We start from the raw sequence: 57,671 nt of genomic DNA, 5'->3' as shown, positions 1-57,671 counted from the left end.
CAGCCTCATATGGAGCGATGGCTTGCTACCAACAGCGTGGCAATCAAGGCGAGTTTCGTCTACGATGCGTGGTTAAATGCCACGGGCGAGGTTGATGCGGTTCGCAACCAGCTGCTCCTCTGGGTGGCAGAGCATGGCACAAAACCAGAGGCGCAGTTCGTCTACACCGCCTGGCTGAATGCCCAAGGCGAGGTTGACGCGGTTCGCGAAAAGCTGCTCCTCTGGGTGGTAGAGCATGGCACAAAACCAGAGGCGAGTTTCGCATACGCCGCCTGGCTGAACGCCACGGGCGAGGTTGATGCGGTTCGCGAAAAGCTGCTCCTCTGGGTGGCAGAGCATGGCACAAAACCAGAGGCGCAGTTCGTCTACACCGCCTGGCTCAAGTCAGGTCAGCTGCTAGACCCTATCGAAACGGCGTGCACCGCATGGTTGCGAGAGCATTGGCGCTCTCAAGATTCTGTCTATGTGACCAAGGAGCTATCGAAGTTCCCGAACTTGTCGAGAGACATTGTCGCCTGCATTCTGGCTTGGGCAGGGACGTATCCAGCCAACGAAGATGCGATTTTTCGGCTTAGTCGAGTGAGCAGAGGATTTCACAGACATGCGAATTCTACAAAATTCTCGCAGTTAATCGTCAAGTCGACAAATGTTGTTCTTACTAACATTTTTTTTAAGCGGAAACATTTAAAGGAGGTGCGGCATGCGTGTTCATTCCTGTTCGCAGATTTCTCCAAACTTCAATATCCTCGCGATGGTAATTGGCCGACGATTGTCGAACTGTATTGCGATGGTTTAAGGCATGGATCTGTATTTTTGCCTTTGGATAGCATGCCCCCTGCCACATGGGAAATTATGCTTCGTGAGGCATTTTCTTTGAAAAAACTTGATCCAATCGCAGATGCAGCAGCCATTCGTCATGCTCACGAGTTGATTCAGCAGGTACGTTCGCCAGATGAATACGCAGGCCTGCTATCAAGTGGCTATTTGCCTCAACTGCCCGATGTCAAGGAGGGGCGATAATTGCCCCCTCAAGGCCAGAAAATCTTTCTGCTCAGCTCCAGTTTTGGGCGGGATCGACGCGCAATCCCGATCGTGGCCTGTCGGCTTTGTGGCGAAGCAGCCGTTCAGTCACATGCTTGGAACGGCCTAAGCTGGTCGGTAGGCGTCATGAACCTGAGTTCTGCGAACGGCTATTTTCGGCTATCGCTTCCCGATAACCGACCTTCCGCTCCCCCACCTATGCAGCCTGTCCGCTCACGGAATATGAAGCAGACAGGCGGCATACGCCGTCTTTTTGGTCATCCAGAACGGGGGCTACTCCCCCAAAAGCTGATATCCAAGCGGCTATACAACTTCGAAGCCCATCCTGTCCGAACTGATCTATGTTCGCCTTTCGCAGGACTAAAAACTAACCTCCGTCATCGCCGGCGGGATTTCATTTCTTGGTGCCACGCAAGAAGCTCGTGGATCGGAGGCGACCCCTCACCATCTGGAATAATGACGTCATCCTTTAGCGTGACCACCATAGAATCTGGATCATGGCACCCGATTTGCCAGGCTTCCCGCACGTGAAGCCCGCGCTTTAAAATTGCCCACTCTCGGAGGAGCTGGGGCTTTCCCTTACCATTGAAAATAGCGGGGAGAAGAAAATAGCAACCTAGCGTCACAAATGCGCGCTGAAACAATTCCAGATTCTTGTGATCACTCACGGTCATGGTGGTCATGCGAGCAATGCTTACAAAACGCCTCGCTTCATCGTTTGCGATTGCGTTCATGTCACGACTAATGCAGGCGCGATAATAGTACGGGTTCTTTCTGTCGATCCCTTTGACGATGCTAATGCGTATCTCGTCATTAACATCGTCACGCCCGAAACGATCCTGCCATTCTTCGAAGATAGATTTGGCCGTTTCGGCGCTACTGAAAATCAGGCCCAATAGCGGCGGCTGAGCAGGGCCGACATAGCCATACATCATTCCCTGCCAACCCGCCTTGTCCCAGAGTGACTGGTTGATGACTGAACTAACTGCCAAATCGCGATGGCTGTTCAACTCGCCAAGACCGATGTCCGGCTTTTCGTCGCCCGGTTGTTCAGACAGTTTCCTTGGCTTGATGTCCGGCGCATCATTTTGGAACGCATAGGTTTTCTCGATCAAGTGCTGCCAGTCGGAAATTTGACCAACGTCATTACCGAGAGCTCTACTGCGCAACATTCCCGTCCGGCAAAATAGCGTCGCGCGTTCGAAAGCGCGCTCGATTCCCAACAATTGTTCGAGCACCTTCTCATGGGCTGGTAAAATGATACAATTTGCTAAGACGTAGGTGCCAAGCTTAACGAGATGCTCGTTAAGCTTGGCATGATTATCCACTTCCGACGGATTCCAAGAATCGGGCAGCGTAACGGTCAATTTCCCGCCGGTTGTGCTGAACTCAATTACTGCTTCGGTCGCTGAGCTACTCTGCATGATTTCTATCTGCAAGCCTTCCCTGTGGGCGAACGCCTCCGAATTGAGAAGCGTAGAAAGAAAGGCCTCCAGAAATGAAATGTGTGTCTCGGCCAGCAGGAAGCCGTTCCGATTGCCCTTTGTGACGACCTGAAAATTAATCCCCATGATCCGCGTTTCAATTTTCGGAAGGTCGTTGCTCATCAAAACAATGTGTTTTGGCAGATCGCGGGATGCTGGCTGAGCGGCTATCATCGACATCATATCTTGAATGTTGGAATCCTCGGTGCCTTCAGGAATAGACCCATCGGATTTCAATTTATCTAAGTGCCCGAGCCGATAAAGTAGAACCATCCGGGCCGTAAAGAGACGCAGGGCTTCAAGAATATCAGGAAGTTCCGTCAGCCGTGTTATGTCGTCGCTAGAAACCACCGAGAACAAGCACGATAGCAAGTGATCGAATTCAATGATTTTTTTAGATAGCCGTTCTCGGCTCGCGTCGTCGAGCGGCAAGACATTGTTGGCTGCATGAAGGAATTGTATTCCGCTCAAGAAATCCGCTACATGCCCTAATTGAAGGACGATCATCGTAAACAAGCTGAATGTTGGCACCGCCTCTACAGGTATCGCACCATCTGTTCTGCCTGTGCACATACTTGGGTAATGGCCCCCATCGCCGCCCCTCTAGCAGCCCACAGGAGTCCTGCACCTCGATAACCGACCGCAAGGCAGTATAGCGCGCGGCCTTGTTCCTCACGGCTTTCTTCCTTCATGAAATTGACGACAGAGCGCCCGAGGAATTTGATGCTTTCTATAGGCTTCTCGGCGTTGAGCTTGCGCTCCCCCTGAGAAAGATAGATTTGTGCCGCCTTCAGCTCCTTGCTCCGCTCGGCCATAAACTCAGCAAGTTTTTCGACGAGGTTGTCAAACTCTGCGCTGTCAGGCGCCAACGGCGAGAGAGCCTCTATCATCGAATCCAGCATCTCGACAGGAAACTCGCCCAGTCCCGCAGCCCGATCGATAACGCTGGACAGGCCAACCCAAATATCATCGAAGTTGTCGCGATTGCCGTCGAGGGCGTTTTCATTAAGCCGAAAGAACCAGTGGAGCGCTTCAGCGTAAAGTGCATTGTTCGGGCGGGACTTGTCACTTGCCAATGCAATCAGTTTTGCCTTCAAGCGAGACGATCGTTCTGGAAGCTTCAAAGATCTTGATTCTCGAAGGCCGCCTAGTACTTGGCCCACAAGTAACTGATGTATATTGCAAACCTTGCTAATGTGTTCGGTGCGATCAGTAGCAAAGGCTATCTCTTCGATTTTCTCGTATAGATCCTGCGCCGATTCAACATCGTCGAACCACCAAAACCTCGTCCACGCCAACTGATAGATAGCGCGCAGATGCTGGGAAGTAGCACCGTATTTTTTCGCAAACTCGATTGCCCGCTGAAACCGGCCTTCGGTCTCATATCGCGGCCGCTCCAATCTACAAGAGAGAGTCGCGGCCTCGTAGGTATCGGAAACAGATTGGGTATAGTCAGAATGCGTGTCGCCCATACGCGCAAGCGCCTGTTCAATCTCCGTTAGTGCCTGCTGTTTCTTGAAATCGTTCGGACCAAGCTTCACGCTGTTTGGATCATGCTCTCCCGCCGAAAGGCATTCAAAGGCTAAGTCTTTGTGGCCATGTGAGAAGACGCGGTCCAAAATCCATTCTCTGTCCAAGATGGTCACTGAAACGCCGTGGGCACGCCGCAGTTCATCCTCCACTCGCAGTCTGTCTTTGGCGCGCGTCGGACGGCTGGTAACAAAAAAGATCTTCTCATAGCCTCGATTTGTCCCGACGATGCCTTCCGCATCGGAGCGAACTTTGTTTGCCCAATCTTTCTTTGCGCTGAAAGCAAAGCCCCATTTTGCTTGGCTATTCGATCTATCTCCGACGAACCAGCGTTCAGCAATCTTGTCATCGACGGGATAGGTCTCGGTGTCTACCTTGCCATCCCCGCCACCTTCGGGTCCCGTTTGTGGTCGTAAATTGGGGCAAATTTCACGTTCGGAGAGCTGGCGAGCAAAGTGTTCAAAGTCTTTGTGCTGATTACGATCAGTTAGAGTTTCCAAGTGGTGGCTAAGTTCCGACCGGCTTAGCCGATAAGCATCCGTACTGGCGCTATCCGAATACAGGTAAGGACGTTTCGCCCGCATGAGGTCAGAAGGTTTGTGCCGATTATTCATTATGCAGAACTCTAACAGAATTCGTCTAGCGACGAAGAACTATTTTGCTTGTTGGGCACAGCCTAATTGTTATCGTTCCCGAACATGCAAAATTTCTGATAACACCGGGAGGCGGCCTTTTTCCAATTTCGAAGCCCACAATCTAAATGTCCGCTCTCCTCGGCCGCATGCCCAAATCCAGACTGTCTCCTCTCCCCCCTAACCGGCCGATATTATTGGCCCACAGCGAGTGATGATTGGAGCACGAGATCACAGAAAGAGAAACACGACTGGCCTCTGTGACCTCATGTTCAAATTGAACGCCCCCTTTCTATCCTGCGCCGAATATTCAGAACCGTTGCTGGCGATACACCAACCCGACTGGCAATCTCACGCAAGGTCATTTTCTGACTCTCAGGGGAGGCGAGGATGGCCTCAATCTCCTTCCTGCGCCCTGTGGCCGTATTGTGTCTGGGCTTGGGCGGACATGTCGTTTGCACAGGATCGGGGGATTCCGGAGTCTCAGTCTCCCTGATGTGCGTTTTCAGTTCTTCAGTCTCACTGATATGGGTCAGCCGAATAGCTGCCAGATCACGCAGGATCGCTTCCAGATTTGTCGCTTCCGACATCTGGCGGCCTTTCCTTGTGTCCATCTGAAAACTGACCCGCTTCATCAGATCATCAATCGTGTTGATGGGGAGTTCAAATTGAACAAGATCAGCCAGAATCACCATACGCTTCAAAACAGCCTCGGGCATGACATCCCCGTCCTGACTGGCTTGTCTGTAGGCACGCCTTACAAACTGGCGATCTTCTCGCAATGTGGTCCAGTGGTTCAGTTCCGCAAGAGCGTTATCAATCGTTTTCGGGAATGGAAGAGCGGACCGCAACGCCTCCAACGCGCTTGAGGACCACTCATATCCTGCACGCCATCCTGGCAGAGCGTAGCTTTGCACAGCTTCAACGAGAATATGCTCGTCAGGCATCGCATGGAACAGCCTTCCCTCATAACGTCCTGTGATCTCATTCGCCTGATCACGCAAAGCCTGACGGTGCGCCTTAAGTGCCGTCTTTTTGGCTAAGGCCTCCTCTGCCTCCTGCCTCTGGGTTTCTTTTTCACGTTGCTGTCGTTCCCGGACCTCCCGAGCCTTGTGCACATTCCCACCGGCCAGAAGGACTGGAATATCCTCCAGCACATAACCATGCCGCCCAGCAATCGCGCATGCTCTGTCCTTTGCCGCAGCGCGCTCCCCTGCTGAACCACCACGCTCAACAAGGGTCCAGATTTTTCGCAGCCGTTCAAGATCAAGCATCATGATATGGACGCCTCGCGTTCAAATTGAACACAGGCAGTTTGGTCAATCAGAACAAAGTCATGCCTGTGGGGATTTATCGGCATCAAGGGAAGCTCGGAGAGATATAAAGTCCCCAAGCCGGACAGTGTGCGAAACACCGTCACCAGTGATACGCCACAGAGTCTCGGGGTGCTGGAACCCGTTCTGACAGACTTCGTTTTGGAAGAAGAAGGAGTCAAAAACGGTGGTTTTCGGATTGCCGTCAAGCACCCATCTTTGTCAGTCATGATGACATACCCAAAATGCGGCTTTTTGATGAGTCGATTGCTGCTGTCAGACGCTGGATGGTTGAGACAGACACCCCCATGACCTGAGCAATCTGACCATTGGTCTGACCTGTTGTTGCCAGCATTCTGACATGGGATTTCTGCGCTGCCGTGAGCTTGGGTTTACGCCCAAGCCTCACCCCGGCCTCACGGGCGGCTGCCAGACCAGCAATGGTTCTCTCCCTGATAATCTCTCGCTCAAACTCCGAAAATCCCGCAAGAATGGTCAGAAACAACCGCCCATTGGGCGTATGCGTTTCAACACCAATATTGATAATCCTCAGCTTGATACCGCGCTCATTCAAGATCCGGATCAGGCCAATGACATCCACGGTATCCCGACCAAGGCGATCGAGTTTGGCCGCAACCAGACAATCTCCTGACTGAAGGGTTTTCAGAAGACAGGAGAGACCAGGCCGGTGAAGGGCCGGCACACCACCTGAAATCACATCCTGTGTAATCTGCTCATCAGAAAGCCCCTCCTGCCGCAAAACCAAAATCTGCGGATCATTGGTCTGATGCTCTGTCGAAACCCTGACATACCCATAACGTCGCATGACCCATAAACCCCCTTTTTGACCCGGAATTTCTTACATCTTCCGCATGGTACGGGAGATGTTCAAAAACCACGGATTCTGCTCACACCATTCAGTGTAGTGTGGCGTGAGAAGGATTTCATATTTCCGGAACACGGCATGCCGTCTCAAAGTATGTTGGTAAAGGTCAGAAAATAATGTGTCTTGATTTAAAGAAATCTCGTTTTATGCACCTCTCGATTGCAGCCCTGTCCTTTTTGACTATGGGCGGGGTGAGTTTGACTTTGGCATCGGCAGACTCACCGAAAGAAGCCAAGACCCGTTACGGACTGGCCTCTGGAACCGGTCCTCTCAATACCTTGCTGATTAACGGCCAGCCCACAACGCCAAAAATTGCCGGGAATAGTGCGCTTTTTGTCCAGAAAATCGCGGAATCCGGCGACACGGATGTCGTTCTTTTAACATCCGTTGGCGGTCAGGCTTGTGACGCTCAGTATTCAATCCTTCAGGTCACGCCGAACGGAATCAAGACGCCCACACCATTCTTCGGGAATTGCTCAACTGCCAAGCCGTCCATTTCCGGGAGCAAGATCACACTGAAATTTCCGCGCAATATCGGGAAATACGCCACCACGCCGGCCGAAGTCGATGTTTACGATCTGGCAACCGGAATCCTGACAAAAAACGGCAAGAACATTCCCGCTGCCTGCAAGCTGGATGATGGCGTTTGCCAAGGGTGATTTCACCTTAGTCTTTAATCTTTTGCCCCACACTTAAATCGAAATCTGCTGAGAGAATCATGAACGCTCGCTCTATACTCACCATCTCCAGAATGGCCGCTCCTGTATTTGGACTTCTCGCACTGCTCCCCTTGGTCGGGTGTGGCGAGAGTGGCCCTTCTCTGGAAGAACTTCAGTCCATAATCTCTCAAAACTATGCGGATGCTGTGGAAGGTAACAGGTCATTCGGAGACATTCTGGGTCACAACCATCCGACACCCCCGGTCGTCAAGGTCACGGAACGGACGTGTGAAGCGCGGGGTTCCTATGAGTTTCATGGTAAAAAACTGCCAATCTTCCGTTGTGATGTGACTTTCAAAGTGGGGGAAGATCAGCAGAAACAGAAGCTCGATTACGTCAAAATCGAAGGGAAATGGAGCCAATACGAAGAATAAGGCGATTTATTATCCGCCAGTCACAAAAAAGGAATTTGATTGATGCTGATCAGAGATGTTGACCTGAAATTCTACACAGCAAAAGGATACCTTGCCGTTGCTGGCGGCTTCGTTGCCATTGTTCTCCTGACCTGCCTTCTTGGTGGGCTTTCAAACGGCGGGCCAGTCGGCGTTATTCTCGGCATTTTCTGCGTCGGGGGTGGCGGATGGCTTGCTCGCAAAATTGCCAGAGCGATCAGCGGTGATCCTCTGGTTTCATTTCCAAAGATGTATGGGGAGATTTTTGCTCACCCGCCTATCCAGATCAATTACCGGCTTGATGTGGATGATTACCTCACCGCCATCTGTTACGATGGTGAATTCCTCTACATCATTGAGAAGAACAAAATAGTCTCTTTGAAATGGAGTGATGTCCGTCAATGGGATTGGGCCATTATCACGCCACAGAAGCAAACCACGATCGGAGGCTCCCCAGGCCAGGCATTCCAGGGTTTTGTTAATGACTCCTTTGCCAATCTGGCGCCCACCCTCAAAGCATGAAAAACAGCGGTATCCGGTTGACCGTCAAGAATCTCGATCATCCGCAATGGTTCTACAATACAGGCAAGGACAAGAACGCCGAAGCCGTATGCCGGAAGTGGGAAGAAATCTTCCAGCAATTCAATGATGGCACTCTCGCGATTGCACGCTGATCAACGGTAAAAAATAAGGGGGGCAGAATCATGGGGCCAGAAGAATTAGCGATCATCATGAGTCCCCAGTTCATCAACGCGACATTTCGTGCGGGTGAAGACTGGTATTATGGGATGCTCGCACGCACCCAAGAGGCAAACCGTCTGGCCCAGCATCGCCATTCGTTTGAAGTCGCCAACGCTCGATACGCTGTTGTAAATCACCAGCTTCTCCATGACGCACGCGAGCAAAATGCAAAATGGAAAGCCTTTGCGAACGATCTGGTCAGGAAGCATGATGACTATGCTGTCTTGGCAAAGCATCTTCTGGATGAAGAAATCGCCGGTCGGAAAGCGGAAACAAACGCGAAGCGCGCGGTAGAACAGCAACTGGCGGATGAGAAGGCCCGTTCTGCCGGCAAGGATAACGAAATCGCGCAGCTTAAACAGGATTGGAATTGGTTTAGCAATACTCTGGATACGACACATGCGGCTCTGACCTCTGAACAGCAGAAGGTGGCGGCTCTTCAGGCAGAGAATGAAAACTTGAGGGCCGCACTTTCTGCGGCAGAAAGCGATCGTCAGCGTCTTCAAGAGGACAACGCGGCGTTGCTGTCTGCCGCTGATCATTTTGAACAAGAATGTAAAGACCTGAAATCTGATCTGGCGCGAAGCCAACAGGCTCTACGAGAGGAAGAAGCCGAGCATCTGAACCTTTCTCATGATCTAAAAAACGTGCATCTGGTCAACAAAGCCCTTTCGTCCGCATCTTTATTAGCAATGGTCCTGATGGAGCAGACACACGCGTTGTGGACGGTTCAAGGCAAGCCTTCCATGATGGAGCACTCTCTTGGGTCGCATTACCGGACTGACGGTCACCCTCTAATCGTGCGCGAGTATCTTTGGTTTGCAACGCTGATGCGGGAGATGGTGGCCCGGAACATTCCAGATCACCTGATCAGCGCACATTGCCCAGTTGCACAGAGGGGCGATTTCCTGACCCGTCCCGTCACGATCCAAGAGAAAAGACCCGATTGATCCTCCTGACACCGGAATAAAATGAAGGAATAACCATGGCACAGACTGATCATGCGTCCTCTCGGATGAACCTCTATGCCGGGTGGCTGACGGTTGACGGGCAGTGTTATCCCTTTGGGGCCGAAACCAAGCGGCGTTGCCTCCAGATGATTGCGCAATTTATCTGCTCCATGGCTGAAATGCATGCTGAAGATCAGCGCAAATATCCTGACACCGCATTGCTCTGCCCTTATTGGTATTCAGGCGTTTATACAAACTCAGAGATACGCAGGCTGGCTTCTGACGAAACTCTTGATCCAGACATGCTCGATGACATGATGCAGCACGCGCTTGATGATTATTTCAGCAATCCGGACATTAAAATAACAGCCCTTGTCTCACCACTCCTCGTCCCAGTCGTTGGTCAGACTGTTGGTGACACTCTGTTTATTGCAATGCTGGATAAAGACCACGACTTTGCTGGCTATGTCACCACGGAAGAGGAAGTGGCCGAACGCTGGCTGACAGAGTATGTCGCGCAAGTCTTTGGGCCCTCTGTGGGGAAACCCGGTATGAGTGTTGATGCAGCAAAAAAATATCTTAAGGGCAAAGGGCTTATACATATCTGCCCCCTCCCCCTTTCTCCTAACCTCAAGATGGTCTTTTCCCTGGCGGCCCTGACCCCACAGGCCGCCTGAAAACAGCGTCATTATTCTCTTAAATCTGAACTTTCGATTCCGCGCGTCGGCACCCGGAAAACGAGAATTTTATGGTCAAAATAACGCAGAAATCCGCCATTTTCTGAAAAATTATTTTCTCTGAACGATTTTTTTGACAGAAAAAATTTGCACGAAAAATGAGATCCAACCGCACATCTCTTAGACTCAAGGAGTCACTAAAACAGCGGAGAGAAAAATGAATAACCTTTACCCAAACTGGAATGGTTACGACTTGCGCCTGTCTGTCACAACACAGCAGACCCTTCAGGCCATGCAGGCACAGGCTGCCGAAAACGCTTTCCTGAATGATCTGCTCTTCATCACCCTTGACGACAGACCCGTCCGCAAGCTTCTGGGCAATCTGGAAGCATTGCGTCCGGATCCAGAAAACACACTGCTGGTCCAACCTCTCACAAGCCTCACAGGCGCTAGCCTAGTGTCCCTCAACCACCCCCATACCGCCCTCGACTTTAAGGATGAGCAGAACATCCTGACCGTCCATGAAACCAAAATCCTCCAATGGGCCTCAAAAACCCTTGATCAGGACGGTGAAAACATCTTCATCGCCATGATCGCCGCCCGCCTGTTCATGGGCGCACGCCCTGGTGCGCTTCATACCTATCGGGCACAGGTTGATGTCGACCGGATCCTCCCAGCCCTTCCTAATACGATGACCCTTATGGCGTTTCTGGGAGAACGACCCGAGGAGGTCCCAAACTGGGAAGAACTGCTGGATGCTTTTGCCCGCGCAACAGACATCGGAGATAACAGGATCGGGCGTTTGTCGTTCCTTTTGGCCAATGTCCTGTTTTCTGTCATGGAAAACTTGCCTGATGCTTATCATGTTGCCGAGCGCTCCAAAGGTTTCCTCGACAGAACAGGGGAGATCGAAAATCGTCTTTTCAGCATTCTGGACACAATCCCACCCTGCTATTTCCAGCCCTTCATGACTACGCCGACACATTTCACACGCCCCCCTCTGGGAAGCAGTGGCAGAATAACAACCAGCAAAGGACCAGGCCCCAAACAAGTCCGTTCTCGTTCTCCAAGGCCCCGGTGGGGATAACACCACCCCATATTACCACTCGGGTTCATGGCGCGGCCCTCGAGGCCGCGTTTCTTTTATCGCTTCCTTTTTCCACACCTCTTCTTGCCTTTGATCCTGTGCGGGCACACGACGTGACACTCCATCAAACCTTTGTTTTGCAAAAGACTTCGAAATTTGCGGTAGAAAAGAGGAATCTTGTTTTGGTTGGGCAAATACGACCTCTGACGCGATCGTCCGCGTCCTGATCTCATGCGCCACGGCCTCTTCAGCCGAACGCGCCTCGGCCCATGCCTGCCGGTTCACCACGAAGTCAGCCGCATTCTGTTTTGCTGAAGATTGCTGTCCTTCCAGAATAATCTGCCTGATGGCCATTTCTGGTGTCAGGGTCTGCGTTTGTTCGTCCTCCTGATCCAGCGCATCAGGCGCCTCCAACCGACCTGCGCCATCAATATCCACAACCACCCCGTCCCGCCGGATCTGGTTCTTTTGATAAAGATGCGCCATGCGCGCCGTATCGGTATAGAGTGTGCAGGCCTGACGATGCCGCGTCATGGCCACATAAAGCAGTTCCCGATCCAACCCCGCACGATTGAGGACAAAGGCCCGATCCACACTGGCCCCTTGGGCAGAATGAAGTGTCACCGCATAGGCATGTTGCACCTTAATCGGACGTTCTTCTTTGTGACCCTTGGAATGGTGGCCAACAGGGATCAAATCTACCCAGCGTGTCGTCACCTCAAAACCCCGGTCAAAAACAAGACAGAGAACCGGTTCTCCATCAGGGTCCCGATACACCGCCTTCACCGTTGCCAGATCATTATTGCGCGCCAGATACGCCCCGGCCTTTAGGGTTTCTCCAAAGATGAGCCGATCACCAGCGACCAGAGGCAAGGCTTCGACGACGGGTTTGCGTCCACGCGCAGTTGCCTCAACGGTAATCTCACACGCGCCAGCATGGTCCCCCTTACTGATCAGCACAGAACGTAACGCCTGATTAAGGCTTTCACTTCAGCATGAGTGCGGGCCAGAACCAACCGTGTATCTTTCGGGTTCTCGATAACATCCTGACAGACCGCATCAACCAGTGTCTGCCGCAACGCCTCGCCTTCCCCTATGATGATGCGACCATGGGCGTCATAAGCCCTTACCGCCTGTTCGACGTGCCCGGCGGCCAAAGCCTGACTGGCCTGTCTTTGCCATATCTCTTTCTGGCGCCTAATGGCTTCCAGTCTTTGTGTCCCCAGTGTCTCCGCCAATAACCGCATGGGAGATCCGGGAGCCACCGGTTTGAGTTGCCGTGTGTCCCCCGCCACAATGACCTTGGCTCCCGCTTTGGACGTCACCTCAAGAAGCTCCGCCATTTCCATGGTGCCAACCATGCCGCCCTCATCAAGGATCACCACATCATGGCGCGCTAATGTTATGGCCTGCGCATGATCAGGATCTTTCAGACGATTCAGAAAACTCCGCAGAACAGCAGCCTGTGCCGGGGGTGTTTGCGTATCCTGCGCAATGACAGAGACCGCTTGATGGGAAGGCGCTGTTACCCAGACCCGACAGCCCGCCTCCCGTGCCACGGCTGCCGCTGTTCCCAGACTGTAGGATTTCCCAGTGCCAGCGGATCCTTCAACGACACTCACCCCATCGCGGTTCAGAGCATGACGCACCAGATCGGCCTGTTCCTCTGAAAGGGTTTCTCTCTTTGCCAGAACGCCTTCCAGTCTGTCTCGTGACACAAAGACCCGTTCATCGCGACGATTGGTGGCAAGACGCACAAGCGCACGTTCCGCATTGATCACCTCTGGTGTGGCGTAATGCAGGTTTCTGGTCTGGGAGAGAGCGTTCCCCGTTACCTCAATCAGATACTCCGACCGACGGGCGGCGCAGGCTTCTTCCAAGGCCTGTGCCAACGTCAGCCTGCGTCCCTGACAGTGTTCCAAAACTGTGCCGATCAGATGCCGATCTTCAAACACGGCGTCTGTCTGGGTCAGTTCCTCAAGGGCGCAGGCAAATACCGTTTGGGGATCCTGTGATGGAACCTCTTCCAAGCCTGTCGCGGCCAAAGCACACTCCCATAGAGCCTCTGGTGTCCATCCCTCCTCCCGGACTTCCTGTTCCCACCGCGTCCGCAAAACGGCCCGTGACGGCAGCTCTGATTTGGCCCCACGCGTGTTCCGCGAAATATGTTCAGCCGCTTCCCTATGATGGGCTGTCTGTATCCCTCTATGACGCGCTTCCTGTTCAATGGCCGCCCGTCTCTTTGAGAAGCGCTCTTCCACACTGGGCGCCACACCGGCCACACGGAAATTCCGACCATCCTTGAGTGTTGTCAGACCAAGGTCCCGCTCCAGCGCCTTACTCAATGCCAGACGATAGACGGCGCCCATTTCCTGTTGGTGCAAAAGCAGTTCCCGATTATCGAGCGTGCCGGTTGAGCCATCTTTACGGCGACACACATTCATCAACACCGCATGGGTATGGATCTGAGGATCCCCCGCACGACTGGTGGTGTGCAAAAATGTGCCGGCCATTAACTCGGCGGGCGTTTCTTTCTGACCGCCATTGTGACCCCTTCGCGTGACAATCAGGCTTGTTGTAAAGGCATACTCAAGTGCCGCAAAAACGGCCTTTTCTTGCGCCGCTTCAATCTGATTGCGTTGGCTCTCTGTTCCCATGGCCCACAAAACCGATACCGATTTAGGGGCTGCAAATTGCAGATCATACCCCACACGACGTTGCCCTTTGCTCTGCACCAGAGCCTGCCCCGTCAACGGATCGTATCCCCTCGCCAATGCCCTGAAATCTGATGGACTGACCTCTGCCTTTTGCTCAACAAACGGAAGGCTTTGTCCCGGAAGTTTACAAACAGTGGTCCACCAGATGCCGGGCTTTTCACCGGTGCCATTATCCAGATAATAGGCAGCCCGATCCCGTCCTGACCAATCACCACGTTTCCGAGGAGCACGCGCAGGACGTTCCCCCTCCCCTGTCAAAACGCTTTGCGCCGTGAGATCCTCATTCACTGCGTCAATATAATATTCGACATCCGATAAGGCCGTGCAGGTAAACATGCTTTATATGTCCTGAGCAGACTGAGTGTCTGATCAGGATAGCGTCGCCTGAAAAGGATCACCTGTTCCTCTCAGGCCACATCAGGAAGACCGGCAGAAAGCTCAAAAGAATTCCACTTAGTGCTCGGAATCCTCCGCAAAACTATCTGAAATGCTAGACACCTCTTCACAATGGATTCTGCAAAACAAACGGCTTTTTCCTGCCGGAAAATCTGCGCCATTGCTTCCTAAAAGCATCGAAGATGCGTGGTGTGTTGCTAATTTCTAAAGGGAACGGGAACAATGCAAAGGACTGTATGAAACCAGACCATGTCTTCGAAGAGGTGAGGGTTGCTGTGAGGGCGGATACACTCTGCGTATCAGGATCCTGTCAGGTCATGGGAAAAGAACACACTCTTTTATTCTATGACACCCTGTTCCCTGAAACTCTGTTGCATCACAGGAGGGATACTCATGCCCCGCAAAGACAAGATTTCTTCAGTTACAATGGTCGGCACGATTGAAGATCTAATTGCCGATCTGGAAAATGAACGCAAAGAGCGTGCCGCCAGAAAACCGGCCACAGCCTTTGGTGTCATCACACAGATTTATCCAACCCTTCTCAGTATGAAGGCCGATGGCTGGTCAGATATGGAAATCTGCACCACGCTCAAAACACGGGGCATCACCCTCAGCCCTGGAACACTCTCCACATACATGAAGAAAATTGGTCGGGAAAAACGAACCATAAAGCCAAAACCACCGCGCACACCCAAAGTGGATTCCGCGACACCGTCTCCTCCATCGCCCTCCATGCGCGGCTTTACCTCCCAGCCACCGCCACTTCTGGACGCCTGAGGTCATCTGGATCTCCCAGTGTCGTCTCATCACCCCTCCCACGATCTGAGTTTTTCATAAGACGACCCTACACTCTTGATTGGGAAGGCACTGAAGCCATCCCAATCAAAAGGACATAGGTTATGAAACAGGCTGTCAAACGCCTCGTGCTGATCGTTTCTGGCAAAGGCGGCGTTGGGAAAACAACCTTTGCCCGCCTTCTGGTCGATACTTATCACACCCGAAAAATACAGGCCTCCCTCTTTGATGCTGATGGTCAGGTGGGTGGGCTGGCCCGCACCTATCAGGATCTGGGTGTTCTGTTTTACGACCTGAGGCAGGAGAGAGAACGCGATACGCTTCTCAATTCCATTGATACCGACAAGGCCGTCATTCTGCATGATCTACCGGGTGGATCACGGTTTGAAATTTCGAAGATCATTGATACCGGCGATGGTAGAAGCGTCGAAGGGTTTCTGACCGCCCTGACGGAAAACCATGTCCGTCTTACCCTTGTGCATCTTCTGGATCATGAGATCGAGAGTGCCCAATCCGTCGGCCAGTATCTGGAAACCTTCGGCACAGATCTGGTCGACCATGTCGCCGTTCTCAATCTCCGGGAAAGCCGCGACCTGCGCAATGACTTCCCATACTGGTATGGTCATGAGGTCTCAGGCAACGCCGTTACGGTAAAGCGCGAGAGCGCCTCCTCTCTGCGGGCGGTGTGGAAATCACCATGCCCGGTCTCCACGCGGCCACCCGCGCCAAGGTCAACGCCCTGAACCTTCGATATGCTCAATGTCTGAAGCACCCGGACCTGACCATTACAGAACGGAGTGCCGTCTCTCGCTTTCTGCGCGACTTTCATAAAAGTCTGACCCCGGCAGCAACCTTTCTTGGTCTGGAATGAGGAGGCAGCCATGACGATTTTTGACGATACGGCCAAGGCCCTGAAGATGTCTCCCAAAGACCGCAAATGTGTCTGGGCCACTCTGGGGGATCTGGGCCTGAGCCCGGATGATCCGGAAGTCGTGCGCCTCTTGGTCACAGAATACACTAAAACAACCTTGAACGCGCTCTCTGCCGATCTGGAACAGGCGACGACCAAAGCCCTCCGCGCTTTTGAAACCGCCCAGTCTCAGACAGAGGCAAGCGCTCAGGCCCGTCTTGCCGCCCGACAGGCTGAACTGGCCCAGACCCTGGCACAAACGATTGCCACCCGCCTCGAAGACAGTCTGGAACGACAGACATGCGTGAAAGAGCAACACCTCATGATCACACAGTGGGGCATAGGGCCGGTTTTGGTCGGGCTGGGATTCTGGTTGGCAAAACTCTGTGAAGGCGGTTCTGCCGGCACGTATGACACACTCTCCGTCAGGCTGGCGTCTTACGACCCGTGGGCGCTTTTGGCCGCAGGTCCAATGCTGTTTGTGATCCTGCGTCTTCTCATTGGCTGGACGGTTAGAAACCGCCTGATCAGAGCCCTTCTGGTGCTGCCTCCCCTTGACGACGTGCGTCACTGGAGGAAAGACCGCGATTGAGGACCTTCATCACTGACAGCCCTATTCAAATAAAGGGAATTAAAAAATGTTTCTCCAACAATCTCTATTTTATAGAGCCATGGTTCCTATAGCTCACAGATATGCACGCCCGCCTAATAACACCATGTCCCGTGCTCCGATATGCATGACATGGTCAACTATGCTTGGGTTCTCATACCGCATCAGCATACGCAGATCTTTATCTCCTGTGATCGTTGCCAGTTCAAAGCAATCACGATGTAACGGGATCACCCTAGCATATGAAAGAGCGCTTAGGTCATTTTAACAAACACTACATATTGATATTTTTACCAGAAAATGTATATATGTAGTAAGTCTAGCGGGCCGATGCGTGCGCTGGGCGGTTTATAGGGGATAGACTCGCGTCCGTTCCCGGAAGCAATTCCGGCAAGCGCGTTATAAATTGAGAGTTGTGGAGCCAAACGGTTGAAACCTCCTGCATGAAAGCCCCCTTGGGGCATGCAGGGCCAAAGGTAGAGACCTCGCCTGCGGAGTAGCAGCCGCCGTTAGGCGCTCGACAAGAGGCCACCCCGTGACCGACCCAGCAGTAACCTCTCAGGAGGGCACGCTAGGTCATGTCTGCTAATCAGAATTCTTTATCCCCACCTCGTCTTAGTGAAGCCGAGACCACTTCGTGCTTACCGCCTGCACAGCAATGCACCCCGAAGATTTGGAAGCCGGATCAGGTGCTCACGCAGAAAAAAGAGCAAGAGGCGCAGAATGACGATCTGGATCGTCCATATCCGCCGATTACTTACAAGTATGACTCCGCATCTTCCAAGAAAACAAGAAGCACTGTCACATGGTGTCGCACTCTGTGCCCCTTCGAGCCTGATCCTCTATCCCGTCACATCGTCGAAGCAACCTTCGGACAAGGTGCTATCGTGGAGACATTACCAATCGCCGGCCATACAGCGGTAAGATTATACGAAGCAGCATTCGAGGTGACGAACGGAGAAGGGACACAACGTCAGGGTGCGGCAAGCCTGGTCATCAGTGTTGACACAGAGTACCAGCAGTGGGGGCATGAGAATATAGCACTCTCTTATCAGGTAACAGCCGCACATAAATCAGGACGACTGATCCAATTCATCGTATTCCCGATGCTAGGGCAACGTATTTCTTTCGGTTCATTACCAGATTTTTCCATGCGTCTATTCGGGAAACATTCCCGTTGCCGCGAGACAGTTCTGACAATCGCCCATTTTAACGCTGCCGAATGGACGATGTTTGCGGATCGTGACGAGCTTGCGCCATTTTTGGATGGCGTTCGGAAATCGGTGGTGACGTTGCTGGCCCCCTTCATAGCCAGAACTTACGACCCAGCGACCCGTAACCCGCGCGTTTTTACCTGCAGCTTTGTAGATACGATCCTGATCTCGCCAGCAGGCAACGGGTCGCTTGCCGAATGGGGCCATTTGCTGAATCACGAAAAATTCGTTTTACCATCAGGAAAAATAGAAAAAATGAAGAATTTTCTAAAAGACAACAGACTGGGCTTCATCGATTACGCGATAAGGGATACAGAGGTTTGCCTGTTGGCACTTGGCCACTTTATCAAATGGTGTAGCAAACAGAGTTATTCCCATCGCGGATTTAAAGCAGGCATTACACTGGGAGGCACGAGCGTCAATCTGTATACAGCGTTTGAAGGAGGACCGGAGTTACTGGATAAAATGACCGGCATGGAGAAAAGGCAAATCAGGACGGACTGGGGGTACACCAAATGGGTAAAAGAGCCATGTGATGCACGTGTGATCCACGATCCCCTCGCGGCAAGATGCTACCACGGGGGCTTGAACGTCGCATACGTGCACGGTGAGAGGAAGGCACCGCCGGGATACGCAGTCTATGATATAGACTTGAGTGGCGCCTACGCTAGTGCGATGGCCTGCCTCCTCTGTCCCACCTTCCAGATCACACGCGCCATGCGGGTCGATGAAATTGTAGAAGCTGTCGAGGCCGGGCACCACGTTGTCGCACGTGTAAAGTTCCAGTTCCCTAGCGATTGCAAGCATCCATGCTTGCCAATCTCCACCAAAAACGGACTGATTTATGTATTGAAGGGAGTCTCCTTCTGCACAGGACACGAAATCATAACAGCCATCGGCTTGGGGGGCGCAGATTGAGATTATCAACGCCGACATCTGGCATGTGAAGAATAAGCCTATGTTCGCGAGATACATCGGGAGCATAGTAAGAGAACGGTCGAAATACGAGAAAAAGACGCTGGAAAACTTACTTTACAAGGAAATGATCAATTCACTCTATGGTAAAATCGCACAAGGGATAAAGCACAGAAAAATCAGCAATTTTTCAATACCTGAGGACGGTCCACGCATGCTGGAAGCGTCCGCGATTACCCTCCCGATCATCGCCGCGGAAATCACAGGGCTCATCCGTGCAGCCTTGTTCGAACTTAACGCCCTCTGGCGTGCCGACGGCGTTAAAATTACATCCACGACAACCGACGGCAGCCTCGTCGTGGCACCTGTAGGCTATAATTTTAACACCGTAGCTACACGCTCACCAGCGGCGGCCCGATTGCAGACAGGGCGAGACACCGCAGGGATCACCGGAGACCTCCTTGAAATAAAGGCAATAGGATCATCATTAACTGTTTATCGGACAAGGGCGAACGTCGTGTACGATCAGGATGGAAAATGCGTGTCGAAAGCTGGCGCATCGATGAAATTCCAAAGCAAAAATCTGGACGATATCGCAGCGGAAATGCGCAGCATCGCGGCACACGACAAAATAGAAACCCGGGAATCAACACAACTGACATCGGCCTTCGCGGCCAGAACGCGTAAAGCTCGCGATCTCGTATCGATATCGATCCATAAAAAGGAACATCTCGACTATGACTATAAACGCCAACTCGGCAGAGATGGTGAGACGACACCATTTACGACTATCGAAAAACACGACAAGAACCGTGAAATCGTTGATAAACTACATAAACAGCAGGTGCGCGCGACACCCGAAGCAATAGCGCTCAAGGCCTCCGGCACACGCATGCGACGCGACCATCAAAACGATGTCGAAACGACAACCATCTACCGCGCGATCCGGCGACTGGCTGCAAAAGGTATTGGCGGGTGGCAATGGGACAAGACCCATCCAGCATTTGACGTTGACCGTTTCGTGAAAGCGCAAGACGCAAAGAGGCCCCCAATCCGACTACCAGTCGAGGCAGCCGATACAGTATTCAGGATCGCGGCGGCACAGGCCGAAAACTATATTGACGCCACCCTAATGCTTGAGGCTGCCATTCCGTGCGCCAAGACGCATCTCCAAAACCCCGAAGCAGTATTCGCGTCTGTGAAATCCAAGGACCTTCAACACGCCAACGATGCACCTATTAAGATTAAAAACACGAAATCTAACGAACAGTCGTGAGCATGTTGACGCAAGTTGCGAGGTAACGGGGTAAAAAGTGACGAAAATTAGAGATTTTCGTCACTCCAAAAATAAGATGTTAGAAAATCTTCTTGATATAATCAGGAACAAATAAAATGTTGACAAACCGGCACAGGGGGACCCCCAATGTCTGGCACGCAGCGTTGCAGCCACGGATGACACTCCCTTCGCCTATAGCCTCCTGGTGTCGCCCCGTCAAAATAAACTGGTTTCCAAGCCTCTGTGGCCAGTCTCCCATGTTTTTCGTGTATTGGATCGGAGAAGCACATTGGACGCCTGTAGCCTGCTTAAAACGGCCTATATGCAATATAATATTTAGGGTTAATTCCCGGCAACATATACAACAATTAGGTGCACTGACCTGATTACTGAAATGCAAGAGAGAATGGCCTCCCCAAAGCGTGGTTCACAAAACCATAGATGCCATTCCTGCTCTGACTACCAGCCGATACGATTACACTTCACTTGTATAAACGAATGTAATACATATGTTCATACAAAAAAAAGAGGGTTCTTTCATGTCGGCTGTTACATTTCGGGTAGATGAAACACTGAAGGCGGCTGCCGTTGAGAAACTATCGGCGCAAGGTATCTCTCTTTCTGATGCATTGCGGGATACTCTGGCCTACATCGCAGAAACCGGCCGGTCCCCCGTTAAACGTCAGCTTGTCACGGATGAGGATGCCCACCTCCTCGAAATTGTTCGTGAACGCCTCAAAAACCCTGCCCCAAAACACCTGATGACTTTTGCAGAGCTGAAGAACCGTCATCGCGAATGAAAGAGTATTCGCTTGAATTCGATGAGAGGGCATTGAGAGAATAGGATACGCTCGACGGGAGTGTCCGCAAGAAATTTGAAAAGAAGCTGGAAAAATTAATCTGGAATCCTCACTTCCGAGGAAATGAACTTCATCGTGACTTAGCAGGATTTTATAAAATCAAGCTTCTTAAAGACGGGTACCGACTTGTCTATCAGGTCATAGACGAACGTATCGTCATTTATGTGATTGCCGTTGGCCGAAGAGCCGATAATGAAATTTATGAATTAGCAACAAAACGGACAGACTGAAATTTTTGCTTCCATTACACGTCTGTTTTCGCCGTCATGGCGGACCTCGTTACAAATTTTGGGAAAACCAAAAAGCAGACATGAGAACATGTCTCATCTGATTGGTCGGCTCAGTAAATCCCAACTGTCTTCAAAATTGCTGATGTCGGAGCAGATAGGTCCATGCCTTGTGTAGGACGGGTTAACCGCCGACGCGTTGTGCCTAGTTGTTTCAAGGGGAGAGAGAAGCAGTCAAAAATCCCAAGACGAGATTTTGAGCAACAAATTTGAGTTTACACCAAAAAAAGGCATTATCAATCTTCTATAGCAGCCTGTGAGCTATACCTCGCCGGGTTGCAAATTGTTTGTTAAAGTTGATTTCAATATCCCTCTGCTGTCTGGATTATCCGGTTTGATGCAACACGACTTCTTCCTCCGCCCCGTCATCAACTCCCCTTATGGATATCCGGCGCGTCACTGGGCACTGGACGAACATGGGCAGCCAACCGGAACCCTTGTAGAATCGCGGCGAGCGGCGGAGTTCATCACTCCGGTCCCCAAACCCAAGAAAACCAAGGCGACAGCGGCTCAGCCCAGTCTGACCTATACCGACACTGAGGGGCTTTCCACCGAAGAGCAGGAATACAATCATAGTCGCCTTATTAATGAGGTCCGTTCTGCCGTAGATGCATGGCGGCAGCTTCCTAACCCGGACCAGTGGGGCGTGACGCCTGAAACCGCACGGCTGCTTCGTCATTGGCGGCACCATAATTTCAGCGGAATCAAACCCTTTTTCTGCCAGATCGAGGCAGTCGAAACAGCAATCTGGTTGACTGAGGTCGCGCCCAAGTTGGGCAATCGGGGCGTGCGTTTCATCACGCACCTCAAACAGGCCAACGAGGGCGCCAATCCCGGACTGTCCCGCCTTGCGCTCAAGCTTGCCACCGGTGCCGGCAAGACGACCGTCATGGCTCTACTGATCGCGTGGCAAACCGTGAACGCCGTCCGTCATCCAGGGAGCAAACTATTTTCATCAGGCTTCCTGATCGTAGCCCCCGGCATCACAATCAAGGACCGGCTGCGTGTCCTGCTCCCCAACGATCCGGACAGTTATTATCGGTCACGCGAAATCGTTCCGCTCGACATGCTGCCGGACGTGATGAAGGCCCGGATCGTCATTACCAACTATCACGCCTTCAAACTGCGTGAGCGGCTGGATATTGCGAAAGGTACACGGACGGTTCTGGAAGGCTGGCGCGAAGAGACCGTCCAGACGCTGGAAACGGAAGGCCAGATGCTCCAGCGCGTCATGCCCGAACTGATGGGTCTCAAACGTGTCGTCGTGCTCAATGATGAAGCACATCACTGCTATCGCGAGAAGCCGACAACGGATGAGGAAGGGGCACTCAAAGGCGACGACAAGGCTGAAGCCGATGAGAACAACAAGGCTGCCCGGCTCTGGCTCTCCGGCCTTGAGATCGTGCAGCGTAAGCTTGGCATCACAACGATCTTCGATCTCTCCGCAACACCATTCTTTCTGCGCGGCTCAGGGTATGCAGAAGGCACACTCTTCCCGTGGACGATGAGTGATTTTTCCCTCATGGACGCCATCGAATGCGGGATCGTAAAACTGCCCCGCGTCCCGATTTCCGACAACGTGCCCGGTAGCCGGATGCCGTTGCTGCGCAATCTGTGGGATAATATCGGCAAGGATATGCCCAAGAAAGGGCGCGGCAGCAGCGCTGTGGCTGACCCAGAAAAACTGCCGCATCTACTCTATGACGCGCTGGACGCGCTTTATGGACACTACCGCCAGGTCTTTGAACTTTGGGAGCAGCAAGGCATTGACGTGCCGCCGGTCTTCATCGTCGTCTGTAACAACACGACGACTTCCGAACTTGTCTATAAATACATATCCGGATGGAGCGAGGTTAACGAAGACGGCACCGAAACCGTCGTAAACAAAGGGCATTTCCCGCTCTTTGCCAATTACGACGAAAACCATCAGCGTCATTCCCGCCCGCGCACCATCCTGATCGACAGCGCCCAGCTTGAATCCGGGGAAGCTCTCGATCCCGGCTTCCGCGCCGCTGCATCCAATGAGATCGAACGATTCCGCCGCGACATTGCCGAACGTGAGGGTAACCCGCAGGCCACAGCCAAGATTGATGACGCGACCTTGTTGCGCGAAGTCATGAACACCGTTGGCAAGTCCGGCAAACTGGGCGCGCAGATCCGCTGCGTCGTCTCCGTCTCCATGCTTACCGAAGGGTGGGATGCGAATACCGTCACGCATATTCTTGGCGTCCGTGCTTTCGGTACACAGCTCCTGTGCGAACAGGTCGTGGGTCGCGCCCTGCGCCGCCAGTCCTATGAATTGAACGCAGAGGGCTTGTTAAACCCCGAATACGCCGACATCCTCGGCATCCCGTTTGACTTTACAGCAAAGCCCGTCGTTTCCGTCCCGGCTACCCCAAAACCGACCACGCATGTTCATGCTGTGCGTCCTGACCGAGATGCTCTGGAAATCATTTTTCCTCGTGTGGCGGCCTATCGTACAGAATTGCCCAGCCAGACAGCTAAAGCGGAATTCACCCCGGATTCTACATTGGAACTGACGCCGGATCTTGTTGGTCCGACAAACACCGAGAATGCGGGTATTATTGGCGAGAGTAACAATCTTACGCTTGCTGACATGAAAGATGCCCGTTCTTCCACCATTATCTTCAAGCTTGCGACCTATCTCATTACTCGAACCTATCGAGATGCGGGGGAAGACCCCCCTTTGCACCTCTTCGGCCCCATTCGTCGGATCGTTCGGGAATGGATAGACAGTCATCTCGTCTGCAAAGGCGGAACCTATCCTGCGCTCCTGCTTCGCCCTGATATTGCGGAGCGGGCAGCGGAGAAAATCAAGAATGCCATCACGCGCGCCAATATTGGAGAAAAGCCCGTCATCGTCGTGCCCGATCCTTTCGCGCCGATCGGCTCATCGGCCGATGTAAGTTTCGTTACAACAAAGACGACATGGAAAACCGATCCAAAGAAAAGTCATATCAACGTGGTCGTTTGCGACAGCGACTGGGAGGCGGAGTTCTGCCGTATAGTGGAGAAGAACTCTCACGTTTTGGCCTATGTAAAAAATCAGGGACTTGGCTTCGAAGTGCCTTACAATGATGGCCATGTTTCCCGCCATTACCGGCCCGACTTTATCGTCCGCATTAATGATGGAGAAGCAGATCCACTCAATCTGGTGGTCGAAATTAAGGGGTATCGAAAGGAAGACGCGAAAGCCAAGGCCGAGACAATGCGCACATTGTGGATTCCCGGTGTGAATCATCTAGGAACCTGTGGACGCTGGGCTTTTGTGGAATTCAAAGACGTTTTCGAGATCGAAGACAAATTCAACGAATTGGTGGATCGCTTGCGTGCCGCCTCGACAACAAAGACAACAGAAGTGGCTTAAGAGAGCGAGACGATGACGGACACACGGAACAACGAATTCTTAGAAGCCCTTCGTGCTGAAGGTGGATCAGCCGCTAACGGCACTCTTCGCGAAAGACTGGGCTGGGACGAGAATGAGTATAGAGGCGTCAAAGACGCACTGCTTGCTGACGGAATAATTGTGAGCGGACGTGGACGAGGTGGTTCGGTGCGTCTTGCCGGAGCTTCTGTCATCGAAACACCGAAAGCCGCGTCCAAAAATATGGTTACGACGGCTCAAGAAAAGGCAAAACCCGCGACAAAAGGGGCAAAAATCAAAACGCATGCTATAAGCAGCTATCGTCACGATGAAGCCACACGGCGGAATATCCCAACTGCCGAGTTTGAATCCATCATGGAGGCCGAGGACCGTAAGCCGAAGACGCTGCTCTATCCGCGCAATCCGGATCTTGACCCCCAACTTCTCTGGCGCGGGAAAGATGAACAGGATCGAGCAGCCCTCAGTGTGTCCGCGCCTCCCCTGTATATTCAGGAGAAAGTCCATCCGCAGGCGTTGATCGAAGACCTCAAACGCCAAAGCCGCGCACGGGTTGAGGATGATGCCCCTGATCTGTTCGGGGATTTTAACGGCCTGCCAGACAGTCAGGCGAAAACCGAATTCTACCGCCATGACCAACATTGGTCGAACCGTATGATCCTTGGCGATAGCCTACAGGTGATGGCCAGTCTCGCTGAACGCGAAGGTCTGCGCGGTAAGGTGCAGTGCATCTATTTCGATCCGCCTTACGGGATTAAGTTCAACTCGAACTTCCAGTGGAGCACTACCTCGCGTGACGTGAAGGACGGTAAGCTTGATCAGGTAACGCGCGAGCCCGAACAGGTGAAGGCATTTCGCGATACATGGCGAGATGGAATTCACTCTTATCTTACCTATTTGCGTGATCGCCTTACGGTTGCACGGGATTTGTTGACAGAGAGTGGAAGTGTTTTTGTTCAGATTGGGGATGAAAATATTCATCGTGTTCGAGTTGTCATGGATGAAGTATTTGGAGATGAAAATTTTATTAGCTTAATATCTCTTGGGAAAAACTCTGGATTTGGAGCGAATCTTCTCCCGACATCAAATGATTATATAATTTGGTATTCTATAAATAAGAATAAAATTAAGTACAGACAGATTTTTCTTGAGAAAACACCAAAGCAAGGCGCAACTGGTCTAACTAAAATTCTTTCTCCTAATGGATCTCTGCGGCCCGCTCGTAATGAAGAGCGGAATAATCCAGAGATTATTCAAGATGGTGAATTGGCAGGAGTAGGCGATTTAACTAAACCGGGGCCAGGATCAAGATATGATGTATTATTCCAAGGAAAAAAATATCGCTCGGAACCTAGGTGGTGGGGGACTACCGAAATTGGGATGAATCTACTTATAAAATCTGGACGAGTAGTGGGATCTGGAAAAGGACTAGGACAATTACGCCGTTTGCAAGATAACCCTGTATTTCCAATTTCAAATGTGTGGACTGATACTGTGGGACAAAACCAATTTGGTGGGGAAAAATTATATGTAGTTCAAACGGCATTATTACCAGTTGAGCGGTGCCTCCTTATGACAACCGACCCTGGTGACCTCGTACTTGATCCTACGTGCGGTTCTGGCACCACAGCTTACGTTGCTGAGCAATGGGGACGGCGCTGGATTACCATTGATACATCCCGTGTGGCGCTTGCGCTGGCTCGTTCGCGATTAATGGGTGCACGCTACCCTTATTATCTTCTTGCAGACAGTTCAGAAGGTCAGCGCAAGGAAGCGGAAATAACACGTTCTGTTCCAAAATCCCATCCCACACACGGTGATATCAGACATGGATTTGTTTACGAACGTGTACCGCATATCACACTGAAATCCATTGCTAACAATGCCGAGATCGACGTGATCTGGGACGATTTCCAGACTCAGTTGGAACCTCTGCGGGCAGAACTTAACAAAATACTTGGCCAGAGTTGGGAGGAATGGGAAATCCCGCGCGAAGCGGGTCAGGACTGGCCCGAAGCCGCGCGGAAAGCGCACGAAGCATGGTGGAAAAAGCGCATTGCCCGCCAGAAGGAAATTGACGCATCCATTGCTGCCAAGGCTGATACAGAATACCTTTTCGACAAGCCCTACGAAGACCGCTCGAAGGTCCGGGTGAGTGGACCGTTTACGGTTGAGTCCCTCTCGCCACACCGGATGTTGGCGGTCGGCACCGACGATCAGTTCTTCGATCCCGGCAAACCGACGGCGCCCTCGCGCGATCCATCCGTGCGTGATTTCGTCACCATGATCCTGACGACCCTGCGTGAAGCCGGTGTGCAGCAGGGTGACAAGCGCGAGCGTATCACTTTCACGTCGCTCGATGTCTGGCCGGGCAAGATGCTGTGTGCTGAAGGCCGCTTCATGGAGGGCGAGACCGAGCGACGGGCGGGTGTTCTGATTGGTCCGGAATTCGGCACGGTAACAAAGCCTGACCTGACCGCAGCAGCCCGTGAGGCCGGAGATGCGGGATTTGATATGCTGATCTCCTGCGCGTTTGCTTACGAAGCCAATGCATCTGAGTTCAACAGTCTTGGACGGCTGAAAGTCTTGCGAGCGCGGATGAACCCGGACCTGCATATGCAGACGGATTTGAAATCAAGCGGCAATCTGTTCGTCGTGTTTGGTGAGCCTGATATTGGCATTGAACGAACGGAAGATGGAGAAGTGCGTGTCCGCATCCACGGCGTGGACGTGTTCAAGCCTTCGACGGGGGAGGTTGTGTCGGGTGGGCCAGAGGATATTGCCCTGTGGATGATTGATACGGATTATAACGAGGAAAGCTTCTTTGTTCGTCATGCGTATTTCCTCGGTGCAAACGATCCTTACAAGGCACTGAAAACGACGCTGAAAGCGGAAATCGACGAAGAAGCTTGGACAAGCCTGAACAGTGAGGTCTCGCGTCCGTTCCCGAAACCCGAGACCGGACGGATTGCCGTGAAGGTCATCAACCAGTTTGGCGATGAGGTGATGAAGGTGTTTGATATCTCATGACCGAGTTCCGTATTGCCGACACATTCACCGCGAGCCTTGCACGGCTCTCGGGACAGGAGCAGAAAGCCGCAAAAATTACGGCGCTGGATCTCCAACTTGATCCGATCGGCAAGGGACTGAGCTTCCACCGCATCGACCGCGCGAAGGACCCGCATTTCTGGTCCGTCCGCGTAAACAGGGATATCCGCCTGATCGTTCATCGCATGGCAGGTAGCTTAATGCTCGTCTGGGTGGATCATCACGACGACGCCTATCGTTGGGCGGAGAGACGGCGGATTGAGGTTCATCCAGCGACCGGCGCAATGCAGATGGTGGAAATCCGTGAACGGATTGAAGAACTGCCCATCCCTGTTCTGCGAGACAAGCGACTGTTCGCGGGACATGCGGAAGAGGAACTGCTTTCCTTTGGGGTGCCTACGGATTGGCTGGCGGATGTTTTGGCTGTCACTGATGAAGATGCCTTGCTTGATCTGCTCCCGCATTTGCCAGGTGAAGCTGCAGAAGCATTGATGGCGCTCGCAGTGGGCGAGCAACCATCTCCAATACGAGTGGAAAAAGAAGTCCAAGGCTTTGCTCATCCAGATGCGCAGCGTCGCTTCCGCGTGTTGCATGGAGTGGAGGAACTGCGCCGCGCATTGGATTATCCATGGGACAAATGGGCCATTTTCCTTCACCCTGCACAGCAGGCACTGGTCGAGCGGTCTTTCTCTGGGCCTGCGCGGGTAGTGGGTTCTGCCGGAACGGGAAAGACGATTGTCGCCTTGCATCGGGCTGTGCATCTGGCAAGAGTTCATCCGAACGAACGCGTCCTGCTCACAACTTTTTCCGGTCCGTTGGCACGTGCGTTGGCGACACGGGTGTCATTGTTAGTTTCGGATGACAGTGCGCTTGCCTCCCGGATTGACGTAAGTTGTCTGATGCAAACGGGGCTGAGGCTTTACACGACCTGACGGGGGAAAAGCCGCTCATAGCATCCTCAGCCGATATTCAGGAGCGGCTGACGCAGATCGCGAATGATGCAGCGGACAGCCGCTTTTCGCTTCCCTTTCTGTTCGGGGAATGGAGTGACGTCGTAGATGCGCGTCAGATCCGCGACTGGGAAACCTATCGCACAGCGTCACGCTTGGGACGCAAGGCCCGCTTGGGTGAAAAGCAGCGTGCATCTCTCTGGACGTGTTTTGAAGCGTTACGGAAGTCACTTGGCCAAGACAGCTTGATGACCATGGCCGATGTGTTTCTGGTTCTGAACGACGCATTGCAGGCAGGACGACTGGCACCTCCTTATGGTTTTGTCATCGTGGACGAGGCGCAGGACCTGGATATTGCCGAAGCGCGTTTTCTTTCCGCTCTTGCTGGCGAAAGGGAAAACGGTTTGTTCTTTGCGGGTGATCTTGGCCAGCGGATTTTCCAGCAGCCTTTTTCATGGAAGGCAATGGGGATTGATGTTCGCGGCCGCTCGTCCACTTTAAAGATTAATTATCGTACCTCGCACCAAATTAGGACGCACGCAGACCAGCTACTCTCGCGATCAGTTTCGGATGCTGACGGTATTGCGGACGAACGGGCCGAGACGGTCTCTCTGTTCGATGGGCCAACGCCGATTGTTACCTTGTTTGATGATGCTAAGACAGAAGAGGCTGTGGCGGGACGCTGGATTGCCGAGCGCATGAAGGAAGGCTGTCTGCCGGAGGAGATCGCTGTTCTTGTTCGCTCCCGATCCGAGATCAACCGGGCGAAGGCTGCCGTTCGTGCAGCCAGAATAACGGCTACAATATTGGACGACACGCTCGTCCTCACGCCCGGTGCCGTTTCCATATTGCCGATGCACCTGGCAAAAGGGCTAGAATTCCGGGTTGTCGTGGTTATGGCGTGTGATGACGAGGTTATCCCGCTTCAATCGCGGATCGAGCAGATTGCAGATGAAGGTGAACTCGAAGAAGTTTACGCCACTGAGCGTCACCTTCTTTATGTGGCCTGCACGCGGGCGCGAGATGCGCTTTGGGTGTCGGGGGTAAAACCGGGATCAGAATTCCTAGATGATTTGGAGAGTCTTAAGTAATCAATTTTTCGTTTGAAGCGAAGGAGACTAATCAACGATGTCTGCTTGTTTGTAGTAGAATCTAAAAGCAGACCTTTCGCTCCCCCCCAATCAGCCTATCGACCCTCAAGAGAGACTTATAACAATATCCCTCCATATAGGCCTCACCCTGAACCGGCATTTGCCTTTCCCATAATGTTTAGCGTAGACATTTCACTATTCGAAACAAAGGGGAATTTCCCTGGGTAAAAGCCTATGGGCGACTACAATGTGCGGGTTCGAGTCCCGCAGTTCGCACCACTAACCTTTTGAAATATAACAGTAAAATGAGAATTTGACAGGTCTGCGGGATTTTCCCGTTTGTCTTCCCAGACTGGGAAACGCAGATGCTCCGACTCATAGGGTCACATTACCACTTCCGTCGCGCGGTTCCTCAGGCCGTGCAAGCCTGCCTCGGCAGAACCGAAATCTCCCTTTCTTTAGCTCATTGCCCGAGAACGGGCGGCTGCTCTCTATGCAGCCACGGGCACACTGTTTGAAAGGGCAAGGATGATGGACGAGAAGCCTGACACCGATCTGATGAAAGACCTGCTGGCCGTTCAGGCCCAGATGATCCGGGATCAGGAAGAGACGCTCGCCCTAGCTGAAGAGTGCCATGCCCTTGACCGCAAAATTCGCGATGCCACCCATAACATGGCCCTGCTCGAAAAAATTCAGAGCGAAAACGCCTTCCTCGATGAAAGTTCAAAAAAGATACACGAGATCGGTCAGCGCTTTGACAGTCTGCGTCAGCAACTCACCACCGGTGTTGCCCTGAGCAAACAGGAAAAGAAAATGCTCAAGGCGGAAGCCGACCGCCTGTCCGGCATGATCGTTGACATCCAGAGCCGCCAGCCTACCCACATAGTTCAACCGGTGCCACAAACAACGGCCCCACCTGCATCGGAAGAGCGCAAACCCGCCCCGAAAATTTCATCGCCTCTTCAATGACCTCGAACAGTGTATCGCCAAAGAGCTCAGGATCCTCGCCAAACGAGCTCGCGCCCAGATTAGAGAGACGCGGAAACAGGTCAAGCACATCATATTTAGTCAAGTTTAACAGTTTGGACATAGTAGATCATTCCATTGTGTTCTTTTTTGATAATTGTAACTTGAATGCGCCGCGCAGTCTTGCGCTACCGATTGGCCCTCTCGATGACGACACTTCCTCCCCTTGAGGTGCGTCCTTCAAGGAGGATTTCCGCCGCCCCGAAGCCGATCGTGGCCAGTCCTTCGGCCCAGCTGATTGTTTGCTGGCTTGGCAGGTAACGTCTGACAATGCTGACAAGCTGTTGTTCGCTCATAACAAAGGTCCGAGCGAGATTCAGTCGCCATTTGTCTCAGGGCGACGTGCCCTTGATTGGTCCGGGGCGCAGCACACCGTAGGGTGCTCCAAGGCTGCCCCACTCACACAACACAAGCTGCCTCCGGTCATGTGTGGGTTAACGGTCACAGTCTTTTACAGACATTAAATATTCGGGGAACTTCCAGCACTTCTATCTCTTTTCATGCTGAAGACGCGTTCAATTTCTTAAGAAATACTTTCAATTTATTTAAAGCTCATGAACGCGATAGCCATTTTCAGCACGGATTTCGGTTTTTCGTGCCCAGAACGGAGTGCATAATGCTAGCTTCCCCTGCCGCACTGGTGATTTCTGCCGCTACTTCCCCCCCCGCTGCCAACACCGCACCAGCAAAAGCCACGTCCACAACGCTGGACAGTGCCGCGATAGAAAAAAAATTTGCTGATCTGAAAAGCTCCCCCACAGGGCTGACCTCAGCCGCCGCACAAGCCCGCCTTGCGCACGACGGCCCGAATGCCATCCAGGCCCATGAAGAAAGCCGGTGGAAAAAACTGCTAGGATATTTCTGGGGGCCAATCCCTTGGATGATTGAACTGGCTGCGCTCATTTCCTTCCTGCGGCAGGACTGGCCAGACTTTATCGTTATTTCCGGGCTGTTGCTCTACAATGCAGCCGTAGGCTTCTGGCAGGATAACAAGGCTGCCAACGCTTTGGCAGCGCTGAAGAAAGGGCTGGCCCTCAAAGCCTCTGCCTGCCGCGATGGCCACTGGGTGCCGGTGGATGCCGCAACCCTTGTTGCGGGCGATGTCGTCACCGTTGCAGCAGGGGAGATTGTTCCTGCGGACCTGCTGCTGGTTTCGGGCAAATATCTTTCGGTGGATCAGGCTGCTTTGACAGGAGAATCCTTGCCTGTTTCCAAACGTATTGGGGATGGTGCCTACTCTGGCTCCATCGCACGCCAAGGCTCCATGACCGGGCTTGTTGTCGCTACTGGCAACAATACTTTCTTCGGTCGTACAGCCAAGCTGGTTGCATCTGCTGGCAGTAAGTCCCATGCCGAGCAGGCCGTGCTGCGTATTGGTGACTTCCTGATCATTCTTGCGGCTGCCCTGGCCGTGGTGCTGATTGGCGCGCAGCTCTGGCGTGATCTGGCGTCCGGCGCTGGCTGGCATTGGAGCGAGGCCGGAGCCATTGCCCAGTTCGTGCTTGTTCTTCTGGTGGCCTCTGTCCCGGTTGCCATGCCTGCTGTCATGTCCGTCACCATGGCGCTGGGGGCGTTGGCGCTATCACGCCAGAAAGCCATTGTCTCGCGCCTGTCTGCCATTGAGGAACTGGCGGGGGTCGATATCCTGTGCTCCGACAAAACAGGCACGCTCACCCAGAACAAGCTGACCCTTCAGGCTCCCATTCCCTTTGGCACCACCACGGCAGATGATCTGGTAACGGGTGCAGCTCTGGCAACCCAGAAGCAAAGCACGGATGCCATTGATATTGCCGTGCTGAAAGCCCTGCAAAACACCACGGTGCTGGACAGCTACAAGCCGCTCGACTTTGTGCCATTTGACCCTGTGAACAAAAAAACCGTTGGTATTGTGCAAGCTGCCAACGGGCAGGAACTGCGCTTTGCCAAGGGCGCTCCGCAGGTTATTGCAGCACTCTGCGGCATGGGGGAATATGCCTCTGGCCCCCAGCATACTGACGAAGCCACTGCATTTTTTGGCAAGGTGGATGAACTGGCCGGCCATGGCACCCGTGCCCTTGGTGTCGCCAAGTCAGCCGATAGCGGCAAGACATGGACATTGCTGGGCCTGCTGGCCCTGCTAGACCCACCTCGCCCAGACGCCAAGCAGACCATTGCTGAAGCCACCAAACTGGGACTGTCGGTCAAGATGGTGACCGGGGACGATGTGGCCATTGGCTCGGAAATTGCCCATCAGCTCGGCTTGGGTGAACACCTGCGTAAAGCGAGCGATATCTTTACCAAAAACACCGACCCCAACCACATTCCGCTTGATACTGCCCGCGCGGTGGAAGCCTCCGACGGGTTTGGCCGTGTGTTCCCTGAGCATAAGTTTGAAATTGTCAAAGCCCTTCAGGAACTCGGCCATATCGTCGCCATGACGGGCGATGGTGTGAATGACGCCCCCGCCCTTAAACAGGCTGATTGCGGCGTTGCTGTCAGCGGTGCGACCGATGCAGCGCGCTCGGCGGCAGCATTGGTGCTGACCGCCCCGGGCCTGTCCACCATTGTTAACGCCATTACCGAAGCCCGCGCCATTTTCGAGCGGATTACCTCCTACGTGTATTATCGTATCGCCATGACGATCGACATCATGTTCGTGGTGGTTCTGTCCTACCTTGTGTTTGGCTTCCAACCCCTGACTGCCATCATGATTGTGGTGCTGGCCCTACTGGATGACATCCCGATCATGACCATTGCGTACGACAACGTACGCACCGCAGCCACACCGGTACGCTGGAACATGCACCGGATTATCTCCTTCTCCTCCATCATGGGGCTTGCTGCCCTGGCGCAGAGCTTCGGGCTCATCCTGCTGGGTATTTACTGGATGCATAGCCCAGACCTTATGCAAATTATTCCCCTCAACCCGCACCACCTGCAAACCATGCTGTTCCTACAGCTTGCCGCCGGGGGCCACCTACTGCTGTTTGTGGTACGCACCCGCACAACCCTGTTCCGCCCCCCTTCCCCAGCCTGCCACTGCTACTGGCGGTAATTGGCACGCAGATTGTGGCTGTGCTGCTGTGTGCCTACGGCATCCTGGTCCCTGCCCTGTCCTGGCCGCTGATTGGCATGGTCTGGGCCTATGTGCTGGTATGGATGGTGGTCATGGACGGTGTGAAACTGCTCTACAACGCCGCCATGACCCGCCGTGAGAAAAACAGTACCGCCCTGACACGCCCCATCGCCCAGAGCTGACAGCCTGATACTTCTGATTGCCGACAAAGGAAAAACTCATGGACCTTCGCCATTCTCTGGTTGTCAAACCCGGCAGCCGTATCAAACTGAAGCACCTTGATGCGGCCTCGACCGGCACATGCAAGTCCTCCACTGAAGCAGAGCAGGAAACCGCCAAGAACAGAATTCACCTCGGCGAACTCCAGCAGAAACTCTACGGTGAGAAAAAACATGCCCTGCTAATTGTTCTGCAAGGGATAGATGCTGCAGGCAAGGATGGCATCTGCTGGCATGTCATGCAGGCCATGAACCCACAGCACGTATGTTCATGGCTTTAAACAGCCCACGGAAGAAGAAAAGCTGCATGACTTCCTGTGGCGTATCCACCCCCACACGCCGGGGCTTGGCAGATCGGTGTTTTCAACCGCTCGCACTACGAGGATGTGCTGGTCGTGCGTGTGCACGACCTTGTACCGAAGAAGGTATGGTCAAAACGTTATGACCTGATCAACGATTATGAGAAAATGTTGACAGTCCATAACGTGACCATCCTGAAATTCTTCCTCTACATTTCCCCCGAGGAGCAGCTTGAACGCTTCCGCCAGCGGTTGGATGACCCGGCCCGACAGTGGAAAATCAGTGAGTCCGACTACAAGGAACGCGCACTGTGGGACCAGTATCTTGAAGCTTTTGAGGACATGCTGAAAAAATGCTCCACCAAGGATGCCCCCTGGTATGTCATTCCTTCCAACCACAAATGGTTCCGCAATCTGGCTGTTTCAAACATCATCAGAAAAACGCTGGAAGATATGAACATGCATCTGCCAGCACCGATGGTTGACCTTGAAAAAATCCGTCAACAATATCATAGCGCCAAGACAGACCCTGTATAAAGGGCACGGTCGAGGGCGGGCTGTCACGCCCGCCTTTTTTAACCACAACACCGTTTGGCGAGACCCATGGATACAACACTTTTCTTTTTCCTGATGGTTTACATCACCATGGGCCTTGGCAAGCTGCCCGGCTTCAAGGTCGATCGCACAGGGGCAGCCATTGTTGGTGCTCTGGCCATGATGGCCGCAGGCAGCATAAGCGCCAAAGCCGCCTGGATGGCTATAGATTACCGCACCATTGGCATGCTGTTCGGGCTTATGGTCGTATCCGGTGCCTTTGCTGAGTCCGGTTTTTATGCATGGACAGCCCAGCGCGTGGCAACACTGTCGGTCGGGCCTGTGGCCCTGCTGGGGGTGCTGGTTGTTGTCGGGGCGTTTTTATCATCCATTCTGACCAACGATGTCGTGGTTGTGGCCATGACCCCGCTGCTGATTTCCATTACTCTGGCGCGGGGCCTTAACCCTGTCCCCTTTCTCTTGGCCTTCTGTTTTGCCGCCAACACGGGCTCTGCCGGAACATTGATTGGCAGCCCGCAGAACATGATTGCCGCACAGGAACTGGGCATTTCCTTTACGGGCTTTCTGTCCGTCGCCGGGTTGCCTGCCCTGTTGTCACTGGTCATCGTGTGGGGCGTTATTGCATGGATGTACCGTGGCCACTGGACACTCCCTGTCGCCCCCGCCACAACCATGCCTGCTCCGTCAGCCCCTCCCCCTACGCAATTTGACGTAGTGGAAACCTGCAAGGCAACTTTTGTCACCATTGCCGTTGTCATCGCCTTTGTGCTGGATGCATGGCCGCGCGAACTGGTTGCCCTGACAGCAGCCAGTTTTTTGCTGATCAATCGTAAAATTGCCTCCAGCGATGTGCTCAAGCAGGTGGACGGCAACCTGCTGCTGCTGATTGCCGGTCTGTTTGTGGTCAACGCCGCCATGACCAGCACGGACCTGCCGCAACACCTGCTGCATGACATGCGAGCATGGGGCATCAATCTGAACGATCCGCTGTCCCTTCTGTTTGCCAGTTCGATACTCAGCAACATCATCGGCAATAGCCCGACTGTTATGCTGCTGGTGCCTTTTCTGGATACTGGCAGTCATGCCGATATTCTGGGTGCCGCGCTGGCGTTGGGTACCGGCTTTTTCAGCAATCTGATTGTCTTTGGTAGTCTGGCTGGGATTATCGCTGTCGAACAGGCCGCGAGTCATGGTGTTAAAATCTCGTTTGGTGCCTTTGCCCGTGTGGGGGCCCAGTCTCAATCTTGTGTATCGTAATGGCGGCTGTCTGGATCATGTTGATCCAGCACCATGTCTGAGATTTCAGTTTAATCTGGAGGGCTCGACAAGCCCTCTGGTTTTGAGACCCGCTCTGTGATTCCATACCTGCTGATTGGGTTGAAAGGGTAGAGGATGAAGCAGCCCGGTTTGTTTGACGTTGAAGAGCGGTTGTCCGGGTTGAGATATCTGGGTGATCAACTTGAAGCGTTTTCCCGGACTGTGGATTTTGAAATCTTCCGCTCTGATCTGGAACAGGCTCTGGCTTATTCAGATGGTATCAAAGGTGGTTGGGCGTCATGAACATGGGCGCAGGCTACGGCTGCTTTCGGCTATCGCTGGCCGATAACCAACATTCCGCAAGCCCCCCCAATCATGACCCTCCAAACATATCGGCCGGGCGTAACGACAGCATTTGCGCGAGATATTGCGAAAGCCGCGGTTCAAGCTCATCGGAGGAAAAAATCCCGGCGATGTAACCGTCTGGACGCACGAGTACCCACTGACCAGAGTCGATCCCGTACGCCTCGGCGATACGGCCATTATCGTCGACGAGTTCCTGCCCCGCGCCGACGGTGACGATACGGACGCCAGCGATGGCCGATGGGCGGTCACGCGGCTGGTAGCCGAGCAATATCCAGTCAGACTCTTTAAAAACCGTGAACAGCCGTGTCTGCTGCCCGGCCTGTCCACGACAAGGTGCATCAGGAGCGCGATCGCCAGCCTGCACTTTTCCACCCACCGAACCGGGTACGTTCAACGATGAACTGCGATAGCCGAGATCGAGTTGCCGCGCCTCGCGATCACGCCGCATGGTGCCCTGCTTTGCTTCACCGAGCAGTCGCGTCGAGAGACGCAGCATGTTCAACGCGATCGGTTGGCGCTCCGCCTCGTAGCTGTCGAGCAGCGCTTCTGGTGCGCCCGCAAGAACCGAGGCCAGCTTCCAGCCGAGATTATAGGCGTCCTGAACGCTAGTATTAAGACCCTGACCACCGGTTGGCGGGTGCACATGCGCAGCATCCCCCGCAATAAAGACCCGCCCAACCCTGTAGCGATCGGCCAAACGGGCACTCATTACATAGACCGAGGACCAAGACACAGAGCGGACGATAATATCCCTTCTGCCAGTCCGGGCCCCGATAAGCGCGGTCAGCCCGACCGGAGACAGATCGATCTCTCCCTCCATGGCTACGGGTGCCTGAAGCTGGAACAGGTCCGTTCCCGCCAACGGACATATCATCACCTGTGTCGCGGGCGTGTCGAGCTGGAAACGGTGCCAGACGGATCGATCCAACCCTTCCAGCCGTACGTCGGCAACGATCGCACGCACGCCTAATGCTTCCCCTGGAAAATCGATCGCCAATGCATGACGCACAAAACTGCGGCCACCATCGGTTCCAACCAGGAAGCGGGCACGGATAACTTGCTCGCCAGTCTCCTGTTCCACCCTCGCCGTAACGCCATGATCGTCCTGTTCAAATCCGGTCAGTCTTGTCCCAAAGTGTGGATGATGGCCCAGTTCGGCAAGCCGCTCCCGCATGACGGCCTCGGTTGCGAACTGCGGCAGCATCAGCGGTGCAGCATAGGGCTCGGCTGCGGCCGGGAAGACGTCCGCCTCTGCCAGAAGCGACATCGTATGGGTTCCATCAGGGCGATACTGACGCAGTGGTGGATAGGGCCCGCCTGCCGCGGCCATACGATCGACGATGCCGAGATCCTCAAAAATCTCCATCGTCCGGGGCTGGATGCCCTTGCCGCGCGATCCGTTGAACGGCTGCGCGTTCTGCTCGATCAGTTGGAACGAAACCCCGCGTCGGGCGAGGTCGATGGCAAATGTCAGGCCTGCGGCCCCTGCACCCGAGATCAGGACGTCTGTATCGAAAGACACTGGCAACTCCGCGAATCAATGTGTATTATTCACGTATCTGACCTTGACACCAAAGGCAATAATAAACGTGAATAATGCACACGACCCTGAAATCCTGCGTGGACTGCATACTGCAATCATTGATCTTGTCGATGAAATTAACCGCCCCCGCCGTGATGATCGCCTGATCGAAGAAGCCGGGATTCCACTGGATCGAGCCCTTTTCCCGCTTCTGGCACGGGTATGGCGTTACGGTCCTATCGGCGTTGTCGAACTCGCGGACCGTACGGGGCGTGATCATACGACGATCAGCCGACAAATGAGCAAGCTGGAAGACCTGGATCTTATTGAGCGCAAGCCGTCCATAACGGATAGGCGTGTTCGCGAAGCGACAGTGACTGGAAGGGGACAAGAAATGATCGACCTGCTGAACGCGGCCCGTGAGAGGCTGGCAAACCGCATTCTCGTCGATTGGACCGATGAAGACCTCGATCAGTTGAGAACGCTTTTGCGGCGCTTTGCTGACGATTTGATGCGATGATAAATCCAGTGCAAAGCTTCATCTTCTATCTTAAAGAATGAGTCCTGAACCTAGGGCGCAGGAAGTGCAGCTTCTTGTCCAGTATGATCCGCAGCCACCGTTTTATGCTGGAAACCCTGCCGAGGCGCCACCAGCAATTCGTGACATGGTTTATAAGACGCTTCCGGGCTCTCAGGATTGGCTGATGTGTCCAATCCTTTAATCGGTCGCGCTGATACACCCCAAAGGCAGAAATGCTGCCCTCGGTGCATATCGGTATTTAACTGCGGATGTTTGAAATTCTTCTGTTCGTTCAGGTCGCGGGAGATGGAAGATTGTCCTGACGACCGGATCGCCGGATCTCTTGTGGCGGGTGACCATGCAGCTTGACGAACGCACGGCACATACGTTCCGGGTTAGAAAAACCAGCAGATATTGCAATCTGTTCGGTCGGCTCTGCCCCGCTGTGCAAGCAAGCACATGCCGCTTCTACGCGCAAACGTTCAACTGCTTTGGCAGGGGTTTCACCAGTTTGACTACGAAAAGCACGCCCGAACTGACGCACATGTAAATCTGGCAGCTTCCGCCAGCCGTTCAATCGGGAGGGGCTCGCTCAGATGAGAGCGTGCGGCTGCATGCACCATGCGTATACGATCCGATTGCGGCTCCATGTGGGACATGGCCGCAAATTGTGACTGCCCCCCAGAAGGTCGATAAGGCACGACAAGTTCACGCGCGACGTTGCGTGCAATCTCGATACCATGATCGGTTTCTATAAACGCAAGTGCTAAATTGATATTAACGGATACCCCGCCCTTACATGTCGGGGTCAATTTCCCTTCCCGCCTGCACCTCGGGGTCACTTTCAAAAGCATGCAGAACGGCTGACCAGAATGCCCGCAAGCTTGGAAAATTACCCCAGTTGGGTGGTTCTTCAACATCCGCCGTTGGGTCTATGCCAAGCACAACCCAACTGACGCGCTCAATATCCTCGTCACTATAGGTCAGGAAATTCCTTAATTCGTTGACTGTCTGCTGTTTGAACGGCAGATCCCGCGTTTGTGGTGCATCCTGAACAACTTCACGTAACGTATCACCGAAGATATCGGCGTCTTCACCGAATGGGCCGCCACCAAGACTTTTTATACGCGGGAACATGTCAAGAATATCATCATTGGTACAGTTTAACAGTTTGGACATAGTAGATCATTCCATTGTGTTTTTTTGACAATTGTAACTTGAATACGTCGCGCAGCCTTGTGCTTTCGACTGGCCCTCTCGATTACGACAGTTCCCCTGCCAGAGGTATATCCTTCAAGTAAGGTTTTATCACCATTTCTGGCGTTCCTGAGCCAGCCACCAATCCTGAATCCGTTATCCCTGAGCACTTTGTGAATAGCGCAATAGCGACTTCCAACGAAACCATCCAGGCATAACAATTTGCAGATATTTTTTTCTCTTTCATGATTTTCATAGAAAAAATCTACACACTACCGATCAAAGCATTTTCCTTAAGCTTTCATTCATAATGATCATACATCTCATAGCCAAACACGTTGTTATTTCGGTTTCGAAATGTTATGTGTGGCAAAACTCCTCGCGCTCTTCCGACTTAGGATCGCCACTTCATGAGATTAATAGCTATGTTGCTGATTATGGGAACAAGCGCCTGCTCCGGACCATCAACCCACAGCAGTTCGAGCCGTGTGCAGTCAAATAGCAAGACAACACCTTTTGCCATGGTGCCCCACCGCGGAGCAGCATTTAGAACTTTAAGCCTTGAATCGCATTCAACTGAATCTACACCTTAAAGCTGACTGAGCTTATTTTCTGCGTTATTTTTTATTTCAGCGTAAGATGCTCCCGCATTTTCGAACAGGGGTGTAATCTATAATCTGACCTGAAAGATGACGGGTTTTATGGACAAGATTCCACACAAGAGGCAGTGGCGGCCTTCAACTCACATATTGTTCTAGAAGCGGTTTGAGAAGACTGTGATGCTGGCGAATTATCGCCACACCACGGTGTGCTTAAGGCAATGATTGCCCCGTGAAAGTGCCCGGCAATTGAGAGGATAGGAGGAAGTCAGTTTCTCCACGAAGATGCTCCCTGAGTGTGCACTCAACCCTCCTCACGCGGAGAGAATACACGCCACCGCCACTTATCCGGTTGGTCGTCTAATATCGACCTGTGCCGCAGAATGAGGCCAATCTGGAGTTGGCACGCCTGCTCGACGAAGCATCTGTTATAGTGAGTGGCACATACCTCCAGCCCTTCAGTTTGCCGAATATGATCTTGACGCAGTTCCCGGCGTTTATAGCGCGTTTGTCATGTTGGACGGGACGAGCGGGGAAGTTTTGTCCGGGAATAGGTGGCCTGGCCTAAAGAGCCTCACAGAAGCAGTCGGCATCAGACCCCTGATCCGTCCACAATCATTGGACTTTTGGCAGACTGTCGAAAAAGGCAGTTGCCCCTGTGCAGCCCTGACCTACGACCATGTAGAAACTTGGAGGCCTCCTATTATCGTCAGTCACAACATAGAGTTGCATATATGCGACCTTAAAACACGCCACACGACATCAAGCCTTTGGATAAAAACGAGGGTCCAGGTCGCCTGATCTGGCGCACCGATGTGTGCCTGAGCCTAAAGCTCATAGCGCCCTCTAGCGTATGGCTATACCTATCTCGCATATTTTTTAGAGGTCCACCTCGAATCTGTCAGCGCTTATCTGAGGGCGGGCTATTTGTTGCTTATTAGCAACAAGTTGGATGTAATAAAATGAGTCTGAGACTTTTTTCGGATGAAATTTAAGGATTGGTTTTTATTTTTATCCTTATAATTTCAACATAATTCAAAAATAATCAGGAAAATTTCGTCTGGATCTCAGGTGTTTGTTTCGGAAAAAGAATGAGATAGGGTCATCTTCAAACTGCATCAGAATCAAACCTAAAGGGGCACCGTATGTTGCCAGTATGCGTCAATCGTTTTCTGTTCTTGTTGGCGTCCTCTTCTGCGCTACTCTCGGTTCAATGGGCAGTGCATGCCAATGCTGCGGAAACCGATGTGGGGAGTGTGTCTACTCATCATACGTCAACCACCGCCAAACATTCTGGTAAAGCTCAGGCAGTTGGTGCGCACTCTACCAAACCGCGCAAGGTGTCATCCAAGGCATTGCAGGGTAAGGGGGAGGAAGTTCTGGTCTCCCACACGCGTCGTGCGATTTCGCATAACAGTGAAAACGTTATCGGGCGAAAAGAACTGGATCAGCAGGTACCCGGTCAGAACATCCTCAAGGCTGTTGGTCAGTTGCCGGGTGTGAGCTATAGCTCCACCGATCCGCTGGGGATTGATACGTGGGGTGCGAGTGTTTACGTTCGTGGGTTCTTCCAGAACCAGCTTGGCGTTACGCTCGACGGCGTGCCGCTCAATGACCAGACTTATACGACCACCAATGGTTTGAACATTGCGAATGCCTGGATCTCTGATGATATTTCCAGAGTCAGCGTGTCGCAGGGCGGTGGGTCGTTGGATGTAGCCTCCAATACCAACCTTGGTGGTGCCATGCAGTTCTATACGTCAGACCCCAAGGAGAAGGCCGGCGCGACGGTTTCTCAGGGGTTTGGCAGCTATGCCATGAAGCGTACATATGTACGTGTGGATAGCGGTAAACTGAACAGCAGTGGCACCCGCTTCTATGTTGCGTATTCTCGTGACTTTGAAAAGAAGTACGATGGTCCGTCCCCCAGCTTCATGCAGCAGGTCAATGCTAAGCTGGTGCAGCCAATAGGCGATAAAAGCAAGATCAGCGCATTCTTTAACTGGAACAATGCTGAAGTTTACGGATACTTGGATAAATCTCTGGGATCATTGGCTAAATATGGCTGGCGGCAGGAGCTGATGTACCCGAACTATGGGCAGGCCTTCAATTATGCTGCCGGGAATTACCCGTCTGGCTGGAATGATCTGGTCAGTGGTAATTATACACAGCTGTATGATGCAGGTCAGTCCACCCAGGATTATATCGGAGGAATCAACTTCGATATGGCCCTGAACGATAACCTGCGTTGGCAGTCTGTTCTTTACGCACACCGCGATATTTCCAACGCAACCTACAGTGCACCTGGTGTCTGTTCTCCTGGGACCAGCGCAGCTGGGACCTGTGCAGCTGATGGTTCGGACAACGGCAACTATGTTGACGGGCAGGTTCCCCTTTCCGAGCAGGTATGGATGAACCGTGAAATGCGCGAAGGCTTCACGTCTGCGCTGGATTACAAGATTGCCCGTCACAATATTAATGTTGGCATTTGGTACGAACACAACGATGCGACTGCCAGCACAGGCTACTTTAACGAGCCACAGCTTGGCCAGGGCTCTCCGCTGAGCACGACTGGTCCTTACGATGTGTATGGTGCAGAGTTTGCCAAAGGCTGGGCCTATCGTTGGCATACGAATACATTCCAGTTCCATGCCATGGATCGGTGGCGTATTCTGGATAACCTGACGGCAACATATGGTTTCAAATCCACGGTGCAGCAGACAGGTGGTGGCAATATAGCTTGGGATTCCACGGGTAATTATTCCGGCCTGAACGCGCAGGGACCAAAAGGTTCCATTACATCCGCTGCTGGATTCCTGCCCTCAGTCAACCTCGACTGGCGCTTTCTGCCTGGGCATGAGCTGTATTTTGACTTTGCTGAAAATATGCGGCCCTTCAACGCATCGTCTTATGCAAGTGCAACGTCTCCTGGCCCGTGGATGTTGCAGGATCAGGCTGCTTTCCGTGCCGCCAAGAAGAGCCTCACTCCCGAACGTGACTTTACGTATGTTCTTGGGTATCGCTACTCCTCGCAGTTTATCACGGCTGGTGTGGATGGTTACCACTCCGATAACCATAACCGTCTGATTTCTGGTGCAACTGGTATTGGTGGGGCAGATCAGGGGGCCACGCTGCTCAATACCCGCCGTGCATCCCAGTGGGGTGTGGATGGTGTGGTTACGCTTGTGCCAATTCATGGCCTCGCGATTACCAACTCGGTCAGCTACAACCACTTCACTTATGGGCACAATCTTCCGATCTGTAACGCAACGGACGATGATGGTAACTGCACGGGCTATGGTAACCTGAAGGGCAAGAAAATGGCTGGCTATCCGTCGGTCATGTATAAAGCCAACATCAGCTACACATGGCATGGGGCCTCCACCTGGATGGATGTAAACTACTACTCCAAGCGCCAGTATTCGCTCCTGAACGACACACATGTTCCCGCTTACTGGCTTGCCAACCTTGGTGCCAGCTATGACTTTGGGGATGTTGGTCCGCTGCGTGGCGTCAAGGCGTCCTTCATGGTCTATAACCTCTTCAACGCAAAATACATTGCCATGATGGGTGAAAATGGTTTCCCGGCCACGGGTGATATGCAGTCCATCGAACGCGGTGCCGTACGTGAATTCTTTGGCACCATCAAGGCATCTTACTAATAGCAAGAGCGCTGGCCAGTTTATGCTGGCCAGCACGAGGCGTGGTAGAAAAGGGATGAAAAATATGCGCCGCTTTGGCCATAGATGCCAGAACAAGGCATTTGCCTTCTTTGCTTTTTTACTCTGCTCAGGAGGGTCTGCTCTGGCAGCGCCCCCTGCACCACCACAGGCTGCTGAAACAAGTGATGTTGCTACACTTCCCCATTTTTCTGATCATTGGGCGTTGATCGCAACAAATAACGTTGCTTTTACATTATACGATGGTGACAAAGGAACAATCCTTGGCACCGTTCCGGCAAAAATGATTGATAACCTTGCCATTTCTTCCGACAGAACAAAAATTTATACCGCTGTCAGCATGTGGTCACGGGAAGATCATGGTACGCGGGAGGATTTTTTACAGGAATATGATACACCACACCTTGCTCTAGAACATGAGATTGACTTGCCGCCCCGGGCTCTTGCTGTTTTCAAGCAGCAGAATTTGGAATTAAGTGCAGACGGCCAGTGGGCATATATTTTTAATATGAGCCCAGCAACTGGAGTTTCCATTGTCAATCTGCATGACCGGAAAGTTGTCCGAACGGTGGATACGCCAGGTTGTGCACTTATTTTCCCGTGGGCACATAATGGTTTTTCTTCCCTGTGTGGCAACGGGTCATTGACCAACGTAGCTTTTGACGGAAAAAAAGCTCAGGTTACTCAAACAAAATCATTTTTTGATGCTGATACAGACCCTGTTTTTGAGCAAAGTCAGGTAAACAGGCGCACTGGACAGGCTTTGTTCGTGACATATACAGGCATGGTTTATCCGGCGACTCTGTCCGCACAACCAGTGCTCGGTCAACCGTGGTCTTTGCAGGAGGCGGCATCCCAACCCAAGGCCGGTACCGGTGTGCAGGAATTGGCATGGCGACCAGGGGGTAAACAGCCGTTTTTCTGGCACACAGCCGATAACCGCCTGTATGCGCTCATGCATACGGGGCCATACTGGACCCATAAACAGGATGGGACGGAAGTCTGGGTTTATGATGTCGTGCAGCATCGGTTGCTGCAGCGGATTGTTTTACCAGGCCCGACAGCCAGCATTGCTGTTAGTCCGGACACCAAGCATCCATTGCTATTTGCTGTGCAGCCATCGGGTAAACTGTTTATTCTTTCTGCCGAGAGTGGAGAGGTGACAAAAACAATTGAGGCAAGGGTAGCTGGTTTTCTTGTAGTTCCCACGCCGTAATTCTGCGAAGAAAAATATATTTTCAAAATATGCCTTCTGGCAAAGATGAAAGGCAGCTTCGGTCATGCGTGTTCCTCTTTTTGACCGTGTAACAGAAACTTTTACACGCCATCTGGCCTCGCATTCCCCGCGCCGTCAGTTTCTGGGTTGGTTCTCGACCTTTGTTGCAGGTTCTGGGGCCTTTCCACTTTTGCCAGTGCAGCGCGCGCAAGCGGAAAGCCGGGCTAGTGTGCCTGTCCCACCCAACACAGCTTCCGACTTTGACCGTCTGGCACAATCAGTTGATCCAACAAAATGCAATTATTGGCGGCACTGTGCTATTGACGGGGTCTTGTGTGGCTGCTGCGGTGGTGGTGTGCATACATGTCCGCCGGGCACTCAGCCGTCCCCCGTTTCGTGGATCGGCACCTGTCGCAATCCATCAGATGGACGGCAATATGTTATTGCCTACAGGGATTGTTGTGGTCGAACAACGTGTGCGTCCACACCTGATTGTCATTGCAATACGGCTGATCGGGAGATGCCGATATATCGACCTCAGACTAGCAATGATATTATTTGGTGTTTTGGTACAACATCGACCACTTATCATTGTTCCACAGCTGCTATTGTTGGCCAGGCCTGAATATGTTCAAGAAGACACTCCATAATCGCCCGAAGTGGAGGTCTTTGCAGGTTCTTTCTTACGCACTATTCATGCTGCCATTTGCAATTATGGTGTTCCCTGAGCAGTCTGTGCATGCCGAGAGTGGAAGGAATGAAGGGGCGTTTCCCCCGCCGCGTTTACATTATCTGCTGAATTGCGCTGGTTGCCATGGTTTGGAAGGACATTCGAGTAAAACACTGGTGCCTGATCTTCTAGATCAAGCAGGATTTTTTTTATGTTCTCCAGAAGGCCGGGATTACATCATACGTTTACCTAATGTAGCATTTGTCAAACTACCGTCCCAGCAGTTGGCTGACCTTATGAACTATGTCGTTTTTACGCTGGGCAAAGGGAGCGTACCCACTGGGGCCAAGCCTTATACGGCTGCTGAAGTGGACAATTTACGCAAACGTTCATTCCATGATTACAGCTTACAGGCTTATAGAAAGGCAGTTGTAGAATCAGTGCTACACGCCTGCCCTGCAGCGGTTGGTAAGCTTCAGGTTTACGGTACAGCACTGGATCAGAAGGAAGTGGCCAATATGGGGGGCAATTCTCCTTCACATTGAAGGGGCACATATAGACGAGAAATTGAATGTTTTTAAAAAAAATAATTCTAAATCTTTTTATTTCTACAGGTTTTTTGGCCGGTGATATCTCTTTCTGTGTCGCACCCTCTGGTGCGCGTGAATTGGATATGCCTTCCCATTTTCATGCTGTTAACAACGGCTTTGATTACACACGACGAGATATCATGATCCCCATGCGAGATGGGGTAAAACTACATACAGTTATTTTACTACCTAACAATGTGCATAATGCTCCTATTTTACTGACACGCACGCCCTATGATGCCGACCAGATGGCACATAATCAGCATAGTAGCCATATGGATGTGGCTCTGCACGGTTATGACAACATGTCTGATATGATTAAAGAAGGTGGTTATATTCGAGTTCTGCAAGATGTGCGGGGAAAGTATGACTCTGGAGGTGACTATGTCATGCAAAAGCCGCTTGCAGCACCCAAATCTGGCGGAACAGATGAATCAACAGATGCTTACGACACAATAGACTGGCTGGTTAAAAACCTGCCTCAATCCAATGGCCGTGTGGGTCTTCTAGGCATTTCCTACGATGGTTTTCTAGTGCTTATGGGGCTTGTGCATCCACACCCTGCCCTGAAAGCTGCCGTGCCGATGAATGCGATGGTGGATGGTTGGCGTGGGGATGACTGGTTCCACAATGGTGCATTCCGTGAGCAGATGCTGCCTTACCTGTATGAGCAAGGAGCGACACGAGATAATTCGGAAATATGGTGGTCCTCACATTACGACGATTACGATACCTATATGAACGCAGTATCCGCAGGGGCCTTGGGTAATGCGCGGGGGATGCAGCAGATTGGTTTTTATAGAGCTGTTCTGGCTCATCCTGCTTATGATAGCTTCTGGCAGGCTCAGGCGGTGGATAAAATTATGGCCCGCCAGCCCGTGCATATTCCAACAATGCTAGTGCACAGCTTGTGGGACCAGGAAGACATTTACGGTACCATGGCAACATATTACGCCATGAAACCACATGACAGCCAAGGAGACATGCTGCATCTAGTCATAGGACCATGGTTCCATGGGGGAGAAATCAGGAAGGGGGCGCAGCTAGGCACCATAGAATTCGGGAGTGATACCGGAGTTTATTTTCGGCAGCAGATTCTGGCTCCTTTTCTGGCTTCGGCTCTTTGGGGGCGATCCGCTCAGACACCACCTGTTGTGGCTTTTGTAACGGGAGAAAACCGTTGGGAGAGTTTGCCTGCATGGCCTCTGGTTAACCTAGATACTCCCGCCAAAACCGCAGATATGATTCCCGCAGCTTTCAGGCCCGACCACAAACTTGTCTTCACAAATCAGGCCGGTCCGCTCAATGCCTCAGTTGCCTATGTGTCTGATCCTACCAGACCGGTCCCGTATCGGCACAGACCCATTCTGGCCATGGATGGTGCGGGGTCAACGTGGCACAACTGGCTGGTGGATGACCAGCGGGAGGCATCAGGTAGAACAGACGTAGTGGCGTTTGTCTCAGAAGTGTTGCAAGCACCTCTGACAGTGCGTGGACAGCCTTATGCGCATCTCAAAGCTGCAATATCGGGCACAGATGTTGATTTTGTGGTAAAGGTGGTAGACGTTTACCCAGATGAGGTTGCCGACCAGCCTGAACTGGGAGGGTATCAGCTTATGATCAGTGCAGATATTTTCCGTGGGCGATACAGGAATGGCCTGAACAAACCAGAAGCGGTGCCTGCCAATACACCACAGATGTACGGTTTTTACCTTCCTGTGGCCAATCATACTTTTCTGCCAGGCCATCGCATTATGGTTCAGGTCCAGTCAAGCTGGTTTCCACTTTACGATCGGAACCCACAGACCTTTGTGGATAATATTTTTCTGGCTCAACCAGAAGCCTATAAAGCAATGACCGTGCAGCTTTATGAGGATGAGAGTCGGGTGGACCTGCCTGTGGTGAACCGTATGGGCGCACACCCATAAAGATTTGAATATATCACACCTTTCTGGTGCTTTAATTTTTAAGGTCTGGACGGGTATGTAGCTCTAGATGTTCATAAAATTTCTGTTCTGATAGCCTGTTGTTGCGTTTTGTCTTTCCCGATGGGTCATAAGGCACATTATTGCCCTTGCCAGCCTGAGAGTGTCTGCATAGTATGAGAAAACCGTTTCGATCCCGAAAGAAACAGGCAGCATGTTTTTTCATAATTCTTGTAGAAGTTTTGCGCTTTCCCTTCTAGGGGGCGTTGCAATAGTCACGTTGGGTGGAAATGCGCTGGCAGCAGAACCTGTTCTGCAGACCGAGCAGAGCGATGTTGTTACGCTCAAGCCCTATACGCCTCATACCATTCTGGTCATGGATTCTGCTGGCACTCACGCCAAGGATGGCCGCGTTTATGTGGTCGATGCTGACCGGGGTGCCTTGTTGGGTATGGTTCAGGCTGCGTACAATCCCAATGTAGCCATGGTCCCGGATGCCAGTCGTTTTTATGTGGGAGAAACCACATGGGCGCATGGCAACCGTGGTGCGCGGTACGATCTGCTTGCAGAGTATGATGCCCGCACACTCAAGCTGACATCAGACGAAGAGTTACCTGCTCGTGCACTGATCACTCCCAAGCGTAATAGTTTGACTTTGAATGTAGGAGCCTCCTACGCGTATGTTTACCAGATGAGCCCCAATAATGGGGTGGAAGTGGTGGATACACATGCGCACAAGGTGATCCAGTCTGTGGATCTTCCGGGTTGTGCCCTGACTTATCCTTGGGGCACCAATGGTTTTTCATCCCTCTGTGCGGATGGAACGCTGGCCAATGTGTCCCTGGGTGAGGACGGAAAGGCCAGCATGACGCATTCTGCGGTATTTTTCGCACCTGACAAAGATGCTGTTTTTGAAAACAGTCCATCTGTTACCAAAACGGGCGAAGCCTATTTTCTATCCTACACCGGGAACATCTACCCAGCCCACCTGGGAGCAAATAGCACAGTGGAAGCGCCTTGGTCGCTGCAGGTCGGCGCTGGCATGAAACCCGCGTCCGATGCCTCCGCCCCATTCGAGACCACATGGCGGCCGGGTGGCATTCAGTTGATTGCGCTACATCAATCGGATCATGAATTGTATGTGCTCATGCATCGCGGCACATTCTGGACACATAAGGAAGATGGTACCGAAGTCTGGGTTTATGACGCGCAGACACATAAGAGCTGCGCCGTATTCCACTCAAAAAGACCAGTAACATGGTGGGGGTAACACAGGACGATCATCCACTTATGTTTACAACAGATACAGATGGTGACCTCTTCGTCTATGATGCGCAGACGGGACATCTGTTGAGAACGATTAAAAAGCTTGGTACCTCAGTAACCTTTACGGTTGCACCCGGAGAAGAATGAGCATGGTTATGGCCATGCCGTTTATGGAGACCCGTGTGGTATCGTCACTTTTTCTGGGTCTGGCTCCGGTCTGTGCAGGTGGGATGGGAAGCCTGTTTGTATTGGCAGGTTTTGCCAAGCTGAAGAATCACGACACGTTTCTGACTTTATTGGCAGGGTATCGTCTACTGCCAGCCTTTATGCTTGAACCTATGGCATGGGGGCTGGGCATTGTAGAACTGCTGGCGGGTTTAGCCATGATGTCTGGTCGTTATGTCCTGTGGGGTGGGGTAGCCATTACCGCAATGCTGGTAATATTTGCTCTGGCCATGAGTGTTAACCTCATGCGGGGACGCACCAGTCTTTCATGCGGCTGCACGCCGGGAATTACGTCCGAATTTCTTTCATGGAAGGGAGTAGGACGCACACTTGCTTATATTCCGTTGGCAATCGTACCTCTTTATGGGCAACCCATGGCTATGCCATTTATTTGGTGTGCTGGTGTGGTGGCCGGTTTGTGCATCTACCTGCTGTGGTTTGCGGCATACACTTTACCTAAAGCCCAGCCTGCCTTGGGAGGGCGATAGCGAATGGTGTTAGCGCTTTTTCTCTGGCTTATTGCGCTGAGCATACTGGCTATTGGGCTGGTCGTCGTTTTGCTAGCACTGGCCCGGCAAATCGGTGTGCTGCACGAACGGCTAGCCCCACTTGGAGAGCAGCAGAATAGCCATACTGGCTTGGAAGTTGGGCAGTTGGTACCGCGCCTGGTTTTGCACACGCTGGAGGGTCAGCCCTTAACGGTAGGCGATGCCCTGCCTGCAGGGCGCTTTCAGTTACTGGTCTTTGTTGCACCAGAATGCCCGGTTTGCAAAAGAGTAGTGCCTTTGGCCAAACAGGCAGCGACTGAGCGGGGTATGGATCTGCTGTTGATTGGTGATGGCCCTTTGCCTGAATTGAAAGCAATGGTTGCAGAACGACCGGAAATGCAAGGCTTGCCTCTGTTGACTGGGGTTGAGCTTGGTCTGGTGCTCCAGATCAACAGGCTGCCTGCCATGGTTGTACTGGATGACCGCGGAACTATCCGCGCCAAGGATATTGTAAATACACGCCGTCAGATTGAGGGGTTGCTTGATGCCGCTACGGCCGATACCACTCAGGAACTGGCCCATACAGGAGTGACTTCCCATGTTGCCGTCTGATAATAAAAATCTGAATATGGACAAAACTTTTTTTTGATCAGGCGACAGAAGCTATGCTGCGGCGTTTTGCCGGCCGCTCTTCTCGTCGTGGCATTCTTGCCAGGCTGGGTGGGTTGGCAGCAGCCGTGCCGCTTTTTCCTCTTTTGCCGGTAAGTAGAGCCAGTGCGGCCAATACGACTGCCAAGGTTAAAGCGCCTACGCCATTTGCCGCAAAGGCACAAACCAAGGATGAGACAGCCTGCGATTACTGGCGTTACTGCGCCATTGATGGCAATTTGTGCTCCACGTGTGGGGGAGGTATCCATAGTTGTCCGCCAGGTACGGCCCCTTCTCCAACGTCGTGGATCGGGAGCTGTTATAATCCTCAGGATGGCAATTCCTATATGATTGCCTACCGTGACTGCTGTGGTCAGGACTCCTGTAACGAGGTTACATGTTTAAATACAGATGCAGAGCAGCCTGCTTACCGGCCAATGGCTAATAATGACATTATCTGGTGTTTCGGCACAGGAACGTCAGAGATGTATAACTGCTCGACAGCTGCGGTTATTGGCAAGGCAGCATAATTTTTCAGTACGTCGTTCCTGAAGCCTCATCTCGGGTTATACGAACCCCGTGTTTGCGCTTCAGGATCTTTTACTGATGGAAAACAGGAATAAAGAGAGGTTTCTCTATATCCTGAAATTTGTTTTGAAAGAGCAGAATGCGTTGCATGTTCTTCGTCCCGTTTTTTAAAAAAAGTAAAAGAGAGATTTTTTCTTTGCGACCCAATGCTGGATTGGCTGCACTGGTCTGTATGGCGGCTATCAGCTTTGCGGGAACAAAGGTAGTGCGGGCTGAAGATGCCGTTAAAGGGGCAACAACCTAAACCGCACACAATCCAACTATCTGTCTCATTGTGGCGGATGCCACGGGATCGAAGGCATTTCTGGGCCAACATTTGTGCCTCCTTTGCGTGATGTCGTGGGTAGCTTTGGCTGCACCGACGAAGGGCGAGAATATCTGGTGCGGGTTCCCGGTGTATCCATGTCTTTGATCCGGGATGATCAGGAACTGGCCGATGTCATGAATTTTGTCTTGTTTACCCTTGGTGGCCACAGCACAAAAACGGGGTTTAAACCTTACACAGCGGCAGAAATCCACGAATGGCGACAACATCCGATGTCGATGCCAGATTTTATGAAACATCGTGCAGAAGTATTACAACGATCACTGGCAGCCTGCCAGAAGTCCACCATAACCACGCCGCAATAAACGAGAGGCAGTAGCGGATGTCTTCCTTGATGACGGACATGATTTATGCCAGCTTTTTTTTAAGTGCTGTGCTTCTGCTCGCCTGTATTGTTGCGTTTATGCTTATGCGGCGTGTACGTAGCCTTTTTCAGGAAATCGCCCCTGTGGGAGCGTTGACAAGTGTACAGGGCCCTCAACCGGGCACGCTGGCTCCTACTGGAGATTTTGTAACCTTATCGGGACAGAAAATAAACCTGAGCTCAAGCACCCTTCCACAGTTGATTCTGTTTGTGTCCGGTTCATGTCCTATTTCTCGAAAAATACTTCCTATTGCAAAAGATTTTTGTATGCGGGAACGGATTTCCCTGATTCTGGCTGGGGATGATACTCCAGATGTGCAACAGGAATTTGCACGTCTGGCTGATTTTTCGCCTTCCATCCTTATCAATGACCAGACGCTGGGGCGTTTACTGGAAGTGGATAAACTACCTTCCGCTTTTCTGTATAATGTTGACGGAAAACTGGTGGCTCGTGGGTTGGTGAATAACCGCGAGCATTTGGAGAGCCTTTTGAATGCATGGGAAAGTGGCTACGGTACCGTCCAAACATATCTGGCCCGCCACAAACAGTCTCTCGCTGCTTGATTGGTCATTTCTGATGTCCGCAGATGACTGCGCTCAGGACTCATTTTTGAGATAGAATAGAAGCTTGCCGCGATGTAAACTGCGGATATGAAAGTGTGAGCGCGACGCTCGCATCTGATATCTGATGGCAGCACGTCGCTACTCTTTCAGTTTTGCGGATATATTTTCGATCAGGTGGCACTTTTTATACAGATTCCAATTAAGGTTGCTTCAACCTTCAGTTATTCTTAGACGGAATACAGACCGTGATGTTGTAATCTACAAGAGACAACCTGATTTTATTACTATTATCACCACGGTCCCCGATAAGCTCTTTTGCCTTATCTTTCAGATCGACCAGCAGAACATCAAGTCTTCTGAAGGCACTAACCTGCCCTGCGCTCAGATGCAGACGAGCAAAACGCCCAAGAGGCTCCACCGGCTGAGACGATTATACAACGTTTTAAGCAGACCATATGATTTGGGAGCATCTTTCCATTAAAGCCTGTTACGGATCACGTAAACGATCCTGCTCAGCACCCGTTTGTCGTCCACTCGTAGCATGCATGCGCCAGAAGAAAATGTAGCGTAATGCGTTCTTTCTGACGTTCAGGCAGAGAACATTATTGCTGCTTATACAGGCATAAACCTGAGCGAATCCTACAACCATATAGTACACATATGCGTGACATCTGCGCAGTTAATATCGTTCATACTAAAAAAGCGAAATTTGGTCGAGACAACTATATTCATATATATATAGATAGCCTTGCCCATCTTTCAGTGCCTAAGCAAAGGACACATCTCCATGAGCCCGTATCGCACGCTCAATCCAACTACAGGTCAGACAGAAAAAGTTTTTGACCTGCATACTACGCATGACATGATAAAGAAGCTCGAACATGCTCATCATTTTTGGCAGCATGACTGGCGCCGCCGTTCCATTACGGACCGCAGTGCCTTACTCAGTAAAGCCGCAGATATTTTGCGTACCAACAAGGAACACCATGCCCGCCTCATTTCCATAGAAATGGGTAAAGTTCTCTCTGAGGCTGTTTGGGAGATTGAACTCTCGGCAGATATCCTTACCTACTATGCCAATATGGCAGAAACATTCCTGAAGCCACGGGAACTGCCTGTTACTCAAGGCAAAGCAGTGGTTCTGAGCGAACCTCTGGGGGTCATTTACTGCGTTGAGCCATGGAACTTCCCGTATTATCAGCTTGCACGAGTAGCCGCCCCCAATCTTATGGCTGGCAATGTTGTCATGGTGAAACATGCACCTGGGGTGCCGCAGTGCGCACTGGCTTTTGAGACACTGTTTCAGTCTGCTGGATTGCCTGCGGGTGCTATACCAACCTGTTTATCACCAATGACCAGTCGGAAATTTTAATTGGTCGACCAGAGGTGCGTGGCGTAGCGCTTACCGGCAGTGAACGCGCAGGCAGTGCGGTGGCCGCACAGGCGGGGCATAACCTCAAAAAAAGCACCATGGAACTCGGAGGCTCAGATGCCTTTATTGTGCTCGATGATGCCGATCTGGATGTCGTAGTCCCACGTGCAGCAGCGGCAAGAATGGGGAATAACGGACAGGTCTGCACAGCAGCAAAGCGTATGATTGTACATCACTCTCTGGTAGAAGACTTTACGTCCAGACTGCAGGCGGCCACTGAGGCCTTCCAATATGGTGATCCGTTGGAACAAGGTGTGACACATGGCCCCATGAGCAGTGAAACCGCCATGAAGCATGCCTTATCTCAGGTTGAAAAAGCCGTAGCCAACGGAGCAAAACTTGTGTGCGGCGGCAAGCAGATTGATCGCTCAGGCTTCTTCATGCAAGCCGCGATCCTGACTGATGTTCAGAAAGATAATCCAATTTATCATGAAGAGATTTTCGGTCCTGTTGCAGTCATTCATTCTGTCAACAATGATGATGAAGCAATCGCGCTTGCCAACGACTCCCCTTACGGGCTTGGCGGTTCCATTCATACACGTGACGAGCAGCGAGGCTACCAGTTGGCCTTGAAGATTGATACGGGTATGGTTTTTATTAATGACATCACAGGCACAGCACCAGACCTCCCATTTGGTGGCATAAAAAACTCTGGTTTTGGTCGTGAACTTTCAGAGTTTGGTATTGAAGAGTTTCTCAACCGCAAGCTGATCCACAGGCCCTGATCTGTTTTACACGCTGATACCTGACATAAGGGGTATCAGCGTGGCTCATGCTCCACCTCAAATTACAAAATCACACGCGTCGTATTGCGTGCAAGCTCCAGCGTCCCCAACAAAATTATTGCAGCATATCCATGTCTGTTAGTAGAGCATGAACTCTGTTTATGCCGTCGCATTAATTCATATTCAGACGCATAATTTCTTCAATCACGTTTTCAACGACTTGCGTTGTACGCGAAAGTTGACGTGTCCGATCATGAACAAGTGCCAACGTCAAATGTGGTACATGAGGCCCTAACAGCGGCACAAAAACCAGATCACCTTTCCTGACTTCAGACATGACATCCAGATAGCTGAGGAAGCCAATACCAATGCCTGTCGTGACAAGAGATATAATCATTTGAACATTATTTGCGCGCGCAGCTACATGGGGCGTCACACGCCCCGCGTCGACGAGGCGTGTAAAAACGGACGCAAGTGCTAACGGCGCTTCGGGTACAACCATGTCATACTCAGCACATTGCGTCAGCCGAATGGCTGGAAGTTTTGCCAGAGGGTGATCAGGACGACAGATAAAACCCAGAGGGAAAGACATACGCGCAATGACCGTAAGGTCACGCATGTCTTCAGGGTCCAGCACAAGAGCAATATCCCCTTTCCCGGCAAGGAGTGCCACAGGAATACTCTGGTTATCCCGAATAGTCATATTCAGGATTACTCCAGGGTGGCTCACCTTCATGCGGCAAACCAGTTCTGGCAGAAACGTGCGCGACAAGGCTTCGGGCGCTAGCAGATCAACCTGTCCGTGGCGTATCCCTTTCAGGTCTTCTATCTGGCGGTTCAGATCATCCAGATCCTTTACCCAGCGCTGGGCACAGCCATACAGCAGTTCCCCTGTTGCTGTCAGCCGCATGCCAGATGGCAGGCGTTCAAACAATGGGGTTTGCAACTGCTGCTCACCCAGCAGGATATGCCGGTTGATGGCAGAACCGGCAATGTTCAAATCCTCTGCTGCCTTGCGAATAGAACAGTGCCGCGCCACAGCCAGAAAATAGACCAGAAATCGGGAGAAAGGCTGCATGTGTTCTCGTTTTGAGAATGAAATATGATCAATTATGATATATCTGATATTGTACTGATTGTGAAATGATCTTTCTGGAAGCCACCAGCAAATGTCCGGCCAGTTCAGGAGAGCCCAGCATGATCACCCCCACCACGTCCTCCGACCCAAATATCCGCTTGCCCCGCAACATGACATTTGATGTGGATGACTGGACCATTCTTGCCAGATGCTGGCACCCGGTAGCACTGACGCGCGAGCTAGGTGACCAACCGCTGGGGGTAACCTTGCTGGATACCCCACTGGTCATCTACCGTGCGGGTGAAAACATTGTAATTGCCAATGACCTGTGTCCACACCGCGGTGTGCCGCTCAGTATGGGAAAAGGCGATGGACAGGCTGTTGCCTGCGCCTACCACGGGTTCCGGTTTGGTGGGCAGGGCAAGTGCATTCGGGTTCCAGCCCACCCGGACAGCAGTATTCCAGGCAAGCTTAACCTGCGCACTTATCCAATGGTAGAACGCTATGGCCTGATCTGGACCAGCCTGCTCGCAACAGCGGAGGACATTACCATTCCGCCCATGCCGCATTGGGATGATCCATCCTTCCAGCAGATCAACTGCCCATGGATTGATATTGCAGGTTTTGCAGGGCGGCAGGTTGAGGGCTTTATTGACGTCGCCCATTTTGCCTTTGTGCATACTGACACATTTGCAGATCCCGATAACCCTGTTGTGCCACCTTACAAAACCAGTATCACACAGGACGGGTTTGAGGCGGAGTATCGCAGCAGCGTTGGCAATTACCCGATTGGCAAAGCCGATAAAGGACGCCCTGGCTTTGAATGGCTCCGGCATTTCCGTGTGCATGCACCTTTTGTCGCAACGCTGGAAATTCATTTCCCCGATCATGGACGCCTCGTCATCATGAATGCCGCCTCCCCCGTATCGGCACGGCAAACACGGATGTTCGCTCCCATGTGCAGAAATTTTGATAAAGACCTGCCATTACAGGATGTTTATGACTTCAATCTCAAGGTTTTTGAGGAGGACCGTGCGCTGGTAGAGAGCCAGAGGCCAGAAAACCTGCCACTAGACCCAACGCTGGAAGCCCACATTACGGCCGACCGCAGTTCAATCGCCTATCGCCGCGCATTACGCGCAATGGGGCTAAGCCAGTTTTTTACATGCTAAGGGAAACTGGCGCCCACGCATAAAGCCACATGCACCAGCGAATCTGATCTGGTCAGTTCCATAACAGACATGCGCAAGACAACCTCTGGCTCAGTGCAATGGCGTGAACATATCCTGAGCCATCTATAATGAGGGATGCGCCAATATTAATTTTGTTTTTATATCAATAAATTTTTT

General features: G+C 52.2%; 45 protein-coding genes and 8 pseudogenes (1 of these 53 cut by a window edge). 41 read left to right on the top strand and 12 right to left on the bottom strand.

Annotated elements, in window-relative coordinates; genetic code table 11:
• Positions 1-1,020: the end of a hypothetical protein gene (locus JCM25146_RS02430; protein WP_148298945.1), read on the top strand. Its footprint begins 1,296 nt before the window's first position; 1,020 of the gene's 2,316 nt are visible here — the last part of the coding sequence; its start codon lies off the left edge, out of view; it ends in the stop codon at positions 1,018-1,020.
• A 398-nt stretch (positions 1,021-1,418) separates the two neighbouring features.
• Here the strand turns inward: JCM25146_RS02430 and JCM25146_RS02425 are convergent, their stop codons facing one another.
• From JCM25146_RS02425 to JCM25146_RS02410, 4 genes are all read right to left on the bottom strand, one after another.
• Positions 1,419-3,041 carry a hypothetical protein gene (locus JCM25146_RS02425; protein WP_159101945.1) on the bottom strand — a complete coding sequence of 541 codons (1,623 nt, stop codon included), beginning with the start codon at positions 3,039-3,041 and terminating at the stop codon, positions 1,419-1,421.
• Between the two features lie 20 nt (positions 3,042-3,061).
• A complete protein-coding gene (locus tag JCM25146_RS02420; protein ID WP_159101944.1) occupies positions 3,062-4,555 on the bottom strand; it encodes a hypothetical protein in 1,494 nt (497 codons plus the stop codon).
• Between the two features lie 404 nt (positions 4,556-4,959).
• Positions 4,960-5,964 (bottom strand): hypothetical protein, encoded by a 1,005-nt coding sequence (locus tag JCM25146_RS02415; protein WP_025825622.1) that lies wholly within the window; start codon positions 5,962-5,964, stop codon positions 4,960-4,962.
• A gap of 262 nt (positions 5,965-6,226) precedes the next feature.
• Positions 6,227-6,826 carry a recombinase family protein gene (locus JCM25146_RS02410; protein WP_025825621.1) on the bottom strand — a complete coding sequence of 200 codons (600 nt, stop codon included), beginning with the start codon at positions 6,824-6,826 and terminating at the stop codon, positions 6,227-6,229.
• A 176-nt stretch (positions 6,827-7,002) separates the two neighbouring features.
• Here JCM25146_RS02410 and JCM25146_RS20530 point away from each other — a divergent pair, with 176 nt between their 5' ends.
• From JCM25146_RS20530 to JCM25146_RS02375, 7 genes are all read left to right on the top strand, one after another.
• Positions 7,003-7,545, top strand: a complete 543-nt coding sequence (locus tag JCM25146_RS20530) for a hypothetical protein (protein ID WP_148298942.1) — start codon at positions 7,003-7,005, stop codon at positions 7,543-7,545.
• 59 nt (positions 7,546-7,604) lie between these two features.
• A complete protein-coding gene (locus tag JCM25146_RS02400) occupies positions 7,605-7,979 on the top strand; it encodes a hypothetical protein (protein ID WP_148298941.1) in 375 nt (124 codons plus the stop codon).
• 42 nt (positions 7,980-8,021) lie between these two features.
• Positions 8,022-8,519 (top strand): hypothetical protein, encoded by a 498-nt coding sequence (locus tag JCM25146_RS02395; protein ID WP_025825613.1) that lies wholly within the window; start codon positions 8,022-8,024, stop codon positions 8,517-8,519.
• On the top strand, positions 8,516-8,671 hold the full coding sequence (locus JCM25146_RS22355) for a hypothetical protein (RefSeq protein WP_159101943.1): 156 nt from the start codon (positions 8,516-8,518) through the stop codon (positions 8,669-8,671). The genes JCM25146_RS02395 and JCM25146_RS22355 overlap by 4 nt, the downstream gene beginning before the upstream one ends.
• A 30-nt stretch (positions 8,672-8,701) precedes the next feature.
• On the top strand, positions 8,702-9,688 hold the full coding sequence (locus JCM25146_RS02385) for a hypothetical protein (protein WP_025825611.1): 987 nt from the start codon (positions 8,702-8,704) through the stop codon (positions 9,686-9,688).
• Positions 9,689-9,723: 35 nt separating this feature from the next.
• Entirely contained in the window at positions 9,724-10,365 is a 642-nt protein-coding gene (locus JCM25146_RS02380; RefSeq protein ID WP_148298940.1) for a hypothetical protein, read from the top strand.
• 217 nt (positions 10,366-10,582) lie between these two features.
• Complete coding sequence (locus JCM25146_RS02375; RefSeq protein WP_025825608.1) at positions 10,583-11,452, top strand: hypothetical protein; 870 nt, start codon at positions 10,583-10,585, stop codon at positions 11,450-11,452.
• A 12-nt stretch (positions 11,453-11,464) separates the two neighbouring features.
• Here the strand turns inward: JCM25146_RS02375 and JCM25146_RS02370 are convergent, their stop codons facing one another.
• Positions 11,465-12,412: an ATP-binding domain-containing protein gene (locus JCM25146_RS02370; protein WP_025825606.1), complete on the bottom strand. Its 948-nt coding sequence runs from the start codon at positions 12,410-12,412 to the stop codon at positions 11,465-11,467.
• Positions 12,406-14,505, bottom strand: coding sequence for a MobF family relaxase (gene mobF, locus JCM25146_RS22350; protein WP_025825604.1), 2,100 nt, complete (start codon positions 14,503-14,505; stop codon positions 12,406-12,408). The genes JCM25146_RS02370 and mobF overlap by 7 nt, the downstream gene beginning before the upstream one ends.
• Positions 14,506-14,958: 453 nt before the next feature.
• On the opposite strand from mobF, the gene JCM25146_RS02360 reads away from it, so the two are divergent.
• The 14 genes and pseudogenes from JCM25146_RS02360 (at position 14,959) to JCM25146_RS21875 (ending at position 30,893) form a co-directional block, all read left to right on the top strand.
• Positions 14,959-15,342 carry a hypothetical protein gene (locus JCM25146_RS02360; RefSeq protein ID WP_025825602.1) on the top strand — a complete coding sequence of 128 codons (384 nt, stop codon included), beginning with the start codon at positions 14,959-14,961 and terminating at the stop codon, positions 15,340-15,342.
• A gap of 122 nt (positions 15,343-15,464) precedes the next feature.
• On the top strand, positions 15,465-16,103 hold the full coding sequence (locus JCM25146_RS16620) for a nucleotide-binding protein (protein ID WP_242400861.1): 639 nt from the start codon (positions 15,465-15,467) through the stop codon (positions 16,101-16,103).
• Between the two features lie 138 nt (positions 16,104-16,241).
• Positions 16,242-16,862: a hypothetical protein gene (locus tag JCM25146_RS02350; RefSeq protein WP_148298939.1), complete on the top strand. Its 621-nt coding sequence runs from the start codon at positions 16,242-16,244 to the stop codon at positions 16,860-16,862.
• Positions 16,863-17,458: 596 nt separating this feature from the next.
• Positions 17,459-19,012: a hypothetical protein gene (locus JCM25146_RS02345; RefSeq protein WP_148298938.1), complete on the top strand. Its 1,554-nt coding sequence runs from the start codon at positions 17,459-17,461 to the stop codon at positions 19,010-19,012.
• A 40-nt stretch (positions 19,013-19,052) separates the two neighbouring features.
• Positions 19,053-19,133: pseudogene (locus tag JCM25146_RS24765) on the top strand (hypothetical protein); the annotation flags it as partial.
• 3 nt (positions 19,134-19,136) lie between these two features.
• Entirely contained in the window at positions 19,137-20,285 is a 1,149-nt protein-coding gene (locus JCM25146_RS02340; protein WP_159101942.1) for a hypothetical protein, read from the top strand.
• 539 nt (positions 20,286-20,824) lie between these two features.
• On the top strand, positions 20,825-21,085 hold the full coding sequence (locus JCM25146_RS02330; protein ID WP_025825592.1) for a type II toxin-antitoxin system RelB/DinJ family antitoxin: 261 nt from the start codon (positions 20,825-20,827) through the stop codon (positions 21,083-21,085).
• Positions 21,082-21,375: pseudogene (locus tag JCM25146_RS21120) on the top strand (type II toxin-antitoxin system RelE family toxin). The gene JCM25146_RS02330 and the pseudogene JCM25146_RS21120 overlap by 4 nt, the downstream one beginning before the upstream one ends.
• Before the next feature lie 394 nt (positions 21,376-21,769).
• On the top strand, positions 21,770-24,820 hold the full coding sequence (locus tag JCM25146_RS02325; RefSeq protein WP_025825590.1) for a BPTD_3080 family restriction endonuclease: 3,051 nt from the start codon (positions 21,770-21,772) through the stop codon (positions 24,818-24,820).
• A gap of 12 nt (positions 24,821-24,832) precedes the next feature.
• Positions 24,833-27,865: a site-specific DNA-methyltransferase gene (locus tag JCM25146_RS02320; RefSeq protein WP_025825588.1), complete on the top strand. Its 3,033-nt coding sequence runs from the start codon at positions 24,833-24,835 to the stop codon at positions 27,863-27,865.
• Positions 27,862-28,815, top strand: coding sequence for a UvrD-helicase domain-containing protein (locus tag JCM25146_RS23270; RefSeq protein WP_242400860.1), 954 nt, complete (start codon positions 27,862-27,864; stop codon positions 28,813-28,815). Before JCM25146_RS02320 ends, JCM25146_RS23270 begins: the two co-directional genes overlap by 4 nt.
• Positions 28,776-29,924 (top strand): 3'-5' exonuclease, encoded by a 1,149-nt coding sequence (locus JCM25146_RS23265; RefSeq protein WP_242400859.1) that lies wholly within the window; start codon positions 28,776-28,778, stop codon positions 29,922-29,924. Before JCM25146_RS23270 ends, JCM25146_RS23265 begins: the two co-directional genes overlap by 40 nt.
• Positions 29,925-30,289: 365 nt before the next feature.
• Entirely contained in the window at positions 30,290-30,442 is a 153-nt protein-coding gene (locus tag JCM25146_RS24760; RefSeq protein ID WP_369347388.1) for a DUF6538 domain-containing protein, read from the top strand.
• Between the two features lie 10 nt (positions 30,443-30,452).
• Positions 30,453-30,893 carry a hypothetical protein gene (locus JCM25146_RS21875; RefSeq protein WP_025825587.1) on the top strand — a complete coding sequence of 147 codons (441 nt, stop codon included), beginning with the start codon at positions 30,453-30,455 and terminating at the stop codon, positions 30,891-30,893.
• A 185-nt stretch (positions 30,894-31,078) separates the two neighbouring features.
• Here the strand turns inward: JCM25146_RS21875 and JCM25146_RS22735 are convergent, their stop codons facing one another.
• Positions 31,079-31,246 carry a hypothetical protein gene (locus JCM25146_RS22735; RefSeq protein WP_199897679.1) on the bottom strand — a complete coding sequence of 56 codons (168 nt, stop codon included), beginning with the start codon at positions 31,244-31,246 and terminating at the stop codon, positions 31,079-31,081.
• 320 nt (positions 31,247-31,566) lie between these two features.
• On the opposite strand from JCM25146_RS22735, the gene JCM25146_RS16610 reads away from it, so the two are divergent.
• The 5 genes and pseudogenes from JCM25146_RS16610 to JCM25146_RS21870 all read left to right on the top strand — a co-directional run.
• Positions 31,567-33,984 (top strand): plasma-membrane proton-efflux P-type ATPase, encoded by a 2,418-nt coding sequence (locus JCM25146_RS16610; RefSeq protein WP_199897675.1) that lies wholly within the window; start codon positions 31,567-31,569, stop codon positions 33,982-33,984.
• 14 nt (positions 33,985-33,998) lie between these two features.
• The gene (locus JCM25146_RS22730) at positions 33,999-34,187 is read left to right on the top strand and encodes a hypothetical protein (protein WP_199897674.1); all 189 of its coding nucleotides are present in this window, start codon (positions 33,999-34,001) and stop codon (positions 34,185-34,187) included.
• 38 nt (positions 34,188-34,225) lie between these two features.
• Positions 34,226-35,059 (top strand): annotated as a pseudogene (locus tag JCM25146_RS23260) (polyphosphate kinase 2 family protein).
• Between the two features lie 66 nt (positions 35,060-35,125).
• The gene (locus JCM25146_RS16600; protein ID WP_199897671.1) at positions 35,126-36,334 is read left to right on the top strand and encodes an SLC13 family permease; all 1,209 of its coding nucleotides are present in this window, start codon (positions 35,126-35,128) and stop codon (positions 36,332-36,334) included.
• 135 nt (positions 36,335-36,469) lie between these two features.
• Positions 36,470-36,625, top strand: a pseudogene (locus JCM25146_RS21870) (IS5/IS1182 family transposase); the annotation flags it as partial.
• An 82-nt stretch (positions 36,626-36,707) separates the two neighbouring features.
• On the opposite strand, the gene JCM25146_RS02285 reads toward JCM25146_RS21870, so the two are convergent.
• Positions 36,708-38,222 carry an FAD-dependent oxidoreductase gene (locus tag JCM25146_RS02285; RefSeq protein ID WP_035371785.1) on the bottom strand — a complete coding sequence of 505 codons (1,515 nt, stop codon included), beginning with the start codon at positions 38,220-38,222 and terminating at the stop codon, positions 36,708-36,710.
• A gap of 67 nt (positions 38,223-38,289) precedes the next feature.
• Between JCM25146_RS02285 and JCM25146_RS02280 the strand changes: the two genes are divergently transcribed.
• Positions 38,290-38,742: a MarR family winged helix-turn-helix transcriptional regulator gene (locus JCM25146_RS02280; protein ID WP_035371782.1), complete on the top strand. Its 453-nt coding sequence runs from the start codon at positions 38,290-38,292 to the stop codon at positions 38,740-38,742.
• Between the two features lie 292 nt (positions 38,743-39,034).
• Here the strand turns inward: JCM25146_RS02280 and JCM25146_RS23255 are convergent, their stop codons facing one another.
• Together JCM25146_RS23255 and JCM25146_RS02275 are read right to left on the bottom strand one after the other, a co-directional pair.
• The gene (locus JCM25146_RS23255; RefSeq protein WP_242400858.1) at positions 39,035-39,286 is read right to left on the bottom strand and encodes a helix-turn-helix domain-containing protein; all 252 of its coding nucleotides are present in this window, start codon (positions 39,284-39,286) and stop codon (positions 39,035-39,037) included.
• Positions 39,287-39,537: 251 nt separating this feature from the next.
• Positions 39,538-39,879 (bottom strand): hypothetical protein, encoded by a 342-nt coding sequence (locus JCM25146_RS02275; RefSeq protein ID WP_025825578.1) that lies wholly within the window; start codon positions 39,877-39,879, stop codon positions 39,538-39,540.
• A gap of 1,804 nt (positions 39,880-41,683) precedes the next feature.
• Between JCM25146_RS02275 and JCM25146_RS02270 the strand changes: the two genes are divergently transcribed.
• The 11 genes and pseudogenes from JCM25146_RS02270 to JCM25146_RS02220 all read left to right on the top strand — a co-directional run bounded on the left by JCM25146_RS02270 (position 41,684) and on the right by JCM25146_RS02220 (position 53,087).
• Positions 41,684-44,200, top strand: a complete 2,517-nt coding sequence (locus JCM25146_RS02270; protein ID WP_025825576.1) for a TonB-dependent receptor — start codon at positions 41,684-41,686, stop codon at positions 44,198-44,200.
• Between the two features lie 22 nt (positions 44,201-44,222).
• A complete protein-coding gene (locus JCM25146_RS02265; protein ID WP_025825574.1) occupies positions 44,223-45,434 on the top strand; it encodes an amine dehydrogenase large subunit in 1,212 nt (403 codons plus the stop codon).
• Between the two features lie 64 nt (positions 45,435-45,498).
• Entirely contained in the window at positions 45,499-46,059 is a 561-nt protein-coding gene (locus JCM25146_RS21090) for a methylamine dehydrogenase light chain (RefSeq protein WP_081774712.1), read from the top strand.
• 2 nt (positions 46,060-46,061) lie between these two features.
• The gene (locus JCM25146_RS16595; RefSeq protein ID WP_148298937.1) at positions 46,062-46,649 is read left to right on the top strand and encodes a c-type cytochrome; all 588 of its coding nucleotides are present in this window, start codon (positions 46,062-46,064) and stop codon (positions 46,647-46,649) included.
• Positions 46,650-46,675: 26 nt separating this feature from the next.
• On the top strand, positions 46,676-48,622 hold the full coding sequence (locus JCM25146_RS02255; RefSeq protein WP_025825570.1) for a CocE/NonD family hydrolase: 1,947 nt from the start codon (positions 46,676-46,678) through the stop codon (positions 48,620-48,622).
• 211 nt (positions 48,623-48,833) lie between these two features.
• A pseudogene (locus tag JCM25146_RS16590) lies at positions 48,834-50,032 on the top strand (amine dehydrogenase large subunit).
• On the top strand, positions 50,029-50,598 hold the full coding sequence (locus JCM25146_RS02245) for a MauE/DoxX family redox-associated membrane protein (RefSeq protein ID WP_242400855.1): 570 nt from the start codon (positions 50,029-50,031) through the stop codon (positions 50,596-50,598). Before JCM25146_RS16590 ends, JCM25146_RS02245 begins: the two are co-directional and overlap by 4 nt.
• Positions 50,599-50,601: 3 nt before the next feature.
• Positions 50,602-51,210 carry a thioredoxin domain-containing protein gene (locus JCM25146_RS02240; protein WP_025825565.1) on the top strand — a complete coding sequence of 203 codons (609 nt, stop codon included), beginning with the start codon at positions 50,602-50,604 and terminating at the stop codon, positions 51,208-51,210.
• Between the two features lie 53 nt (positions 51,211-51,263).
• Positions 51,264-51,776, top strand: a complete 513-nt coding sequence (gene mauA / locus JCM25146_RS16585; protein WP_051543912.1) for a methylamine dehydrogenase (amicyanin) small subunit — start codon at positions 51,264-51,266, stop codon at positions 51,774-51,776.
• Positions 51,777-52,006: 230 nt separating this feature from the next.
• Positions 52,007-52,464: pseudogene (locus JCM25146_RS16580) on the top strand (cystathionine beta-lyase).
• Positions 52,465-52,493: 29 nt separating this feature from the next.
• On the top strand, positions 52,494-53,087 hold the full coding sequence (locus JCM25146_RS02220) for a thioredoxin domain-containing protein (RefSeq protein WP_025825562.1): 594 nt from the start codon (positions 52,494-52,496) through the stop codon (positions 53,085-53,087).
• A gap of 399 nt (positions 53,088-53,486) precedes the next feature.
• Here JCM25146_RS02220 and JCM25146_RS23240 read toward each other — a convergent pair.
• Positions 53,487-53,624 (bottom strand): annotated as a pseudogene (locus JCM25146_RS23240) (transposase); the annotation flags it as partial.
• Between the two features lie 250 nt (positions 53,625-53,874).
• Here JCM25146_RS23240 and JCM25146_RS16575 point away from each other — a divergent pair.
• Positions 53,875-55,244 (top strand): annotated as a pseudogene (locus tag JCM25146_RS16575) (NAD-dependent succinate-semialdehyde dehydrogenase).
• Between the two features lie 172 nt (positions 55,245-55,416).
• Here JCM25146_RS16575 and JCM25146_RS02210 read toward each other — a convergent pair.
• Positions 55,417-56,322 (bottom strand): LysR family transcriptional regulator, encoded by a 906-nt coding sequence (locus JCM25146_RS02210; protein WP_025825560.1) that lies wholly within the window; start codon positions 56,320-56,322, stop codon positions 55,417-55,419.
• A gap of 119 nt (positions 56,323-56,441) precedes the next feature.
• On the opposite strand from JCM25146_RS02210, the gene JCM25146_RS02205 reads away from it, so the two are divergent.
• Positions 56,442-57,494: an aromatic ring-hydroxylating dioxygenase subunit alpha gene (locus JCM25146_RS02205; RefSeq protein ID WP_025825558.1), complete on the top strand. Its 1,053-nt coding sequence runs from the start codon at positions 56,442-56,444 to the stop codon at positions 57,492-57,494.
• Positions 57,495-57,671: the final 177 nt, after the last annotated feature.

This window comes from Acetobacter okinawensis JCM 25146 (assembly GCF_000613865.1).
GTDB classification, from domain to species: Bacteria; Pseudomonadota; Alphaproteobacteria; order Acetobacterales; family Acetobacteraceae; genus Acetobacter; species Acetobacter okinawensis.
This window is presented reverse-complemented; position numbering and strand designations above follow the sequence as displayed.

Excerpts from the sequence above, each read along its gene's own strand:
- JCM25146_RS02415 (WP_025825622.1), bottom strand. The coding sequence starts at position 5,964 with ATGATGCTTGATCTTGAACGGCTGCGAAAAATCTGGACCCTTGTTGAG.
- JCM25146_RS02410 (WP_025825621.1), bottom strand. The coding sequence starts at position 6,826 with ATGCGACGTTATGGGTATGTCAGGGTTTCGACAGAGCATCAGACCAAT.
- JCM25146_RS20530 (WP_148298942.1), top strand. The coding sequence starts at position 7,003 with ATGTGTCTTGATTTAAAGAAATCTCGTTTTATGCACCTCTCGATTGCA.
- JCM25146_RS02400 (WP_148298941.1), top strand. The coding sequence starts at position 7,605 with ATGAACGCTCGCTCTATACTCACCATCTCCAGAATGGCCGCTCCTGTA.
- JCM25146_RS02395 (WP_025825613.1), top strand. The coding sequence starts at position 8,022 with ATGCTGATCAGAGATGTTGACCTGAAATTCTACACAGCAAAAGGATAC.
- JCM25146_RS22355 (WP_159101943.1), top strand. The coding sequence starts at position 8,516 with ATGAAAAACAGCGGTATCCGGTTGACCGTCAAGAATCTCGATCATCCG.
- JCM25146_RS02385 (WP_025825611.1), top strand. The coding sequence starts at position 8,702 with ATGGGGCCAGAAGAATTAGCGATCATCATGAGTCCCCAGTTCATCAAC.
- JCM25146_RS02380 (WP_148298940.1), top strand. The coding sequence starts at position 9,724 with ATGGCACAGACTGATCATGCGTCCTCTCGGATGAACCTCTATGCCGGG.
- JCM25146_RS02375 (WP_025825608.1), top strand. The coding sequence starts at position 10,583 with ATGAATAACCTTTACCCAAACTGGAATGGTTACGACTTGCGCCTGTCT.
- mobF (WP_025825604.1), bottom strand. The coding sequence starts at position 14,505 with ATGTTTACCTGCACGGCCTTATCGGATGTCGAATATTATATTGACGCA.
- JCM25146_RS02360 (WP_025825602.1), top strand. The coding sequence starts at position 14,959 with ATGCCCCGCAAAGACAAGATTTCTTCAGTTACAATGGTCGGCACGATT.
- JCM25146_RS16620 (WP_242400861.1), top strand. The coding sequence starts at position 15,465 with ATGAAACAGGCTGTCAAACGCCTCGTGCTGATCGTTTCTGGCAAAGGC.
- JCM25146_RS02350 (WP_148298939.1), top strand. The coding sequence starts at position 16,242 with ATGACGATTTTTGACGATACGGCCAAGGCCCTGAAGATGTCTCCCAAA.
- JCM25146_RS02345 (WP_148298938.1), top strand. The coding sequence starts at position 17,459 with ATGTCTGCTAATCAGAATTCTTTATCCCCACCTCGTCTTAGTGAAGCC.
- JCM25146_RS02340 (WP_159101942.1), top strand. The coding sequence starts at position 19,137 with ATGATCAATTCACTCTATGGTAAAATCGCACAAGGGATAAAGCACAGA.
- JCM25146_RS02330 (WP_025825592.1), top strand. The coding sequence starts at position 20,825 with ATGTCGGCTGTTACATTTCGGGTAGATGAAACACTGAAGGCGGCTGCC.
- JCM25146_RS02325 (WP_025825590.1), top strand. The coding sequence starts at position 21,770 with ATGCAACACGACTTCTTCCTCCGCCCCGTCATCAACTCCCCTTATGGA.
- JCM25146_RS02320 (WP_025825588.1), top strand. The coding sequence starts at position 24,833 with ATGACGGACACACGGAACAACGAATTCTTAGAAGCCCTTCGTGCTGAA.
- JCM25146_RS23270 (WP_242400860.1), top strand. The coding sequence starts at position 27,862 with ATGACCGAGTTCCGTATTGCCGACACATTCACCGCGAGCCTTGCACGG.
- JCM25146_RS24760 (WP_369347388.1), top strand. The coding sequence starts at position 30,290 with ATGCTCCGACTCATAGGGTCACATTACCACTTCCGTCGCGCGGTTCCT.
- JCM25146_RS21875 (WP_025825587.1), top strand. The coding sequence starts at position 30,453 with ATGATGGACGAGAAGCCTGACACCGATCTGATGAAAGACCTGCTGGCC.
- JCM25146_RS22735 (WP_199897679.1), bottom strand. The coding sequence starts at position 31,246 with ATGAGCGAACAACAGCTTGTCAGCATTGTCAGACGTTACCTGCCAAGC.
- JCM25146_RS16610 (WP_199897675.1), top strand. The coding sequence starts at position 31,567 with ATGCTAGCTTCCCCTGCCGCACTGGTGATTTCTGCCGCTACTTCCCCC.
- JCM25146_RS16600 (WP_199897671.1), top strand. The coding sequence starts at position 35,126 with ATGGATACAACACTTTTCTTTTTCCTGATGGTTTACATCACCATGGGC.
- JCM25146_RS02275 (WP_025825578.1), bottom strand. The coding sequence starts at position 39,879 with ATGTTCCCGCGTATAAAAAGTCTTGGTGGCGGCCCATTCGGTGAAGAC.
- JCM25146_RS02270 (WP_025825576.1), top strand. The coding sequence starts at position 41,684 with ATGTTGCCAGTATGCGTCAATCGTTTTCTGTTCTTGTTGGCGTCCTCT.
- JCM25146_RS02265 (WP_025825574.1), top strand. The coding sequence starts at position 44,223 with ATGCTGGCCAGCACGAGGCGTGGTAGAAAAGGGATGAAAAATATGCGC.
- JCM25146_RS21090 (WP_081774712.1), top strand. The coding sequence starts at position 45,499 with ATGCGTGTTCCTCTTTTTGACCGTGTAACAGAAACTTTTACACGCCAT.
- JCM25146_RS16595 (WP_148298937.1), top strand. The coding sequence starts at position 46,062 with ATGTTCAAGAAGACACTCCATAATCGCCCGAAGTGGAGGTCTTTGCAG.
- JCM25146_RS02255 (WP_025825570.1), top strand. The coding sequence starts at position 46,676 with ATGTTTTTAAAAAAAATAATTCTAAATCTTTTTATTTCTACAGGTTTT.
- JCM25146_RS02245 (WP_242400855.1), top strand. The coding sequence starts at position 50,029 with ATGAGCATGGTTATGGCCATGCCGTTTATGGAGACCCGTGTGGTATCG.
- JCM25146_RS02240 (WP_025825565.1), top strand. The coding sequence starts at position 50,602 with ATGGTGTTAGCGCTTTTTCTCTGGCTTATTGCGCTGAGCATACTGGCT.
- mauA (WP_051543912.1), top strand. The coding sequence starts at position 51,264 with ATGCTGCGGCGTTTTGCCGGCCGCTCTTCTCGTCGTGGCATTCTTGCC.
- JCM25146_RS02220 (WP_025825562.1), top strand. The coding sequence starts at position 52,494 with ATGACGGACATGATTTATGCCAGCTTTTTTTTAAGTGCTGTGCTTCTG.
- JCM25146_RS02210 (WP_025825560.1), bottom strand. The coding sequence starts at position 56,322 with ATGCAGCCTTTCTCCCGATTTCTGGTCTATTTTCTGGCTGTGGCGCGG.
- JCM25146_RS02205 (WP_025825558.1), top strand. The coding sequence starts at position 56,442 with ATGATCACCCCCACCACGTCCTCCGACCCAAATATCCGCTTGCCCCGC.